We start from the raw sequence: 55245 nt of genomic DNA, 5'->3' as shown, positions 1-55245 counted from the left end.
GTGGGCGTCCCTGAGGCTCCAGTGGTGGGATTCGTTAACTTCCACCGGAATTCCCCTTTCTCCGTGCCACTTCATCACCTGCTGGTTTTCCCTTATGGAATCCCTAAGTAACCTCGGCCCCCGCTTATCCAGCACGTTGTACCAGCACAGCGGCACGGCACACCAGGCATTTTTAATTGTCTCATTTAATAGTTCCGCAAACTCTATCAAATGGCTGGTACCGCTGTAGCAGCGAAGCAGCGGGTAATTTCCGCGGCGGGAAGCCCGGTAAAGGGCCAGGAAGTCCTCCCTAGAACGGACCGGCACACCCCCGGCTCCATCGAGCCTCCGGTCCATTTTGTCCTGCTCGAAGAAGTACTCCTGGGCGTTCTGATCCGGTGCAATGGAAATCACGTCAAGTACCTTTGCCTCCGCGACCTTTTCGATGGCCTCTATCGTAGCCTCAAGAGAAGGTAGGCCCAGGTGGTGTCTCAGGATGGGGTAAGGGTACTTGGATTCGATGCGCGATATCAGGTCTTCGGGGTAAGTCTCCTCGGTGGAACGCCTATAGCCTTTAAGGAATCCGATAACCTCGTCTATATCCTCCAGGCCGTTGAAAATCTTCGTAAAAATGCCACTTTCTTCCGCAACCTTCGCTGTGGGTTCAGTGCCTCCGAAAATCCACTTAATCCCCGAGTCAAGACCATGGGCTTTAATTTTTTCCTTCAGTTCCTTCAGCACTTCCCTCAGCGGCTCCGGAGTAAGCCGGTAACCTACACCCACGTAATCGGGCATTCTTTCCTTAACCGCAGCGATCAATTCGTCTATGGAAACGGCCGCACCCAAAAACTCGACCTCATATCCTTCCCGTTCGGCCAGTGAGAGAAAGTTCATAACACCCGCTACGTGCACGCAGCTGCCGATGGTCGCCCCAAGAATCCTTTTCATCACGCCACCACCTCCTCTTCGGTACGTTTAATCTCGAGGTAACCGTTTTGGGCAAATTCGTGGATTTCCGCCGGGCTCAAGCCCGCCAGCCCGAGCTTGTCGACGGTCCTGCCCTGTTCCCAGAAATTCACTCCGGTCATCATATTGGCAAGGCGGATTATCGTATCTATTGCCGGGGTCTCGATGCCCAGATTTTTGGCCAGTGATGAAATGGGAACGAGACTAAAAGGCACGTCTTCGTAAATGTACCGGGTCTTAAGATCCTTCGGCGCCGTGAGGCCCTTGTACGCCGGATTGTTCTGTATGGCTTCGTATATGGAGTTCCCGCGGGCGCCGTAGGAATCCTCCAACCACTGCATCGCCGATATCGCCTTTACGCCCAGGGCTCTTGCTACTTTCATTCTTTCGGCATCGAGCTTTTCCAGCATCTGACCTATACTCGGGGTTATTCCCTCCAGGTAATATTCAAATGTCTGGCCCCTTTCTATATGGCCGCTGTTTAAGAGCGTAGGAGCAGGGTGGAATATCGCACCGAAATTGTTGAGGCTGGTTTCCATAACGTCTCTGGCGGGTTTGAACTGCGGATAGGCTGCGGATAAAAGACGTATCACCATCCACGTCTTCTTCGCCGGAATAGCGGACAGCTTGACTTCGTTCTTCACGCTGAATATCTTGGCACTGCTGGGCCCCGTAGCCCTGCAGGCGTATATGAAAGTCTGCGCCTCGGCAACTATCACATTTTTCGTGCACCCGGACTTTCGCAGGGTCTCGTAAACTTCCAGCGCTCCGCAGGTACGGCCGGGGTTCAACACGATGATCTGATCGTCCTTAATGTAAGGCGCCATCTGCTCCGCCAGCTCCCTATGGGCAGTGGCGGGAGTGGTGACCATTATGATATCCGAACCATCTATCGCTTCTCTTATGTCGGTGGTGACCACGGAAAGCCTGCCCTCGCCTTCCACGGCGCCGGTCAAATGTATTTTTGGGTCTTTTATCAATTCCCTTATCTTTTCTTCGGACCTGTTGTAAAGGTTAACCGTAAAGCCCATCAACCCCAAATACCCTGCCATGGCAAGGCCGCCGTTACCCGCCCCTATTACAGTATAACGCACCTCTTCCGGCCTCTTAATCATCGATATTCCCCCTTTCTTCCGGTTTTAAGGCAAAATTAAAAGCTATGGAGGACCATAGCTTTAATCGGGCTAATACTACCCTCATGCTACAAACCTCCTCTTTCCACGCTTACGAGGTTAGCTGACGGGTTCGGGTTGAAGAGGTAACCCTACTCCTCATAATAGGGTCTCATTCCCTATTATGAAGGAGATTCACCCCAAGTGTTGGGTCCCCCGCTTCTTTCTATGGGGTAGGCCATAGAAAGAACTCAGCGTTCAAGATTATAGCATTCTTTTTTATTGTAAGGAAAATTATATCAAAATTAGATTTCTGTGTCAACCGGGTTACTCAAAATATTTTTAGCAATATATTTTATTTTATGATAATGTCATTTTATGACTATTTTTCCCTTTTATGGCAATGAGTTCTAGGCCATTCAAAAAGAGAACCAGCCTTCCATTCCACCCCGGGCAACTATAAACGTTTTCAATAGTAATATAACAGTTGTGCGGGTGGAATACAACGGAAAATATATGAAACCGTACCATTTGTTAGCCTTTACAGAAAAGAGGATGCAAAAGCATCCTCTTCAGACTGTCGACAAAGTAACTGTCGACAGTCTTTTTTTGCAAAAGCTAGTACAAAAATCATCAGCTTTTTAGTAAAATTAAAGAAGATACAAAAATATTGTGGGGCGATGAAATGTTAACGAAGAAAAATCGAGAAATAATAGAGCAGGTAGAATTAGTAAGCATCGATAGCTTAGTACCTCAAGACCATCTCCTTAGGGCAGTAGAAGAAAGCATCGACTTTAATTTCATTTATGATGAAGTAAAAGACCTATATAGCGAAAATACAGGAAGACCTAGTATTGACCCGGTAGTGTTAATTAAGCTACTCATGCTCCAAGCATTGTATGGAATCCGCTCCATGCGCCAAACCATCAGAGAAGTAGAAGTCAATGTAGCTTACCGTTGGTTTTTAGGCTATGGATTACAAGAAAAAATACCTCACTTTTCAACTTTTGGAAAAAACTATGAACGGCGGTTTAAGGAAAGTGATCTATTTGAAAAGATATTCGAGCGGGTGTTGATGGAAGCAATAGAATGCGGGTTTGTTAAAACAGATGCAGTATTTATCGATGCTACTCACATAAAAGCCAGTGCCAATAAGAATAAATATATCGAGAAAGTCGCTAAGCAACGGACTCAAAAATATAAGGAAGAACTTTTAAAAGAAATCAACGCCGAACGGGAAGCAAACGGTAAAAAGCCCTTTGAAGAAGAAGATGATGATGACGATAACAACAAAGGAGAAAATAGCTCTAAAAAAGTCAGGGTAAGCACCACAGATCCTGAAAGTGGGATGTTTCAAAAAGGGGAAAAAGAGCGCTGCTTTGCCTACACAGCTTCTGTAGCCTGTGACCGGAACAACTTTTGTCCTTGGTGTCAAAATAGCACCTGGAAATGTTCATGACAGCCAGGTATTCTCCGATTTATTTCAAGAAGTAAACGATAAATTTTCTAAAATAGAGGCGGTAGTGGTTGATGCAGGCTACAAAACCCCCGGGATATGCAGAGAAATCATTGAGGCAGGAGCGCTTCCCGTTATGCCCTACAAGAGGCCGATGACCAAAGATGGCTACTTTAAAAAACGCGAATACGTCTATGACGAATATTATGATTGTTACATATGCCCCAACAACCAAATATTAGAATACAGCACCACCAACCGGGCGGGATACCGGGAATATAGGAGCAACCCCCAAATATGCTGTAAATGTCCCATGCGCCTACAGTGCACCAAAAGTAAAAATTACACAAAAATCATAACTCGGCATATATGGGAGCATTACATAGAAATAGCGGAAGATATAAGACACACCCAATGGGGTAAAGAACTATACAAAATGCGCGGCCAGACCATCGAGCGGGTATTTGCCGATGCGAAGGAAAAGCATGGCATGCGCTATACAAATCTACGAGGCTTGAGGAAAGTTGGACATTACCTCACGCTTCTTTTCGCATGCATGAATTTAAAAAAGCTGGCTTTATGGAAGAAAAGACGGGGAACGTTTCCGCCAACAGTCCCCGCTTTACATTCGTTTTTCTTAAAAATTTTCTTCGCCTTCAACAAAAAGCCGCTTTTAGGTTATGCATCCTAAAAGCGGCTTTGTCTACAAGCTGAAGAGGATGCAAAAGCATCCTCTTTTCTGTCCAAAACCTACCATAAGTTTCCCTTTAATTTTTATATTCTACTGTTAAATTTGTTCAATACATCTTGTTTCAATGTCTTGAATTGCCCATCTTTTTGTTCCAGTTCTTTTTCCTTTGTATCGAGATTGTCTATATTGAATTTACCTTGATTTAGAGAAACGATAGAATAAACACCCGGCGAGTCGGTTGCCTTAAGAAATAGCAAATACCTCTTGCCTTTCTCCATTAAAGTTACGCCTTCGCGAATTAATTAGTGTCATTGTTATATCATTTACTCTTCTTTTTTGCAAGAGGTATTTCCCACTTTTTATTATATTTGATAATATAAACCAGTATCTTTCTATACAAGCAGTTCAAGGTCATTCAAAAAGAAAACCAGCCTTCCATTCTACCCTGGGCAACTATTAATATATTCATTAGCAGTATAATAGGTGTGCGAGTAGAAAAGCTATGCTGAATAAATGGGAAGGGGCCCGCCATGCGGGAGGATCCCGTGCATTCGTACATCTATATAAAAAAACTGCCACATTAGTGGAAAAAGCTCCATGATGTGGCAGCAAACACGGTAGCTTCCGTAGCTTTCAATTTTCTTTTATTTTACTGACGTTAAATTGAATATACTTCTTCACCAATGCATCAAAAGAAATAAGATCTAATTCTTTAAAAAAGTTTTCTCGATTAGGATGTTGTTTAACAGATTTTACAGCTGACAAATTATATCTTACAGCTTCATTTAAATCGACCATATTATATAATAACTTATCTTTTATTTGTTCAAATATCAATTCGCCACGATGACTATTAATAAAAACAAGAGAAGTTCCTTTGTCATCATCCATTTCGGGCAACAAATTTTGTACTCCCCAAAAATCTGCAAGAGTAATATCACTTTGCCTATGTAAAGTTTTAAAATTACATGCATGACACGAAGGGCGTAAACAAATTTTCTTCAAAAATGCTTGCATAAAAAAATCTTTATCGAAAGATTCTATATGCTTCATGCCATTATCAAACGATAAAAACATAGAGAATCGTTTCCAACCTTGTTTTTTATTTCTGAAAGAAACTCTTCTCACTGGTGCACCAATATTATTTTCATGATAAGAAATATATTTTTTCCATACTTTAGTGGACGGTACTCCAAAGCAAATAAAATCTACGCATAATAAGTTATCATAAAGCTTTCTTAAATAACTTTTTAATCCAGCAATTTGGCATGGTGTCCCTGTAAACAAGACTTGCCTTCTTTGTTTTAAAAATTTCTCCGCCTGTTTGTACATATCTCCAATTTTACTCTGGACATATTTAGAACCATGAAAATTGCTCAGAGATTCCCGCGATTCCGCATAACTATGTACTACTGTAAAATCTTCATCGAAACCTGCCCCAAAAACAACACCACCAGAATTAATCACCTGTTCTGCAATCAACGTAAATGTACCGCCGGAAGAACTGTCCATGCGGATCTTTTCATCCTTATTAATACAAGCATATGCCTTTGGTTCATTATTTACCGGTGTATTATTCAAAACCGGACAGACTTTTTCACACAAGCCGCAATTAATACATTTGTCATGATTGACAAACCCCTCTTTTACTTTAGGCATTTCTTTTGTTTTAGAAACAGCTTTTTCAGAGATCCGAGTTAAGCCGGACTTTTCATCCGGAGTAACGTCTAGCCCCTCGCTTAAGGCTGCATTTACTTTCTTATATAATGCGGAATTTCAAAGGGAATCTCGATGGAAAATTCAATGAATCCTTCATAATTGTTATTTTCATCGTACCATGGCGTTTGATAGATTAATTTTTTTACGCCATTTTTTTCGATCGTATAGCAGTTTTTGGTTTGGGTTTCAAGCATATTTTTTAATTTACTCCTGGCCGGCTCGGGGTGGCAATCCAGAACGTTCTTGCCGATGAGATCAGCGCCGCCGCTTTTTTCGAACGTCTTGCAGGCCTTCTCATTCATGTAGAGTATTTTCCCCTCTGCATCACATACGGTGATTGCCACAGGGAGCTTTTGGACCCACTTTTGTTCCATATTTAACCACGCTCCTATATGCGATTTCTCTATTTGATGAAGTATTATTATATTCTTTATTTACTTTGATAAATCCTCCAGCGCTTTTCGTTTTTGTTTCGGTTACGCACCACAAAAAATAAGCTGACTGGGATTTCCAGCCAGCTTTTATTTTATCTTACTTTTGTTTTTTCAAGCCTTTCGGGGTTACTTTATCTTCTACCTTCCGCAGTATAAGATCGAATAAAATCGCCAAAATTGCTGCGGGGATGGCGCCGGCCAAAATTAAATTTCTATCGGCTACCCGTAGACCGCGGTCAATAAGGTCGCCTAATCCGCCGGCACCGATAAATGTCGCCAGCGCAGCAACTCCAATCGTTAAGACGGTCGCCGTCCGAACCCCCGCCATAATGACCGGCAAGGAAAGCGGAAGCTCCACCATCCATAAAATTTGACGCGATGTCATTCCCATTCCTTTTCCCACATCGATAAGCGCAGGATCTACCCCGAGTATTCCTGTATAGGTATTGCGCAAAATAGGAAGCAAAGCGTACAGCGTTAACGCAATAATCGCAGGCAGTTTCCCGATTCCGAAAATCGGAAGCATAAACCCTAACAAGGCGAGGCTCGGAATCGTTTGGATAATCGCCGCAATTCCAATAATCGGCTCTGCCAGCTTTTTATACCTCGTCAGTGCAATTCCCAACGGAACCGCGACTGCGATCGCAATGGCCATAGCGATTCCTGAAAGGAAGACATGTTCTTGAAAGGCAATCAAAATATCTTGCTTCCGTTCGATAAATGTATTGAGTAAGTCCATTGATATCTGCTCCTTACTGTTTTTTACGAAATTCCCATTCCGCCAGCCCGCGCATCATGCTGGATCGAGTGATAATCCCGACGAGCCGGTTACCGTCCAATACGGGAATTGCGCTCACGTCTTTGTTTCGAAAAATCTCCGCAACATTGGTCACATCGGCATCTATCGTTAGTGTCGGCACATCTCTATCAGCAATATCGGCAACTAATAGATTTTCATTTTGATAGTGTTCCTCTAATTCTTTTAATGTCACAACACCGAGAAAGGACTTATTTTTATCGGTGACCACCAGGCTATCCACTTTTTTTTCTTTCATTAGACGAAACGCTTCGGCCAGCCCGCGTTTTGGTGACGTCGTTACAACGGATGTATACATTAAATCTTTTGCCTTTGGCACGATGGTGTGATCTTGGACGAGTCGATTTTCACCAATAAAATCACGGACGAACGAATTAGCGGGGTGGCGCAAAATTTTATCGGGCGTATCGAATTGGACGATTTCCCCGTCTTTCATAATTGCGATACGGTTTGCGATTTTAATAGCCTCATCCATGTCATGTGTCACAAACACAATGGTTTTGTGGATTTCTTCCTGCAGTTTGACGATATCATCCTGCAATTGTTCACGGCTAATCGGGTCGAGAGCGCTGAACGGTTCATCCATTAAAATAATATCCGGTTCCGCCGCGAGGGCGCGGATGACACCGACCCGCTGCTGCTGGCCGCCGCTTAGTTCAGCCGGATAGCGGTGTTTAAATGTTGCAGGGTCCAATCCGACTAGGTCAAGCAACTCATCGACCCTTTTTTCGTAAGCGGATGGTTTCCATTTTTTCAACTTCGGAACGAGCGCGATATTTTCCGCAATCGTCATATGCGGAAACAAGCCGATTTGTTGGACGACGTACCCGATATTGCGCCGCAGTTCTACGGGGTCTATTTTAGAAATATCTTGTCCGTCAATATACACCGTACCTGACGTAGGTTCTGTGAGTCGGTTAATCATCCGCAACGTTGTCGTTTTTCCGCATCCGCTCGGGCCGATTAAGGTGACCAGTTCTCCTTTTTTAATTTCTAAATTAATATTTTTCAGTGCGACAAAACCATCGTCATATTCTTTATACACATTTTCAAAGCAAATCATATTGGCTTCACCTTCTTATAAACGATTAATCGATCAACCCCTCCGATTTAAGGAAGTCAATGGCGACTTGTTTTGGGCTTTTTCCTTCGATGTTGACCTGCGCGTTAAGTTCCATCATTTTTTCATCCGTTAAAATTCCTTCCAGCTTATTCAACGCTTCTTCCAATCCGGGATTTGCATCCAATACTTCTTGGCGGACAATCGGTACCGCATAGTACGGCGGGAAAAAGTTTTTGTCATCTTTCAATACGGTCAATCCAAACTGTTTAATGCGCGCATCTGTGGTAAAGGCGGTAATGACATCAATATCACCTTTTTGGGCCGCTTCGTATTGCAAATCGGGGTCGATGTTCATCGCCCTCTTAAAGTTAAAACCATACGTGTCTACCAGCGCATCGTACCCGTCACTTCGTTCGAAGAATTCTGCATCGGCTCCAAAAACGAGTTTGTTGGAATGCTTCACTAAATCGGAGCACGTTTTAACATTGAGCTGATCTGCTAGTTCTTTCCGCAAGGCAAGGGCATATGTGTTGTTAAATCCAAGCGGTTTTAGCCAGGCAATATTATACTTTTCTTTATATCCTTTTTTCGTTGCTTCATATATTTCATCCGGCGTCTGCGACGGATTGTATTTATTTTTCAAGATGTTTAAGTAACCTGTGCCAGTATATTCCACGTATAAATCAACATCCCCTCTTACCAAGGCTTGGTGGAGTATAAACGTGCTTCCCAAACCTTCCTTCACCTGAACATCCAAATCCATCTTTGCTTTCAAATATTCCGCAAGTAAATGCGTCAAAATGACTTGTTCGGTAAATTTTTTACCCGCGACAACAATTTTCCCTTTCTCTGCTCTGCCTCCCAAGCTGCAAGCAGTTAGGGAGAAAATCAATAAAACCGAAATAAATAGCAGAACGCATTTTCGCAATGGAATCCCTCCTTTACATGGTAGTGATGAAAATTCTTTCGTCAAAGCTGCTATAGATATACTATTTGAGGCGGATCTTAGCAAAATAACCTGGATCATTACAGTAATAGTCTTCCCAATATTGTTGCGTTGATTAGACTAGTTTACATAAAATAGTTTACATAAGTATAAGGAAATATCCTTGGTCTGTCAAGTTTTTAGGTTTTTGAGGCCATTTAAAAAACCCCGCAGTATTTTAAAACTGCGGGGTTTGGTAAGGACTATTAATATTTCCCTGGATGATGCATAAAAGCTCTTCTCAACTCCTCAGCCTGTCTTTTATCACATTGTGCTAGCATTTTCATCAGCTCGGCTACATGATGTTTTTCATCATCAGCAATTTCCTGGAAAAGCTGCCGGGCCGGTTCGTAACAGGTCATCCTCGCATACCGTTCATACTGGTTTATGGCCTGAAGTTCGCCTATTATGCCTTCCCGTAGCATTTCAGGTAATGTCATTTGACAATTTTCCTCATAATGCATGACTTTTTCTTCGGACAAAGCTGTTCCCCCCTTTTTATGATCAATATACAATATATGAAAACAAAAGACCTTTTGTCAGCGAAAAACAATGTTGTATTACCGAAACCGGAATAAAAAAGTCCACGTTAAACGTGGAAGCTTGTCACGCATTTAAAATTTAACTTTTTCTTTTTCTACCGCAGCAACACCTATACAGGTGTCTGCCGCACCGTAATATACGTGTTCATCCAGTACAACTTCTTGCCCGGTCCAGTTCATCAGGTCTTTTGACCTTACCATGCATATCCTTATGTCCTCCCAGGTTAAAATTCCCTTTTTATTCCCTCCAATTTCAGCAGGAAGCTCTTCATCTCCAAGCCGCCGCCGTAGCCCACCAGGGAACCGTCGTTCCCGACAACCCTGTGGCACGGCACTATGATAGGCACCGGATTTCTGTTGTTAGCACCACCGACGGCGCGGCAGGCTTTTGGTTTTCCGATAGCCCTGGCAATGTAACCGTAGCTCCTGACTTCGCCGTAGGGTATCTTCATGACCTCTTTCCATACCTTTTTTTGAAATTCAGTCCCCTTAAGGTCTAAGGGCACGGTAAAATTTTTTAATTCCCGGTTGAAATAGGCTGTGAGCTCCTGTTCCGCCAGGAAATTTATTTCACTTGATTTTCCACGAACCGACTCGTCCACCAGTTCCGCCCCGCCGTACATTTTCTTAAGGTCGTTAATAAAACTTTCCATATTTTCCCCCGGCAGAGCGATGCGACAGACGCCCCTTTCGGTGGAAGCTACCATAATGACTCCAATGGCAGTATTGATTTTCCTGAAATAAACCATGTTGGACCCTCCTTTTTTACTATAATTTGAATTCCGATTGACTGTTAAGAGCCTCTCATAATATAATAAGTATATAAAATAAAAAAATTCTCAGAAAAGAGGAGGCTTTTGGCGGATATCATAGAAGCGGTCAAAAAGGATATAGAAGACGAACATGCCGCCATCATCCAGTACCTTTCCCATGCTTACACCTCTCCGGATGAGGAATTGAGGGGTAAGTTGGAATCGATAGCCTCGACAAGATGCGGATTTTAAGTGGCTTTCCGAATGGCTTGTAAAGTCAGGTCATAAGCCTACCATTAAAAGATCCTAAGTAATAAACAAAGGCGACCTTAAACAGCTCATCGAGCTGACGTGAGGTCCGAAGAAGAAGCAATCAGGAGTATACATACCATAAAACCCTCACCGGTGATGATGAGCTGCTGACCCTCCTAGACAGGATTATCGCTGACGAAAAATCCCATCGAGAAGAATTCTTAAAAATGCTCGAGGAACTGAATGCTGAACCCTCCACCGCCAAACCCCCAGAAAACCAGGAACCGGAAAATACCACCTCAAAACTAACCGAATCCCAGGCTGCTATACTTCAGCGAGCCCTCGAACACGAATACACTTCCATTCTTCAGTACCTGTACCATCATTTTACCATAAACACCGGCGATGAACTTGAGGATTTTGCCATAGATGAAATGAAGCACATGGGCTGGTTTGCAGAAACCCTGGCGGAAAAAGGATTCCAGCCGCAGCTGATTCACAGCCCCCTGGAATCTGATGCCGGTCCCGAACAATCGATAAAAGCGACCTTTCCCGGGAAATTGACGCCATCGAAAAATATTCATCCGCTAAAGAAAAATTTGAGGATATAGAAAGACTCACGGTAATATGTCAATACCCTAAAAATGGAAAATAAAATTATACAGGTGAAAAAAGACAAAAATATCGCTAGCCAATCTATATGGTAAAAATTGGCATAAAAGGGGGTTAAATAAGTTGTAAAACTAATTAAATTGTCACCGTCCCTTTATAGATTTGGCCTTTGCTCAGCAGCGCAAAGACCAGCCTAACCAGTTTGCGGGCAGTCAATACCAGCGCTCTCTTATGCTGGTGCTTTTGCACCTCCTGATACTTGGTCTTATAATAGGCTTTATACTCCTCGTTGTGCACCCGCAACGAGTTGGCAGCCTTGACCAAGTAATAGCGGAGGTATTTGTCCCCGCTCTTGGTCAAACGACGCTCTTCAGCATCAAAATCGCCCGACTGATAACGGGTCCAGGTGAGGCCGGCATATTGGGCAAGGGAGGCTTCGTTCTTAAAACGCTTAATATTACCTATTTCGGCAATTATGCCTGCAGCCGACACATCGCCTAAACCCTTAACTGTATTGAGGGTTTGGGGAATAGCCTTAAGCTCTCGAGAAATGACCTTATCAAGGCTTTTAATCTGCCTTTTGAGATGCTCAATGTTTTGAAGGGTTAAAGATAGAGCTATCTCGCAGGCGATGCCTGCAAATATAACCTGAGCCAACGGGTATCCCTCCTTGAGTTGGCCAGGAATAGGGGCGTGCCCTGCGGGTGCAGTACCTAACAGCCTCGCGGGCGATGAGAGCTTGACAGGACAACCGGGGGTGCACCCCTGGCCTGCTGACCCCATGGGCCGGAAGGCCTGCTGGCTCGGCTCACGAGTAAGAAACTAGTACTGCACCGCAGGGGTCTCACTCTTTTTCAAGTAGTCTACATTTGTGGGCTACAGGAGGAGGCAAGAGTGACCCCAGACCAACCCAAATTAATTTTCGCAAAGGCACACCTTATTATCAAGAAGCAAAAAAGACTTCTTGATAATTTCTAAAACATATTATACGAGGAGGAGTTTAAATGAAAAAATGGGTTTGCTCCGTATGCGGGTATGTTTACGACCCCGCGATAGGAGACCCGGAAAACGGGATTGAGCCGGGCACGGCTTTCGAAGACTTGCCCGACGACTGGGTATGCCCCGAATGCGGAGTTGGAAAAGATATGTTTGAAGAAGAATAACTTAAAGGCCCTAAATGGGCCTCTATTTCTATATACGGGGTGAAAAAATGGCAAGACTTCTCATACTGGGAAACGGAATAGCAGCTGTATCTGCTGCGGAAGCCTTCCGCCAGCACGACTCCAGCACACCCATAACCATTGTCAGCGAGGAACCCCATTACGCCTATTACAGACTCCGCCTTTCAAAGTATCTGGGTGAAAACCCCAGCGAAGAAGATATGCTGATCCATCAGCCCGGTTGGTATGCTGAAAACGGTATTGAAGTCCTGCTGGATCGTAAGGCTGTATCCATCGACACGGTCAGGTGCAAAGTAACCCTTGACGACGGGAGCGATATAGGGTACTCCTCCTTGCTGATCGCAACCGGAAGCAGTCCCTTTAAACCACCGGTCCCGGGTTGCGAATTGAAAGGCGTTTTCTCTATCCGCACCCTGGACGACGTAAAGAATCTGTACAAGTACTCGAAAGAGAGGAATACGGGCGTAGTTATCGGCGGAGGCGTCCTGGGTCTTGAAGCAGCCTGGTCCCTTGCCAAAAAAGGTAAAAAGATCTACGTGGTCGAGGGAAATCCGTATATCCTTTCCAAACAGTTAGACGAGCAGGCTTCAGAGATTTTAAAATCCCTGGGTGAAAAGGCGGGCATAGAATTTTTACTATCAAACCGGCTGGAAAGGGTCCTGGGCGACACCGAAGCCAGAGGCATAGTACTAAGGGACGGCCGGGAATTGAAAGTGGATTTCGTGATTCTGTCCACCGGAGTCAAGCCCAATACCGGGCTGCTAGAGGGTAGCGGGATTGCCGTAGCCCGGGGGATAATTGTTGATGAATTCATGAGGACAAACCTGGAAGGTGTATACGCCGCCGGCGACGTAGCTGAATACCGCGGGCAGGTTCACGGTATATGGCCCATGGCTAGGGAACAGGGCAAGACGGCAGGCCTGAATCTGGCGGGAATAAAGACTCAATATAATGAGGTCGTACCTTCCAATTATATTAAGGTATTTGAAACCGAAATATTTTCTGCGGGGGACCTTTGCAAGGCCGGCGATGCTGAAGCCGAGATACTGGATTTCAGCCCGGAAGAAAACATATACAGAAAAATATTCTTTAAAGGCAACCGTGCCGTGGGGGTCATCCTGCTGGGAGACGTAAAAGCCGGTACTAGGATGGCCCGGGGCATTAAGTCCGGGCGTCATCTTCCGGACTCCCTATTGAAAAACACCACCTTTGACGAAATTATCGAAAAAATGGAGGAATAATAATGAAGGAAGCCCTTGAAAAAGCTCTGAATTTCGAAAAAGAAGGTTTTGAGTTTTACAAGAAAATCGCAGCTGAAATGCAAAATCCTCTGGCAAAAAGGCTTTTCGAATCACTGGCGGAGCAGGAAAAAGAGCATATGAAGAAGATAAAGGAAATATACGAATCCCTGGACTTTGCGGCCAGCTCAAATCAGCCTGCAACAGCGGCGGGTATAGAAGAAGAATTGAAGAAAATCTTTTTTGAACTGGAAGAATCCAGGCGAAAAATGCCCCTGGATCACCTGGAAGGCTACAAACTCGCTATGGAAATGGAGAAAAAGGGATACAATATGTACAGAGAATTCACTCAAACGGCGGCATCGGAAAGCGAGAAGAAGTTTTTCGAGGCTCTCATGCAGGAGGAGAAAGAACACCTTAATTCCCTGGATAACGTGTACAGGTTCCTTACCGATACTCCTACCTGGTATTCCGAAGAGGAAAGCCGTGTATGGAATTGGATGGTATGAGGTGAGCAACCGTGGCAGCTTTTAAAGTATCGGAAAATGTTTACTGGGTCGGCGTAAACGACTGGGCATTAAAAGATTTCCACGGGCTATACGTGCCCCGCGGGGGATCTTACAATTCTTATCTTATACTCGGCGAGAAAAAGGCCCTGATAGACACAGTTTACAAAAGATTTACCGGAGACTTTATAAGAAAAATTTCCGAGGTCACCCCGCTGGAAGAAATTGATTACGTCGTCGCCAACCACTCGGAAGTCGACCATTCCTCTTCCCTGCCCGAGGTACTAAAAGCAGCTCCTCGAGCCAAAGTCGTCACCAACAAAAAATGCCAGGCGATGCTGCAGCGCCTTTTCGGAATTCCTTCCAACAGGTTCTTTCCGGTAAAAAACGGGGACAAGCTATCACTGGGCAATTTTACCCTGCAATTTATTGAACAGCCGATGGTGCACTGGCCGGAAACTATGTTCACCTACCTGATGGAGGAAAAGGTGCTCTTCCCCTGCGATTTCCTGGGCACCCAAATGGCGGCCAGCCCCCTGTTAGTCGAAGATACTTCCGATTTTACCGCCGATTCCCGCGCGTACTACACGTTCATCATGAGGCCGTTTAACGAACAGGTCTTAAAAGGGGTGCACAAAGTCAGGGAGCTTTCACCGCAAATTGTGGCCCCTTCCCACGGACCGGTGCTGAAGGGGACTGCGGTAGAGCAGATACTCAAAAAATACGAAATTTGGTCTACCTCCCCGGAGACCAGAAAGGTGGTCATACCCTACGTTTCCCTCTGGGGCGGCACCGGTAGAATGGCCGAGCTTATAGCCGAAGGCGTCGAACTTGCCGGAGTACCGGTGAAGGTCATGAATCTTACCTCCACCCCCATGAGCGAGGTCATCTCAGAAGCTCTGGAAGCCAAGTTTTTAGCCGTGGGAAGCCCCACCCTCGTGAAGGGGATACACCCGCTGATTTCGGCCTTCTTAGTCTTTTTAGAAATGATAAAACCCGGGAACAAGAAAGGAATGGTGTTCGGGACCTTCGGCTGGAACGGCAATGCCGGCAAAATCACCCACGAGATGATGGAGAAAATGGGCGTCCGGATGGTAGAGGATCCCTTGCTGCTCTACTTGACGCCAACCCCTGAAGACTGCCTGCTGCTCATAGAAAAGGGTAAGACCATAGCGGCAGCCCTGGAATAAAAAACGGGAGGGCATATTCCGCCCTCCCGTTTTTTCTACAGCGACTCTAGATACATCCGCTTTATATCTTCGTATCCCGGACTACCCGGAGTAGTTTCAAGGTTGTGTCCCATGTATTTATATACGTGCTGTGCCAGTTTTTCTATGTCTTCTTCTTTAACTCCGAACTGGGAAATGCTGTCCGGCAGGCCGAGTTCTTTCAGCATTTGCTCCACAGCCTCTACAGCTTTCTGTGCGGCTTCGTCGGCCGAAAGTCCCTCGACGTCAAGTCCCATGGCCTTTGCCACCTTCGCCAACCTTTCCGATGCAAAGGGTTTCACGAATCTCAAAAACGCCCCGGCCAGCGGCGCCAGTCCCTCGCCGTGGGATGCCCCGTAGTAGCTGCTCAGGGGGTGTTCCATCCCGTGAAGCAAGCACACACCGGATTGCCCTAAAGCCATACCAGCCATGGTACTGGCTAGAGCCATAGCCTCGCGGCTGTCCGAATCTTTCCCGTCCGCACACGCTTTCATTATATTATTGTATATGAGCTCTATCGCCTTCAGGGACAGAATTTCCGTAAAGGGCTGGCACCTGAGGCTCAGAATCGATTCCACAGCGTGGAAAAAGGCGTCGATACCCGTCGAAGCCGTCACTTTTCGGGGCATTGTGGCCGTCAGGTCTGGGTCCACAATGGAGACTACAGCGAAAATCGACGGATTTCTGAAGCCTTTCTTGACCATCGTCACCGGGTTTGTCATAACGGCTATGTTGTTGGCCTCGCTGCCGGTGCCTGAGGTGGTCGGTATGAGGATCAGCGGCAGTGCCTTTTCTCCGGTCCTGCCTTCCATGTAATCGACTATCGGCCCATCATTGGCGGCTGCGAAGGCTATGCCCTTGGCGGTATCCATAGCGCTGCCGCCGCCGAGGCCTATCACCAGGTCCACTTTGTTTTCCCTGGCAAAAACAGCGCCCCTGTCAATAGTAGTGGTCAAGGGGTTGGGTTCAACACCGTCGAACAGCACCCACTCCACGCCGTTTTCCTCAAGGCTTTTCGTGAGTTTATCCAGGCTGCCCGATTTCCTGGCACTGGACTTTCCGGTAACCACCAGGGCTTTCTTGCCAAGACCTTTTCCGTAATTGCCTGCTTCACGCACCCTCCCCCTGCCGAACAATATTCGGGTCGGAACAAAAAATTGAAAATCCAATTTCATCACTCCCGTTTAATTTTAGTTTTCTTCCAAAGTAAGCTTTGCTCTGTGCCGGAGAAACCCGCCCTTTATCAACCATGTTCAAAACGAACATGCTCGTTGCCCCAAAAGCGATAAAAAAGCTTATCGGCCAGACCCAACTAACGCTGTAATGTTCGAGGAAAATGCCCTATTCGTCATTCATTTCTTATGATTATACCACAAACCGGTTAAATTGTTGTTGCACTTTTTATATGATATAATATTTTTACATTAGACAAAAAAGAGGCTCTTCGATCGAAGTTGATTGGAGCGAAATCCGTATGCGGAAAGGGTGTTTGAACCGTGCTCTTGGAAAGTTTTAGCAACACCCTGAATAGAGTGCTGGAAGCCTGCCGTAAGATTTACGGCGAAGACTTGATAACGCTAGCCGTTTTCGGTTCCGTGGCGAGGGGGACACCTAACCCGGATTCCGATATAGACCTTTTGATTGTAGCCCGGAATCTCCCCTCCGGACGGCTCAAGCGCATGGAACAGTTCGCAAAAGTTGAAGAACTCCTAATTCCGTGGATGGACAGCCTCAGAAAGATCGGGATCAACACCTACCTTTCTCCGGTCATAAAAACTCCGGAAGAGGTATTTGCCGGAAGCCTTCTTTTTCTAGATATGATCGACGATGCATTAATACTTTACGACAGGGAAAATTTCTTTACCCGGTTTTTACAGGAATTTTCTTCAAAGCTCAAGCGATTGGGTGCAAAAAAGGTCGTAACCGGAGAGCGATGGCACTGGGTGCTGAAACCCGACTATAAGCACGGCGAGGTGTTTGATATATGACCAATGTCACACTGGCGGAAAGCTATCTGCAAAAGGCTAGAGTTCGTCTGAAAATGATAAAATTCCTGCTGGAGGAAGAAGCCTACTCTGATATTATAAGGGAAGCCCAGGAAGCAGTAGAACTCGCGTTAAAAGGAATATTGAGAAAAATCGGCGTAGAACCGCCCAAACAGCACGATGTAGGCTACCTTTTATTTGAATACCGGGATAAACTGCCCGCTGAAGTCGCAGAACGGGTTGATAAACTAGCTTCCATTTCAAAATGGCTCAGGAAAGAAAGAGAATTTTCTTTTTACGGTGACGTTGACTTTATTCCCACGCTGGAGTACACGCGGGAAGATGCGGAAAAAGCTTACGGCGACCTAAAAACGGTTATAGAGGCAGCTGAAAAGGTCATTCTCCCCAAAAATAAATAACCCCGAATGGGGTTTAAAATTTTTATGCCGAGTTTTTGAGAGCCTCTATTTGTTCTTCCAGTTCCATTATTCGCACCAGAAGTTTAATCCTATTCTCCTTGTTCTTCATCCACTGGGTCAGCAGCCTATCCCTCTCTTCTTCCAGAACGCGTATGCGGTTTTTCTCCATATTTATATCACTCCCTCCATTTTTCGATAATACTTTTCATTTTTATTATATTTAGTATAAGCGCAATACGTTAAATAAAGATTATTAAATCGTTAATTTTTTATGAGCCCAAGAACTTAGCAATATTAAATTCTGCTATAATGTTGTAAGATGTTTTTTTGTACCGATTAGATGAATAAAATAATAATTGAAATTTATTGAAATTTAACTTGCGGTCAATTTTTATTCGAGATTACGAGAAAGGAAGTGCTTTCTGATGGAAAAATTAAAGGTAGGCGTTGTCTTTGGAGGGCAATCGGGTGAGTATGAAGTATCACTGATGTCGGCCACATCCATAATAAATGCCATGGATAAATCAAAATACGACATTGTACCTATAGGCATAACCAAGGACGGCAGATGGCATGTGTTTTTAGGAGATGTTTCAAAAATACAGGACGGCACCTGGGTCGATGAGGCCATACCTGCCTTTCTCCCCCCGGATACGGGTTACAAATGCGCAATTACCCTAAAAGACGGCATTGAGACCAGGTATCACCTCGACGTTATTTTCCCCGTGCTGCACGGCCCGCACGGCGAAGACGGCACGGTCCAGGGCGTTTTCGAACTCATGAACATCCCTTACGTGAGCAGCGGTGTGGGTCCATCGGCGGTCTGCATGGATAAGGTATATACAAAAAAGCTGTTGAAACAGGAAGGCCTCCCGGTAGTGGACTTCAAAGTTTTTTACAAGAAGGACCTGCCGCACAAGCTCACGGAAATGGTGGAGGAAGTCGAAAAATCCTTTGGATATCCATGCTTTGTAAAGCCGGCCAACCTGGGCTCCAGCGTGGGAATCACCAAAGCCCATGACAGAGAAGAACTCAAAAACGCCATCATGCATGCCGCGGAATTCGACAGGAAACTGCTGGTCGAAAGGTTTATCCCGGCGAGGGAAATCGAGTGTTCCGTTCTCGGCAACGATGACCCCGTGGCTTCCGTGCCGGGAGAAATCATCCCCAGCGAGGAATTTTACAGCTATACCGCTAAGTACTTCGACGGCGGCAAGTCCAAACTTTTAATACCCGCCCCGCTTGCCGCGGAAGAAACCGAAAAGATCCGCAACCTTGCGGTGAGGGCGTATAAAGCTCTGGACTGCACCGTTATGGCCAGGGTGGATTTCCTTATCAGCAAGATTACGGGCGTAGCCTATATAAACGAGCTCAACACTATTCCGGGTTTTACAAAGATAAGCATGTATCCCAAGCTGTGGGAGGCATCGGGACTGCCGTATAAAGAGCTCATCGACAGGTTGATTGAGCTGGCTATTGAAAGACACCACCAAAAACATGCATTAAAGCTAACTTTATAATTTAAAAAATTTTTGTTTCACGTTTGACCACAAAAAGAAAAATATTTGGTCGAATTATCTAATATTACCCGGGAAATATGTAAGAATGTGTTATAACCTTTCGGCATGTTATTACTATTTATCCCCCTTTGTCGTACCGGCTCATCAGTAAGATTGCGATAATCGAATAGGCTATCCCTTATGTCGAAACTATATAGTTTCAACCTCGATTTACAAAAGTTTTCCCAATAAAAAAACCAGACCCGCTTGGGCCTGGTTTTTTTATTATCTATTACGCCTCTTTGATAGCTTCTGTTGGGCAGTTTTCTAAAGCTTCTCTCGCCTCGTTTTCAGCATCGGCTGGAACTTCGCCATCGATGGCCACAGATTTTCCTTCATCATTCCAGCTGAAAACGGACGGACAAGCATCAATGCAGAGTCCGCAGCTTATACAGAGGTCTTGATCAACATAGAGCTTCAAGGAAAATACCTCCTCTACTAAATTTCTTTGTATATTTTACCACATCGGGTGGGGGTTATGCAAAGGGTTTTTAAAATTTTTTGCTGATAACGTTCTCTGCCGACAGCGCTTCGAGGAAAAAGTAACCGCAAGGCAGCGTCGCGCATCCAACAGCGTTCCCGGCTATATATCAAACAGTCTTCTGAGTATCCTGGCCTGGCGGCGGCTTACAGGCACTTCATCTTTTTCATATCCCTGAATGGAAAGGATAAACGTACCGTTAAACCAGGGTATTATCTCCTTGACCCTGTCCAGGTTCACGAGATAACTCTTGTGGGTCCTGAAAAAATTCGGGCTGTTTATTTTTTTCTCCAGTTCGGAAAGGGTAGAGGTGGTGTTGAATTCGCCCTGTTTTGCCTTTACTATGCTTCCCTTTTCAACGGCTACGCAGTAGCATATATCTTCAGGGCATATAAGGTATATCCTTTCGTTCTTCCAAAAGGATAACTTGTTGCACGAAGGCTTTTCTCTCATCCCGAGATACTCGGAAATCCTCAGGACTCCTTCTCTCTTTCTCTGGTTTTTGAATATATCTATGATTTTCTGCACTGTCTTTTCCAGCCTGCCGGCGGAAAAGGGCTTCAGTATGTAATCCAGAGCGTTTACCTCGAAGGCCTTTACCGCGTACTCGTCGTGAGCGGTAGCGAATATTATAAACGGAGTTCTCCCCTTTTCAAAAACCCGCCTGGCCACCTCAAAGCCGTCCATATCCCAGAGCTTTATATCAAGGAAGACCACATCGGGGTTGAGCTCGATAATCTTGTCGATGGCCTCCTGCCCCGAAGAGGCCTCGCCCACCACGTTTATCTCCGGGTAAGCTTCCAGAAGGTAGCGGAGTTCGTCGCGGGCGGGGCTTTCGTCATCTACCAGTAGCACCGTAAGCTCCATCAGCCTCCCTCCAGTTCTCTGCGGCGGCCGGGATGAAGAATTTCACCACGGTGCCCAGCATGGGCTTCGACGAGACCTTTAACCGGCTCTCCTCGCCGTAAAGGCTCTCCAGCCGCTCGTTGACGTTGCACAGGCCAATCCTGTCTGATGACACTCTATGCAAAAGTATGCCTTTCAACGTATCCTCGTCCATACCCATCCCGTCATCGGCTACGGTTATCTCCATACCACCGGTGACGTTTTTTGCCTTAATGATCACCGTGCCGCCTTCCTTTTTGGGAAGCAGGCCGTGTTTAACGGCGTTTTCAACCAGAGGCTGCAGGATGAGCGGGGGCACCATCACGCCGGTGACCGGGTCTATTTCAAAGACCACTTTCAAGCGCTCACCGAACCTAGCCTGTTCGATAGCCAGGTACGCCTTGACGTGCTCTATCTCCTGCTCAAGAGGAACCAGTTCTCTGCCCGAACTCAGGTTCTTTCGGAAAAATTCGCCCAGATATATCAGGAGAGCCCTGGCCTGTTCGGGATCCTTGCGGCAGATTGAAACAATTGTATTTAAAGCGTTAAAAAGAAAATGGGGGTTTATCTGGGACTGCAGCGCTCTGAGTTCCGCCTTTGCCAGCAGCCTGGCCTGGTGTTCCATCCTGGAAAGTTCCAGCTGAGTTGAGAAGAGCTGGGCAAGACCCTGGGCCAGCCTGATATCGATGCTGGTAATGCTGTTGTCCCTGGTCCTGTACAGCTTCAGACAGCCTATCACCCGGTCCTTTTCCACGAGCGGCACGATCACAGCCGACTTCAGAGGACATTCACCGTTAGAACACTCTATCTCTTCTTTATTCGAGGCTATCTGGCATTCACCGGTTTCCAGCGCCCTTCGGGTGGCCCGGGTCAACACCTTCAGACCGTTCCTGTGGTGGTCCTCGCCCACACCGATATGCGCTAGGATTTGCCTGTTATCGGTTATAGCAACGGCATCGTAGTCCGCCTTCTCATATATGATCTTGGCGGTCCTGTAAGCCGAAAACTCACTCAGCCCCTGCCTTAAATAGGGCAGCGTTTCCGAAGCTATATCGAGAGCCAGCTGAGCCTGGTAAGCTCCTACCCTTTCCTGTTCCCGGAATATGTTTTCAACTATTATTATGAATATTGCGATGCCGATGGCGTTGACGGAGGTCATCGGAAACCCTATAACCTTCACCAGGGCCAGCGCCGCCGAAAAGGGCTTTGCCACCAGCAGAATTATGACCATCTGTAAAAGCTCCAGGGCCATGCCGATGAATAACGCCGTCTTCCAGCATATTTTACCGTGGTTCAATTTTCTGTGCAGCAGCCCCGCTATGGTTCCTTCGGTGAAAGTAGAGAGGCCGCAGGCCAGCGCCGTAAAACCGCCTACATCTATGGCCCACCGGTGAAAGCCCGCTACAAACCCGGACAAAACTCCCACAAGGGGACCGCCGAGAAGCCCTCCAATTATAACTCCCACAGCTCTTGAGTTGGCAAGAGCCCCGTAGACCGGGATTCCCATATAAGTTCCCAGTATGCCAAAAGCACCGAATACAGCTGAGAGCAGGATTTTATCCAGCAGCGATACCCGGTGCTTCAATATCAGATTTTTGAAAGCTCTGTTTTTCGAAAGAAGGTAGGCTATGACGATAAAAAGCCCCAGCCTGTCGGCGAGTCCCGCCAGAATCGAATAGACCATCGATCTTCAACTCCCGAAAAGCCCGTCCAATATAAATATATCATATAAGGCATATTTTTTCAAAAATTACAATTTAATACTTTATCCCGGCATTAAAAGCTTCTCGAGCTTTTTGGCGCCGCGGCTCGGTATTATCCGGCCGCTTTTCAGGTCCACTGCTGCAAGATTGATGCGGCTCCACCCTTTCAGCGAAAAAAGGTAGCTCTTCTCATAGGAGTAGCCTCGGATCTTTTTCTCAACCTCTCCGTCCAGCCCTTCCTCCAGCACCATAACCCCGTTTATTATGCTGCACATATGCCCGTCCCCGGGCGTAACGTATATTTTCATTATATCTTTCAAAAATGTATCAAATAAAAATAATGCCTCTTCCTTTAACTTCCCCTCAAAGATCTTAACCACAAAGTATTCATTGGTCTCGTAGGAGTCGATCACGTCCTTCGGCGTCAAAAAAGTCCTGACGTGTTTCACGTGGCATCTCGCAAAGAGGTCCGCTCTCTCGCCGGAAATTATTCGTTTCTTCTCTAAGTCGAAGTAGGGTTTCAGCCGCTTGCTCAACATCTCCAGGTACTTCCCAGAATCCATAAAAAATACATTCACCTCCTATCTTTTAAAAACAGAAGGAGGTGGATCAAAATCCACCTCTTCAGCTGAAGAACGATTTATCCCGCTTTAAAAGTGGTGCCTTTCTCAGATTTTTTCGCCCCTTTAAGGGTGGTGTATGTTACCGCCATGAGGATAATGGCGAGCACGAACAGGGCTGCCGCCAGGACGACCAGGACGTAATTTCGGGCAACATAAAAATTCTTCATCAGGAGCACGGTAGCCGACAGCGTCACGGCAAACATCCAGATCATGGGTATGAAGGTCATAACCGGATTCCTGCGGGTCCTGACAAACCAGGCGGTTAGTGCAAGCAGCGCCAGCGCCGATAGTAGCTGGTTAGCCGAACCGAATATGGGCCATATTTTCTGGTATCCGTATGTCACGAGCAGGTAGGCTACGAATATGGTAATCAGTGTCGCCACGTACTTATCGGTGAGCAAACTTCTCTTGCCGTCTTCGGTCTCAAAATATTCCTGGAATATATACCTGGCGAGCCTTGTGGCAGTGTCAAGGCTTGTAAGCGCGAAGGCCGTAAAAGCCAGGGTTATGAACACTTTGCCGAAATCCGCCGGAACGCCGAAAGAGGTCATGAATTCGGCGACGCCGTTGGCGAAAACTTCCGCCGGGCTGCCCTCGGCTTTGGAAACGTAGGCCACAGAAATCAGTGCTACTATTGCCAGAAAGCCCTCTATGAGCATGGCGCCGTATCCGACGAACCTGGCGTCGTTTTCACTGGAGAGCTGCTTGGACGTAGTCCCGGAACCCACCAGTGAGTGGAATCCGGAACAGGCACCGCAGGCTACGGTTACAAAGACCATCGGGAAAAGGTACTGGGCACCGGCACCGGTTAAAACTGTAAATCCTTTGAAAGGACTGAGCTGCAGGGTGGGGTGCATGAGGATTATTCCTATGGCGCCTCCTATCAGCATGGCGTAAAGCAGGAAGGAATTCAGATAATCCCTGGGCTGAAGCAGGAGCCAGACAGGAAGTACCGAGGCGAAGAAAATGTACACCAGCAGTATATACTGCCAGCTAGTTTTATCAAATTGCATAAAGGGGTATCTATAGCCTATCCACACCGACAGGAAGATGAGCGCCACGCCTATTATGGTGGATACCGCAAGTCCGGCGTTTCTCCTGTATACCAGCTGGCCGAAAAGCATGGCTATAAATATAAATAGAACCGAAGCGGTTCCCGCCGCCGGCGTGGCTGCGAAAGCCTCTGCTGTTATGCTGGCGAAGGCGGCCACTACCAGTATGAGAGTCAGCCACGCAAATATGTTAAAGAGTTTTTTCCCGCTGGTTCCAATGTTGGCCTCTATGATTTCACCGATCGATTTACCCCTGTGCCTAATGGAAGCCAGCAGGGAGCCGAAGTCGTGAACCCCTCCCACAAATATGCTGCCCAGTACGATCCACAGGTACACCGGCAGCCACCCGAAGATCGCAGCCTGTATCGGCCCGGCTATGGGACCTGCACCGGCTATGGACGCGAAGTGGTGTCCCAGCAGCACATAGCGGTTTGCGGGCACGTAGTCCACTCCGTCGTAGAGCTCGTGGGCAGGGGTTTTCCTTGAGGGATCGAGTCCCCACTGCCTAGCAAGGTAGGCGCCGTAAGTCGCGTAAGCTATCAGAAAGAGCACAGCGCCGAGTATAAGAAGCACCAGCGAATTCATGAGTCCGCCTCCCGTTTGTTTAAATTAAATTAAGTAAAAATAACGAATTTGATCCCGCCATCACCTCCCCTTACTGTAAAGTGTTCGCTGGAGGGATGTAGGATTTTTACGTCGGTATCCCTTAATTAATATTTATGTTTTTCGGGGAGGAATTATATTTTTTATTTTTCAAATATTATTATACATCTTAATGCGGCCTTTCGTACCATTCTTTTCTCTCACCGGTTGAAAATGGGGTCCGTGTGGTTCAAAATCCGGGGTTACCGGCGAAACGTTTAGTATGGAGTTTTCTTCCGTTTGTATGTTATAATCTTTATAAAATCAAAGAGATAGGAGGTATCATTTTGGGTTCTCCATCGAGCTCCATTTCTCTCGATACGCTGAGGCGCGGCTTGCAGTCCGGTATTGAAGTGACCTGGCAGCTTGCCAGAATTTTAATTCCGGTATATTTTATCGTGACCTTTTTAAAACATACGCCTATTCTGGGAGTCGTTACCCGACTGTTCGCCCCGCTCATGGGGATATTCGGCCTTCCCGGGGAAGCTGCTTTGGTCCTGGTTATAGGCAATTTGGTCAACCTGTATGCGGCCATCGGCGCCATGTTATCCCTTTCTCTTTCACTAAAGGAAATCACTGTACTTGCCATTATGCTTTCCTTTTGTCACAGTCTACCCGTGGAAACGGCTCTGGCAAAAAATATAGGCCTTTCGGCCGTAAACGTAATTGCTGTAAGGGTAGGTCTTGCGGTCTTATCGGGAATAGCTTATAACTTTATATTCTGAAAGGGTGACCTTTTTTGTTCGAAGTGCTTAAAGAAGCAACAGTGGGCTCTCTGCTCTCGATAAAACAGATCGCCGTCATAGTTATACCGATCATGGTGGCCATGGAATTTCTAAAGGACCTGGGTGCGCTGGACCGCATCGCCAATTTCTTTTCGCCTTTGGTCCGGGTGTTTGGTATGCGAAAGGAATCGGGCTTTCCTCTGATAATTGGAATTATAATAGGTTTGTCCTACGGGGCGGGAGTAATATTCCGGTCGGCTAAAGAATACCAGCTCCCCAGGAGAGACCTTTACCTGATTACTTACTTTCTCGTGGCGGCCCATGCGGTTTTTGAAGATACAGCAATTTTTGTAGCTCTCGGTGTAAACGGTGCCCTGCTTCTTACAACGCGCCTCCTGGTCGCCGCACTATTTACCTTCCTGGCTTCAAAACTGATGAGGCAAGAACTTGAAGAAGAGGTGAACTTATGACCTGCGAAAAACAGAGCAACTTTAAAGTAATAAGCCTGCCCAGACTCAACGGGCTGACCCCTACGCTGGAATCGACAGCCTTAAAGCTTATGGAGGAGGCCGGCGAGCTGGCCCAGGCCATTGGAAAATTCCGCGCAAGCAGCGGTGAGAACATAAAGATGGACGAGAAGGAAGTCGTGGACATGATGGCCAGAGAGCTCCTTGATGTGGCTCAGGTGGCGGTTTCCATGATGTTCGTACTTGAGGAGAATTACCAGATAGACCTGGATGAAAAGATAAGACAGCACATAGAAAAACTGAAGGCAAAGGGTTATTTGAAGTGAATACCCTAAGTTAGCTGTAACTCGTTTAATGTGGCAGCCAGGTTTTCAAGAAATTCCCGGTTAGTTTTTGTCCTTTTCAACCTGCTGATGAGTGTGCTGGCCGCCTCGACGGTATCCAGCGGAGCAAGGGCCTTTCTGAGCACCCACACGGCCTCCAGTTCTTCCTTTGAGAGCAGCAGTTCCTCCCGGCGGGTGCCCGATTTTTTTATGTCTATGGCCGGGTAAATCCGGCGCTCCGCCAGTTTTCTGTCAAGGTGAATTTCCATGTTACCGGTGCCTTTAAACTCCTCGTAAATCACGTCGTCCATACGGCTGCCCGTTTCCACGAGGGCGGTGGCAATTATGGTAAGGCTGCCGCCTTCTTCTATGTTTCGCGCTGCGCCGAAGAACCTCTTGGGCTTGTGAAGCGCGCTGGGGTCCAAACCTCCGGACAGCGTCCTGCCGGTCGGCGGCACCACCAGGTTGTTGGCCCTCGCAAGGCGCGTGATGCTGTCTAACAATATCACCACGTCTTTCTTGCTCTCCACCAGTCGCTGGGCGCGCTCAAGCACCATATCGGCGACGCGCAGGTGATTTTCCGGCGGTTCGTCGAAAGTGGAGCTCACCACCTCACCATCCACCGAACGCCTCATATCGGTTACTTCCTCCGGACGCTCGTCTATGAGAAGCACTATAAGTTCCAGGTCGGGGTGGTTTTTGCTTAGCGCGTTGGCGATTTTTTTTAGCATCATCGTCTTTCCGGCTTTGGGCGGGGAAACTATGAGGGCTCTTTGTCCTTTACCGATAGGCGAAATGATGTCGATTATCCTTGTGGAAAGCTCCTCGGGATCGTGCTCTAAAGTGAGTTTCGGCTGGGGGAAAATGGGCGTCAGTGAGTCGAAGTGAAACCTCTTGACGGCGTGTTCCGGATCGAGACCGTTTACCGCGTGGACCTGCAGGAGGGCTCTGTACTTCTCTCCTTCTTTCGGCTGCCTTATCCTTCCCGAAATCAGGTCCCCCGTGCGCAGATGAAAGCGGCGGATCTGAGAGGGCGAGATGTATATATCCTCATCGGAGGGCAGGTAGTTTTCTATCCTCAAAAAGCCGTAGCCATCGGGCAGCACCTCAAGAACCCCTTCGGCTATACTGTCTCCCGACTCGGCGGCCATGGCTTCCATTATTTTAATAATGAGTTCCTTCTTCCTGTACTTATAATAGCCCGGGATCTTTTTTTCCCTAGCTATCTCGTGAAGCTGGGCAATAGTCTTTTTTTCCAGTTCCGATGCTAGCAACTTATCGCCTCCTCATAAAATAAAAAAATTCACCGCACATCGGGGAATTAGATAAAATAACCGAAAAAAAGGTATAATTTCCGATGAGTTCCTATACATCAATTATATACAGGCAGTGCAAAATTATTCACCCGGGCGGTAAATTTTAGAAGTTTAACTTAATATATTATAGCACAAGCAGTATCGAGGCATCAACAGGGATTAATCTTTAGGTTTTTACCAGCGGAAACTCCAGGAAAAATACCGTGCCTTTTCCTTCGGTTGACCTGAAGTAAATCCTTCCCATGTGTTCTTCAACGATCTTCTTGGACAGGAAAAGACCGAGTCCCGTCCCGTTTTTCTTGTTCGTGAAAAAGGGAGTGAATATCTTTTTCTCTATTTCGGGGCTTATTCCCTTTCCTTCATCCCTTACTTCAATGACCAGTTTTTCGTTTTTCCTGTAGACTACGACCTCAATATTGCCGCCGTTTTCCATGGCTTCTAGAGCGTTCTGTATCAGATTTATAAACACCTGCTCCAGCTGTTCTCGATTACCGGGTATGCAAACCGACTCGTCTTCCGCCATGAGGCTGAATTTGATGTTCTGCATTTCCATCCTGTTTTTATAAAGTTCGGCAATGTCCCTAATAAGTTCGCACACAATTACACTTCCTTTGGACCTGGCCCGGGTTTTGGCAAGCATCAGGAAATCCCTGACCAGCCCTTCCAGCCTATCAATTTCAGAAATCATTATCCTTATATATTCCTTGCGCTTGTCGTCATCCGAAAAGCTGTTGTCGATTATCTGTAGGAAACCCCTTATGGAAAACAGCGGGTTTTTTATCTCGTGGACGGCACTGGCGGCAAGCTCTCCTATTACCGAAAGGTTCTCCAGGTAGGACAGTCTCCTTTTTAGATCTTCCCTGACGCCCTCGCTATTGTCTTCATCTTCACAGGTTATGACAACACTGACCGTTCCGTCCGCGTTTTTAACCAGGGTGGTATTAATATTGAAAGAGTGGTGATTCTCCTCGTCCTCCTCGTTTTGGATTTTTATCACGATCCTGTGATTCCCCTCCTTCATGAAGAGTTCCGGATACCCCGGAATACTGTAGTCTTTGTTGGTGAAAAGATCCTCGTATATCTTTTGACCCCTTATCAGTTCAGAATTTGGCTCACTCTGACCGTAATACATGCTGATTCTCCTCTCGGTGCAATTCTTAAGATGTCAGAGCCTGCTTTATTAAACCTTCGAGGTCTCCTATGTCGAATGGTTTTACCAGGTAAGCAAAAGCACCTTCTTTCAAGGCTTTCTCGATACAATTTTTTTCACCGTTACCCGAAATCAGTATTCCGGGTATTTTTAAATCTTTCTCTCTGAATTTTGAAAGCAGGGTAAGCCCATCCATGCCCGGGATCGACACGTCTATAACCGCCAGATCCGGTTCCTTTTCCACCGCCAGCTGTAATGCTTCGGGGCCGGAGGACGCACCGAAAGCTTCGTATCCCAAGACTGCTAGGGCTTCCAACAGCATCTTCCTAACCCATTCCTGATCGTCCACTACGAGGATCTTTCTTTTATAGCCCATAAAGTCCCTCCTTTACGGCGACCCGGGTCAAGAGAAAACCACCAGGTCCATCACTACATCCGCAAAGAAAAGACCGCGGTGATCTCATCGCCCTCTTTTTTGTAAACCGATTATCCCGCTCGTACTTACCTTTTCACTACCTTTCACATTCACAATCGTCGTATCGTTCGTTGTAATGAATTTCCTTTATGCTTTACAGTCAAGTGACTTTCTGTTCGGAGCCCTCGGATTCAATTTTGGTAATCCCGCTTCCTGTGATGACCAGCGTCACCATATCACCGCCCATCAGTTTGGAAAACACCGCGTTCTTGGCCATTGTGTCCAGCCGATCTTTCCTGTATATCCGGACATCGCTTCCCACGTTATAGGTTTTTGGTTAAGCACCTTGGCGGCCTTTTATAGCGAAGATAGCAGCCTATTATTTTTAGGCTAAAGTCTTCGGACCTTAAACCGATGTAATCATCCCCGGATATGATGCTTATCTATTGCCACGGCTATATTACCATGTGCCCACACCGTTATCGACGGGGCTTCGGGAAGTCGGTGATCATAAATGAAAACTCGACGCGTTTACCGGGTCATCGGGTGCCGAAGGTATTCTTGCCTTTCCCCGCGATTACCCCCATCAGCGCCATCTTCTCTATGTAAGGCCACACCCAGTCGTATTTTCGTTGGGATACAGTGAATTTCGTCGGAGCGGCAAAGGCTCTGGTAATGTTCAGAGCGTTTTTTGCTCGGAAAGCCGGTCCCACAGGTTCCAGCTCCTTTCATTTTTTTCCTGTTCTATATATTCTATATTCTACAAAAATATAATGATTCCTGCTTTTAAAAAAAAAGAGGGCGATAGATCGCCCTTTCCCCTGTTTACCCCTTTTTATCTCCTTTTTCTGAATACTATTCTTTTATTACTTTTATACTTAACGCCGTATCGCCCTGAGCTTTAACTTCAGCATATACCCCTTCTTCCAGGTCCGAGAGGCTTGCCGGTTTTCCTTCGACTTCTACCAAGGTACCACCGGTCACGTCAAAGGTTATGGTATTTTTTTCGGTTACCGCAAACCATTCGTCCACATCGAGGACCTGGCCTCTCATGTATATGGATACTCCGTCATTAATTTCCCCTAAGACCACTATCTTTTTGCCAATATAGTCTTTCAAACCGTCGGTTTCTCCGACCAGCACGAACCGATCATCTATGGTCTCAAGTTCCAGGTGCCGCCCCTCTATATCGCTCTCTCTCAGTATGCCCACATAACCTGTCTCTTCACCACTGTAGGTGAATAAAGACACCGTGTTTTTACTTTTATCCACATCTACTAATATGCCTTTCGCCGTGGCAGTCACCTTTTTGTTCACCACCTGGATGAACACAACTTCCCGCTTGTCGTTGAATATCAGCTTTACTTCATCGCCGGGCTCGAGCGAGCTGAGGCTGCCGTACTTATAATTGATGTAAACCGGAACATCCTCCTTTACATTGTAAGTAGCTGTCTTATCCCCTTCTTTTACGGTTATGGTCAGTGCTTCAACGTCGATGGAAACTACTAAGCTGCGGATCTCTTTTTTGTCATCATCTTCATCCAGCAGATCGTTGAGCTTGTTGATTATTACCGCCATTTCGGCTCTGGTAACGGGTTTATTGGGCTGGAATACATTTCCCGGGTAACCCTTCATAAGCCCTAGTTCGGTCATGACGTAAACGTATCCTACTGCATCTTTGGGGATCGCTTTGGCATCCTTGAAGGGGAGCTTTTCCGTCATATGTTGCTTTGCCTCTTCTTCCTTACCTATGGCCCTGACGATATACTTTGCAACCTCGTACCTCTTGGCAGGTTCGTTGGGACGGAAGTTTTTCAGTTCTTCCGGCTTTACAAGGCCTTTCTCTATAGCCAGTGCTACATAGTAATACCCATCTTTCCCGGAGATCTTAATATTTTTGACATCTTTGGGCAGAACCTTGATCTTCTTAACTTCGTCTTCCCAGCCCATTATCCTCAGTGCCATTATTATGGCCTGAAGATGGGTGACCTTATCTTGCGGCTTGAACCAACCTCCGGGAAAACCTTTTATGATCCCCTTTGCATACATTTTTTCAATAGAAAACCTGGCCCACTCAAACCTCTCGTCCACATCCTTAAAGCAGGGCTTGGGTTTGGCTTGCGCCACCGGAGCTGCCAAAGATACCACGAGCATTATCATGAGCAGCCCAGCAATTAGTTTTTTCATAATACACGCCTCCTTCCTTTACTGGTATTGTTTTTCCAGTATATAAATACGAAGGGAGGCTCGTAAACTTAGGGTAAAAATATAAATGTAATAATTATGTAATATTCTTGTAAACTGGCTGTAACAATTACTCACCGACTACAATCCCCTAGTTGGCAAATTATACTTTATGTTTTTTATTTCTCCATTTCTTATAGGCTAGGTAAACCAAGACAGTTGCGGCGATAACCACGAAGGATCCTGGACCCAGGATCATATCGATTAACCCGGGCGCTTTCTCACCCATGATTACAACCAGCGCTGCTTCCAGGAAATAGAGGGCACTCCTGCTCAGCAGGGAGGCTATGATAAAGGCCATCAGGTCTAATCGAAAAACTCCGGCTGCAATAGTGAAAACCTTATAGGGAAGCACCGAAAATCCCGCTATAGCCACCGCCCATGCGCCGTAGCGCTGGAACATGTCCTCCATCCTGTCGAAATTGCTGTCCTTCACAAACCTCATCAGTAAAGGCCTGCCGAAACGAACGCCCAGGAAATAACCGAAGACTCCGCCCAATGTGGAGCCGATACTGGTAATTAAAGCATAATAATAGGCCTTCGAGGGAAGCACCATGGCCATATACACCAGCACCACATCGGGAGGGATTGGAAAAAAAGTAGCTTCAGTAAAGGCGATTATGAAAAGCCCCAGCGGACCGTTTCTGAAAAAGAAATCCATAAGTTCGCCCATAAAAACAAGAGTCACCTCTTTCCCTCAATACCGCTCTTGCCCGTAGGCATCCTAATATGTATACTATCAAAAAATGCCGGAATTATAAACAAGAAAAAGCCGGGGTCTTAAAAGAACCCCGGCATAATTCTTTTCCAGACGCCTACGAAACGGGCGAGTTCCTCATTGGCCGGATTATCTATCAATTCCCTCGGAGCACCTTCCTGCACGGTTCTCCCCTCCATCAATGCCATAACCCTGTCGGCCAGCAATACGACTTCCCTCAGGTTGTGGCTCACAAAAAAGGTGGTGATCCCGGTGGTTCTCAGCACCTCGGAGAAGTCGGCCAGCAGCGCTTCTCTAAGAGGGGCGTCAAGGTTCTCAAAAGGCTCATCCAGGAAAAGCACCTCGGGCTCCAGGGCAAAGGCCCTGGCAAGGCTCACCCGTTTAGCCTCACCCCCGGAAAGGGACCCGACCCAACGGTTCGAAAGCTTGCCCACCTTAAATTTTTCAAGCCAATATTCGGCCTTTTCCCTCGCTGCTTTAGCCGGCATCCCCCGTATCCTCAATCCCACGGCTACGTTATCAATCACAGTAGTATCAAGGAGCAGCGGTTCCTGAAAAACGACTGCCATCCGGCGGCGGAGCCTTATTCCGTCCCGGGGTTTGACTTTCTCCCCCGCAAAATAGATTTCTCCTTTATGTGGGGACTGAAGCAGGGCCAGCACTCTCAGGAGAGTGCTCTTTCCTGCACCGTTGGGGCCGATAACCGCAAAGACTTCTCCCCGCTTCAACCGGACCCGGTTTACGTCCAGCAGCACTTTATCTTTTAATCTCACCTGGATATCGAAACCCTCAATTATATACATCTTTATGCCTCCGCTGCTGCAAAAGGGTAAGCCAGAGTGTCCCCAGGTAAGATACCAGCAATAAGATAAAGCTGAGGGCCAGGGCTTCGTCGAAATTGCCCTTTCCAGTCTCCAGCACTATAGCTGTGGTCAGCACCCTGGTGTAACCGGCTATATTGCCGCCTACCATCATCGAAGCACCAACTTCGGAGACGGCAGCCCCGAACCCGGCCATCACCGCTGCCAGCAGGGAGTATCTGGCTTCCCTTATCATCAAAAACAGCATCTGGATGGGGGTAGCTCCCAGCGCCATGATCTGCCATCTTAATTTTTTATCCAACTGCTGAAGGGCGGCTGTAGAAAGAGCGAGTATCACCGGAGCCGCAATAACGGCCTGGGCTATAATCATAGCTTTAGGTGTGTATATAAGGCGAAGCCGGCCGAAAGGGCCGCTCCTCCACAGCATGAGACTGACCCAGAGCCCCACCACCGTCGGCGGGAGCCCCATTCCCAGGTTAGCAAGGCTTATGATTAACCTTTTGCCGGGAAAATCCTTTAAAGCGATTAAAAAGGCCAGCGGTAAAGACAGGACGACACTGATGAGAGTTGCGGTCCCGGTCACCTTTAACGTAAAAAGTGTTATCTGGTATACCTCTTTGTCTAGAGTAAAAAGCAGGATCAGTGCCCTTTTGACGCCATCCATTACAGCTTCCAAATAAAGTCCCCTCGCTCGCTATTCGAGAATATTATCTTCGCTTTTGCCGGCATCGGGGATAAAAAGCGGCTGACCGAATTTATCCTTCCCGAATTCACCTATTATCTTCTGCGTCTCAGGGGCTACCATGAATTCCACAAAAGCCCTCGCTCCCTCTACATTTATCATCCCGGCCGCATCGGGATTGGATTGTTTTACATAATCGGGGTTAGCCTGCATCACGTGATAGATGTTGATCAACGACCCGTCCTTTTCCTTCAGTATGACAAGGTGGAGCTTATCCTTTTTGGCAAGATATGTAGCCCTGTCGGTCAGGGTATATCCGCTTTTTTCGGAGGCTACGTCAAGGGTTGCACCCATCCCCTGGCCTGTAGACTGATACCACTTGCCCGATGGGTTTTCTATTCCGGCCTTTTTCCAGATATCCAGTTCTTTTTTATGGGTGCCGGAATTATCTCCCCGGGAGATGAAGAGGGCTTCTTTTTCTGCAATTAGTTTAAAAGCTTCCGCAGCATCTTTAGCATTTTTAATCCCCGCAGGGTCTTCTGCCGGCCCCACGATCACGAAATCATTATGCATAACGAGCCGCCTGTTTATGGCTGCACCCTTTTCTACCAGCTCAATCTCATCCTCCGGAGCATGTACCAGCATCACATCGGCGTTACCTTTTTCTCCCATGGCAAGTGCCTGACCGGTACCAACCGGAATGATTTTCACTTTATACCCAGTCTTCTGTTCAAAGATAGGTATAAGTACATCCAGGAGTCCGCTGTCCTGAGTGCTGGTGGTGGTAGCAAGGATAACCTCACCGCTCTCTGAATTCTTTCCTAAATTCCCCTCCGACGGTGCCTTTTGCCCGCAAGCTGCCAAAAATACACCTAGGGTCAGAGAAAGAACGAGTAAAAAAACAATTTTACAGATTCTTATCCTGTACATGATTTACCTCCTTTGACCGTTATGCTTAGTTATACATATAGCTAATATTTTAATTCTATAAAAAATTTCAATATCCTTCCTTATTTTTCTTTAAACGCAGAAAACGAAAGAAAATAGGTGAATTTCACAAAGAAACTTGTGTTAAAAGGCATTTAAGATTAAATATAGCATAATATTATAACTGTCATCAGGTTTTTGTTCTATAAGTAACTTTCTTTTGCGTTTTTTTAAGTATATAATGTATTTTGGCATGTCTTTTAAATACGAAAAGTGAACATAACAGGGGGGATATAATGACACTCCCGGAAAAGATATACCTTTTTAGTGTCGGGCTTTACATCTTTTTCTTTCTATTATTCTTAAGATACTTCCTGTGGCAGCATTATGCTAAAAAGCATTACTGGTCCCGCAGAAGACTCATAACGCTTTTCGAATTGAAAAAACTGGCCAGGGAAAAGCAAAAGAAACTGCCGATGTTCTCCATACTTGTCCCCGCCCGGGAGGAAGCGGAAGTAATAGGGCAGACGATAGAACACCTGGCCCGGTTGAACTACCCCCACCACCTGCTGGAGATAATAGTAATTACCGACGAGAAGGAACTCCAAAAGGGAGAACCCGTTACAACCCAGCAGGTAGTAGAAGCAAAGATCCGGGAATTCAGGAAAAGGAAAAGCGCCCCTATCCTGAAGCACGTCATAGTACCCTACGACTTTGACGGATATTTTGGAGGTACCTGCACGGGAAGTGCCGTCCCGTCCACAAAAGGTAGGGCGCTAAACTACGGGCTTTCCTTTATCGACAAAAATTCGGATATCTGCGGTTTTTACGATGCCGAAAGCCACCCCGAGCTGGACGTGCTGCTTTACATAGCCTACCGGTGGCTCATTTCGGACAAAAAAGACCTCATCTGGCAGGGGCCGGTATTTCAGGTGCGGAACTTCTTCTTCCTAAGCCCCATAACCAAGATAGCTTCCTTATACCAGGCTCTGGCCCACGAGTGGTACCTGCCGGTTTTGATGAGGCAGCTGCCCTTCGTCGGGGGAACAAACCTTTTTATAGAGTCGAAGCTCCTGAAGGAAATAGGCGGTTTTGATTTCAATGCCCTCACCGAAGACCTGGAAATCGGCGTGCGGGCCTTCCTGGAGCGGAACGCGTGGCCCGAATACTTTCCCTATGTCAGCACCGAGCAGACGCCGCAAAGCTACCGGGCCTTTTTCCGCCAGCGCCTGAGATGGGCTTCGGGACATATACAGGTAGTGGAAAAATTTAAGGATGCCTCAGGCTACGACAATGCAAAGAGGAACCGGATTATAAGAACACTGCTTTTGAAGGGCGAGGTGGAGTGGGTCCTATACCAGCTAGCGGTGCTGGTACCGCCTACTATACTGCTTTTATCACTGCAAGGCCTGATTAAGCCTGTAATGCTCCCGGAATTTTTACAGTACATTTTAAAATCCTTCGTATTCATCTATTTTGGATTTACATACTACATCTACTTCAGATACTCCGGGTATATGAAGAGCAGGGGGCTTACTAAAAAACTGCTGGCATTGATTGAACTACTCATATTGCCGGTGGCGGCCTTCCTTTTGCCGCTACCATATTCATGCGCAATAGTCCTCAGATCCCTAAACCGGCAGCCGAAAGCATGGTGCAAGACCCCGCGAACCCGTGAGGCAACGGATATAGCGCCAACAATGCATAGTCAGTAATACATAAACCCTCCGAAAACTCGGAGGGTTTATATTTTTTACCGGACTACTTTGTGTTTATTAATAAACCACCAGGGTCTTTTCATAGACGGGCTTATATGTTCTTTCATGTTTCATTTGCACCTTGAATGTTTATTGCATAATTAAAATGGACAGAGTTGCAAAATAAAATCCCCACTTTTTGATATGCTCCCCTTGTAGTAGACAATTGAAATAATAAAAACTGTTACTTCAAGGGGGGCTTAGTTTATGAGTCGAAAACCAAAAGTTTCTTTTGAGCAAAAATTATCTGCTGTAAAAGATTATCTAAAAGGCAGGAAAACCCAAAGGCAGATAGCAAAAGAATATAATGTTGACCATTCTTCAGTACGGCGATGGATTTCTAACTATCAAGCAATGGGAGAATCGGGATTAATTACTTCCTCAAAAAATACAAGCTATTCCCAAGAACTGAAATATACAGCCGTTAAGGAATATCTTTCAGGTAATGCTTCAAAACTAGATATATGCAAGAAATATAAAATTCGCTCAACAAAGCAACTATCCGATTGGGTTTTGAAGTATAATGGTCATGAGAGGCTAAAATCTTCGGGATCAGGAGGAAAACCAATCATGACCAAAGGACGTAATACCACATTGGAAGAACGTATACAAATCGTAAAATACTGTTTAGAGCATAACAGAAACTACATTGAAACCGCCGAGAAATATCAGGTTTCCTATCAACAGGTTCGCAGTTGGGTAATAAAATACGATAAATCCGGTGTAGACGCCCTAATTGATAGAAGGGGCAAACGCAAATCTGAAGATGAATTTACAGAGATGGATAGGTTAAAAGCCCAGAACAAGCTTCTGGAAGCAAGGAATAGGTGGCTTGAAATGGAGAACGAAGTCCTAAAAAAACTCCAAGAAATAGAAGGGGGGCGGTATTAAGCCTGGTTAAGCATGAAGAAATATACCTGGTTATCCAGATGCTTTTAGAACAAAAACACTACCCTGTTTCAGCTCTATGTAAAATCACAGGAATCAGCAGATCTGCCTACTACAAGTGGAGACATAGGGAAAAAAGCCAAAATGAACTTCAAAATGAGAAGCTGCTTGTTCTTATCAGGGAAGCATACGAGGAAAGAGATGGTATACTAGGTTACAGGCAAATGACAATCAAGCTTCGCCGTGAACATCAACTTAAGGTTAATCATAAACGAATTTATCGACTGATGAAAGTAATGGGTTTAAAATCAGTATGCAGGAAAAAGAAATATAACTACATAAAGTCAACTCCAGAAGTTATCGCAGAGAATGTACTAAATCGGGATTTCAAGGCAGAACATACATGTGAGAAATGGCTTACGGATGTAACGGAATTCAAATATGGTAATGGCCAGAAAGCATATCTTAGCGCAATTCTTGACCTTGCAGATAGAAGCATAGTATCTTACGTTATTGGCCATTCAAACAACAATGCACTTGTGTTTGAGACTTTTGATTTGGCAGTTGCTAGCCATCCTGATGCAAAACCCATCTTCCATAGTGACCGTGGCTTCCAATATACCAATAAAACCTTTAAGTCAAAACTGGATAAGGCAGGAATGACCCAGAGTATGTCTAGGGTAGGCCGCTGCATAGATAATGGCCCTATGGAGGGATTCTGGGGAATTCTGAAATCGGAGATGTATTACTTACATAAGTTTGATGACTATGATAGCTTGAAAAAAGCGATTGAGGAATACATAGATTACTACAATACAAGGAGATATCAGAAACGTTTAAAATGCATGACGCCAATTGAGTATCGCAACTATCTGTCAATAGCGGATTTAAATTGACCCATTTTCAGCGATTTTAAATTGACCCACCCTGGCTTTTTTTAAATTTAAGCATTATTATGTTGGTTACCATACAACCCGGTCTTTAGCCTGTCCTTTAGGCGGTAGCTGTTGCCCCTTATGTTGATTATGTGGGCATGGTGTAATAGTCTATCCAACACTGCAGTAGCAAGTACAGGGTCTCCCATGAGCTCCCCCCATTCTCCAAAGCCTTTGTTGCTGGTAAGTATTATGCTCCCCTTTTCATATCGGGCACTTATTAGCTGGAAAAAGAGGTTCGAGCCAAGGCCATCTAATGGAAGATAGCCTACTTCATCGATTACAAGGAGCTTGGGCCTAGTGTAGATCCTCATTCGCCTTTCTAACCGGCTTTCTTTATATGCCTTTTTGAGGTCCTCAATGAGCCTAGAAAGACTCGTGAAGTAGACTGATATACCACAAGATAGGGCTTCTATAGCAAGAGCCACGGCAAGGTGCGTCTTCCCTACTCCAGGCGGGCCAAGAAATATTACGTTTTCTACCCGGTGGACAAAGGCCATTGTGGCAAGCTCTTTTATCAGTTTTTCATCGATGCTGGGCTGGAAGGCAAAGTCAAATTCGGTTAGAGTCTTGCGGTATGGAAGCCGGGCAAGTTTTGACCTTACCTCGATATTCCGCCTTTGCCTTTCAGCAAGTTCAGCCTCGAGCAGGTTATTTAAGAAATCAAGATACGTGCTATTTTGGCGTTGAGCTCTTTCAAGGAGGGCGTCAAGGAAAGATGCTGCGTTTAAAAGCCCCAGTTCTTCAAGGTGGGACCGAGCTTTTTCAAGGTCTATCATACTGTGCCCACCTCCAGGAGGCTTTCGTAAACCCCCAGAGAACGCTTCTCAACTTCCAGGGAAGATAACTTGATAGCCCTCGGTCTAGGATAGAACATGCCTTCGGCTTCTTTTAGACCCTTATACTGACCTTTGAGGAAAACGATGGTCCTTGAGCGATAATGTTTTTCGTGGGTTGCTATCACCTTCCCATCATAGAGGATTTCGATTTTGCCGTTTTTGTCCCTTACAACCACCTCTTTTCCGCTATATTGCCAGGGAACGCCGTATCTTACGCCGTTAAAGCTCAAGAGGCCGTCTTTGTGGACTTTCCTTACTTCTTCAAGGAATTTTTGGTATCTGTCAGAGGCAGGGAGTGGTTTGAGGTTTTCTTCCTTCAGGCGGTCAATAGGCTTTTCCCCGGTGGTGCCGTGAATCCTCCTGTTTTTCTTTTCGCACCACACTATTGCCTGGTGGTTTAAGTCACCGTAGTTTATGAACTTCCTACCCGGCAGGAAGTTGCTTTTGACAAAGTCTATTCCGCTTTCTACTTTGCCTTTGGTCTGTGGACGTCGTGCTCTGCACACTTTAGGGGTAAATCCAAGGGTTACAGCCAGGTCTTCAAAGATGGAGTTCCATATGGGCTTTCTGTTTTCTCCGGTGCCAAGTATTACGGTCTTCATTCTGTCGGTAAGGACTATGTCGGTCACTCCGCCGAAGTATTCAAACCCGCGGATCAGGCAGCGGATGAAGGTATGTATGTCGCAGCGGTTTGTGAATTCTACGTATATGGCTCTGGAGTAACCCAGTACCATGACGAAGACGTAAAGCTTACGTATTTCGCCGGTTTCCTCGTCAATGTAGGTGTATTCGCCCCAGTCGACCTGGGCCTGCTGGCCGGGCTTGGTTTCGTAGCGGCATACGGCAGGAACCTGTTTTGGGGGTCTAAATTGTCTTACATAGTCCCTTAAGATAGTGCGGCCGCCGGTATAGCCTTCTTCTTTGATTCTTTCGTAGATAACTTCGCAATTGAATATACCAAGATTTATGAGCTCTTGAATGGTATCTTTGTATGGATCGAGCTTTGATCCTCTTTTGGGATGCGGCTTCCTTTCGGGAATGCCCTCTGCCCTTAAGTATTTTCTTACCGTATTCCTTGAACGGCCTGTTTCTCGTGCAATTGCACGGATGCTCTTGCCCATTGCTCTTAATTCGTGTAACATGATAATAGATCCACTCCCTAGCACTTATTTCCCTCCGATCTTTTGGCTGGTATCAGAGGGATATTTCGCCAGGGGGTGGGTCAATTCCTTTTCGTTGCTCCTGGGTCAATTATACACCGGCGGTGACACTATCTTGCCGGTATGCAGCATAAAGAAAGCACCAACCATTTTTGATTGGTGCTTTGAATAGATTTTATATTATTTCCACTGTCTACTTGACAGGGGGCAGTTCACGGTGCCTGGGGAATTTTTCTTTAACCACATCCGGCCACCAGTGTTTCCAAAAAGAAAAAGCGCAATAGCTTATGGCAGGGTGACATCAAAGGTGTTTTTTTATCTCTTCATAAAACATTTCGTTGGATATCCCACCGTAAAACCTTAATCTCCCATTGACTGCTGTTAGCGGCATACCATAGCCTTTTTCCAGCATGGTTTTAACCGCATCGTATCCATCCAAGCTATCTTCCATTACATCTATAAACTTAATATCAACCTTGTCTTTTACATCACTATTTTGAATGAATTCTACAAACTCATCATACATTTCTCCCATTGTTTTTGCAGGGCTACAGCCCCCGCTGCTGCTGCACCCTCAGCCGCTTGCTGCAGCCATATCTCTTATTCCGAATATTTCCACTTTTACTTTTTCATTCATTTTGTATCCTCCTAGCTAAATAAAATTTTGGATATTTGCGTTAACATTTTTAAACCCTTAATTTCCTTTTCAAAAAGCGGTACCTGTAAAATTTCCGCTTCTTTAAACCTTTCTTTTATTTCTTCGATATACTTCATCTGCATATTTCTTCTATTTTTAAAGAAAGGCGTAATAGCCTGTTCTTCCGGTATTATCATATTGACTACAACAAGCTGGGTCTTTATCCCTATTGTCTCCAGCTCTTTTGAAGCTCTATAGGCTTCAATGATGGGTGTTTTTTCAGGATACATGACGAAACTAAAAGTAGTTGTTTCTTTATCTTTCATCATTTCTATGACTTTATCGAATCTTTCCTTTTGGGCCTTGTCGGCTTCACTTATTTCTGCAGTTAACCCAGCCTTCAACTGTATCTGTTTGCTCCAATCTAAAGGAAGTTCCAGGAGTCTTAATGTATGTCCGGTGGGTGCGGTATCAAATACAATCACATCAAAATTTTCTTCACAGGCATAATCGATAAACTTTTGAAAGGCTGCCATTTCCTCGGTGCAGGGTGAGTTGAGTTCTTCTTCCATGGCTTTTACCGTGTTTATGTCAAACTTTTTTCTGGCATCTTCTAATATCGCGTTTTTATATTCTTCGGTTGCTTTTCTTTGATCGATTTTTACAGCATATAGATTTTCTACCCCATCTATCTTTGTAATTTCATCCATAACCGGTTTATCCAGAACATTTCCTATATGAGCAGCAGGATCGGTAGTTATCAATAAGGTTTTAAAGCCTTTTTTAGAGGTTTGCACTGCAGTAATACAAGCAATCGAAGTTTTACCTACGCCGCCCTTTCCTGAAAAAAATATATTTTTTCTCTTCCCGTTTTGAGGGTAGATGAGTTTTTCAATATTACTCATGCACATCACTTCCTTCAAATAACCTCCGGGCAACTTTTCTGAACATCTCTAGTCCTCTTAGTTCGGAATCAAAAAGCTCCATTGTCTGAATGGGGATGTTATTAAAAATATCCTTTGCTTTACTAAGATAAGTCTGCTGCATATCGTACCTGGATTTAAAGAAGGGATTGATTGCCTCTTCTTTTGGTATTAGCCCATTGACTATAATTTTGGTTGTAGTTATTCCGATTTCTTTTAGTTCATTTATAGACCTTATCGTTTCTTTCAGCGAAGTTTCCTCCGGCTGCATGACAAATATAAAATCCGTCTGCTCCAGGTCCCTTAATTTTGAGACGGCATCATCGTACTTCTTCTTACTCTCCTGTATCAAAGCTACAGGCCCCATACAGGTCTGACCGCTGCCTTTGGAGCTTTCTTCAATGTGCCTGCTCCAATCTACAGGTAGTTCCAGGAGTCTGATTGTATGTCCGGTTGGGGCTGTATCAAATATTATCATGTCGTAAGAATCTTCTTCCATAAAGTCAATAAATTTATCGAAGGCTGCCATTTCTTCCGTACAGGGGCCGCTCAATTGTTCTTCTGCAATTTTTAACATTTCCTCGTCAAAAAGCTCCCGCATAGGTGCAAGGCATCTTTCCTTGTATTCTTCCGTAGCTTTGTCAGGATCGATTTCCATAGCATACAGGTTCTCTATTCCATTAATTTTTGTTACCTTATGTCCGATTTCTTGTTCAAATACATCTGATAAGTTCGCAGCAGGATCGGTAGTTACGACTAATGTCTTTTTCCCCTGATCGGCATAATATATGGCGGTGGCGCAGGCCATTGATGTTTTACCTACACCACCTTTTCCCGAAAAGAAAATAAATTTAGTTCTCATTAAACTTGCCTCCCGCTTTCTTCTATTTTCTTTTCCATTTCTTCTAAAGAGGGATATTGGCCTACTTTTATAACTTCGCCATTGAAAGTTGTTATGGGTAATGCTTCTTTACCTTTATCCTGTATTAGCTTGTAGACGCTCTGATTTTCCTTAAATTTCAATGGCTGCTGTGTAATCATGTACCTTTGGATTTCAATACCCGGGTATTTCTTTTTCAAGAATTCAATGTTTTCATTTAGCTTAACCAGCTTTTCATCAACAGTTGGCCCGCAAAGCCCTGTAGGACAGCACATGGGTGGTTCATAAAATTCTATCTTCATGGCAATCCTCCTCTTTGTTATATTCAGCTTATACTATTTGCTTATCCTCATTTATAACATACCAGCGCCGCATCGAGGCCTCTTGCTTACAAAGCACCATCATATTTTTACAGTTATGCACAGGTGATGCGGTTATTTTTATATTCTTTTAACCTTTGTAGATCCTTTAGAAATTGGCTGTTATTATCCATGTAATTATTGAGGTAATCAAAGAGCAGGGCATTATCCTTGACGAATGTCTCATTAATTTTGTAATAAACCCATTGGGACTTTTTTTCATACGTGATAATGCCGGCATTTTTTAATTTATTCAAATGCCTCGAAGCATTCGACTGGGTAATTTCCAATATTGCTTCAATTTCACATACACACAGCTCTCCCTTTCTCAAAAGATTTAGTATTCTTAACCTGTTTTCATCGGCCAATGCCTTTAAAATCACGACTAATACCAATATACCACCCGCCTATATAATTTATATGATTATATTCAATTACACTCATATATTACTTCTTTAATCCTATTATGTCAATAGTCTTTCTGTATTTTAACAAACGATAATAATTAAAATTAAAGACTTATAAAACTAGAAAATCCAAAAGAGGTACTTTGTCACAGGTAAGTCTTGTATACCATCACAGGGTAATACATAAAGCTCTAGACACAGCAGTGAAACAGCAGCTTATACCCTATAATATTGCGGACTCGGTCGAGCTTCCCAAAATTCAAAAGGAACTTATTACATACGACCCCGACGATGAAATTGACATTAACCAGACAGTCAAAGTCCTGGACGAGCAGCAGGTAAATTATATGCTGGAAAAAGCAAAAGAAACTCCCTATTATGCTCTTCTCTTTCTTGCCGTCAGGACAGGAATGAGAAGGGGTGAGTTGCTGGCATTGCGATGGAAGGATATAGACGAAAGGCAAAAGATAATCAAGGTGAGACAAACAATAGGATATACCCCGGAAAAAGGAATATTCTTTAAAGCCCCGAAAACAAGAAACAGCAGAAGGAATATAGATGTCTCCGAAGATGTTATAAAAGTACTGAAAAACCACAGAAAGCAGTAGCACGAGAAAAAGCTGCTTCTTGGACCGAATTACAATGATTACGACCTGGTCTTCTGCCAGGACAACGGCCTCCCCATGCATCCCGATACCATAAGCAGCTGGTTTTCCGAATTCCTTGAAAGAATCGGCCTGCCCAAGCTTAACTTCCACTGCCTTCGACACACTCACGCCAGCCTGCTTCTGAAGGCCGGCGTGGACGTTAAGATAATATCAGAAAGGCTCGGACACAGCAGTGTGAGGATAACTTATGATAAATACTCACACCTTATGCCCGGTATGCAGAGGACAGCCGTCGAGAAACTGGAACAGCTGCAGAAATAATCCCGAATTTCCGGGTTTTTTATTTTGGGATGAAACTGGGCGGAAACTAAACTAAAAAGCTTCCGGAAAAAATCCCGGAAGCCTTATGTTCTCTGGAGCTGATGGTGGGATTCGAACCCACGACCTGCGCATTACGAGTGCGCTGCTCTGCCACTGAGCCACATCAGCCCGACATATATATTTTACTCTGTTCACAGCGCTAAGTCAATAATTTTATAAGGCTACTAAATTTATTGCGTACCTGTCATATTTTTCCGAAAGCTGTATAATATTTTAATAACTTATTTTTACGAAACGCATATTTTATTAGTTGAAGCCTTGGTTATTTACAGAGTAACAGTATGATTATACATCACATATTATATTTTATAAATATAAATTATTGCGATTAAAGGAGAATTCAATATGCGTGTCGAATTATATATTTTTATTTAATTTGTGCGGAGGGGTGATAAACCGTCAAATGAAAAAACACAAAGGTGGGGATAAAAGCGTTATGCCTGCAATTAATATATTAAAGGAGGATTTTTGATGACCCTTGCCCACTGGATTTACGCTCTGGGAACCCTGGCGGTCGTTATCACCATGATCCTCAGGAGAAATGTGGTTATCCCGTGCATCCTCTCTACATTCCTTATAGGTATGATATTTACGGGGTCCCTTGTGGGTGCGGTAACGGTGGTATTTAAGGCAAACCTGGCGGCCCTTTCGGAACTCGGAAGCATATTCGTTATAATCGGCCTTATGGTTGCAATGTTGAAATCCTTGAGCGTCACCGGAGCGGATGAGCTTCTAGTATCTCCTTTGAGAAAGCTGATGGTATCCCCATTAATCAGCTACGCGATCCTTGTATTATCCACGTACATCATATCACTGTTCTTCTGGCCTACACCCGCAGTGCCTCTGATCGGTGCGCTGCTATTACCGGCGGCGGTAAAATCCGGACTTCCCCCGATGGCCGCAGCTGTTGCCATAGCTCTGGCCGGGCAGGGAATGGCACTTTCGGGTGACTTCGTCATCCAGGGTGCTCCCGGTCTTTCTGCCAAGTCCGCGGGTATACCCGTACCGCTGGTCACGAGTGACGGCGCTATCCTCTCGCTGGTCACCGGCATTACTGCAATTATAATAGCTTATCTCATGATGAGGAAAGATATTGAAAAATTCAGGCCTGAGGGAATGAAAGAGGCGGCGGCTTCCAGCGAAGTCGATGCGGCCATGCAGGTTCACGCAAAAGAAAGAAAGGGACAAAATTTTGCTCCGTTTCTCGCGGTGCTTCTTGTAGTCGCCATAGCGGCGGTGATCTTTTCAATGTTCCGCTTTAATATAAAAGGCGGCGATGCTTCCGCACTCCTCGGCGGTGCTGCTGTCCTCATCATGACTGTAGCCACTTTGCTGGTGGAAGGTGCAATGGGGCTCGACAAAGTAGCAGATCACCTGACCGACGGCTTCGTGTTCGCTTTTAAAGTCATGGGACAGATACTTCCCATAGCGGGATTCTTCTTCCTGGGCAACCCCGAGGCTGTGGTGAAAATCATGGGTGAAGGGGCTCCCGGTTACCTGTTTGACATCGGCAAGATGTTGGCCGACTTAATACCAGCCCATGGGTTCCTGGCAGCCTTCGGCATGCTGATAATCGGCATAATCACGGGGCTTGACGGATCCGGCTTCTCAGGCCTGCCTCTGACCGGCACGCTGGCAGGAGCCATGGCCGCCGGCAATCAGTCGGTGGCATCGGCGCTGGCAGCTATAGGACAAATGGGCGCAGTATGGTCCGGCGGCGGTACAATTATCGCCTGGAGCTCCCTGGTGGCCGTAGCGGGTATAGCGGGGGAACCCGTGCTGGACCTGGTGCGTAAAAACTTCATACCAGTCACCATCGGCCTAGTGGTATCCACAATCGTTGCGGTACTGTTCCTGATGTAGTCAAAAATGGCGGGGCTAAAACCCCGCCATTTAATTTCGTATTAGACTAGACTATAGCTCTTGTTATGAATACGACTATCTGGGACGCTGGCAGGAAAATGAGCTGGCTTAATAAAGTCCCGAGTATTTTGCCGGCCACCAGCAGCACCACCATAGTATTCGCCTCCTGCCTTTCCCGCAGGCCCTGCAGGGTCTGGTCCGTGATCATGGCAGCTTGAGGGTCGACGACCACGGCAAGCAGGATGGTGGCGGCTCCGTTTATAATTCCCGAAAGCTGGCTGGCAGTGATGCGGTAGTCCGGCACCAGGGCTCCGGCATAAATGGCCGCCAGCACTCCAATGGTCGATACGGAGGTAATAAAAAGATTCAGCAGTAAAAAGGTCGGTGGAATCCGGTCCAGTTTCAGGGTCTTCAAGATGCCGACACCCGGTTTTTTTAAGCTCCTTCTGATCTTTCTGAAGGACCCCTGATATACCACGGTACCGAGCAGGCCAGGCACGGACCCTGCCCGCTCTAAGGCCATTATCCCCTTTGAAAAAATTTCCACAAAGCTGGGTATCAGTGCCGCCCCGATAATACTCCCTACTGTTGCCGAGAGTATTATTATCCTGAAGCCCTTGAGCAGCATACCCACCTGTCCCCCGGCTATGGCCCTGTCCACGATGCTCCCCAGCAGAGGCGCCTGTATCATATTGGCGGTCCTCGCCACCAGAACGATTATATTAAAAAGGGATAAAGCCATGGCAAGCCTTTTGGTCCTAATACCTGCAAGCCTCACTGAATAGGACAGGGTGTCGATCATATGTATGGTTGCCGTAAAAAGAATAACCGCAATCAGTTTTTCCACGTTTTCCTCCATTTTTTAACCCCTTAACTCGAAAACTTACCGGATATTCTCTTCCTGCATATTATAACCCGGCCCTGAGAGTAAATCAAGCATGCTGCTCAGTCTTGTACCCCTAAAGGGCTTTCATAGTTTTAAGGAAGGAGGCAACTTCACTATTTCCACTTTCGAGGCAGGGAGAATAACTTTAAAGGCCGGGAGTAACTTTTCGCCCGGCCTTTCGTCTACCTCAGGTTTGTAATCTGGTTAAGCAGCTGGGTCGCGTTCTGGATATCGCCGTTCAGCATCTGGTCCGGTGAGGCGTAAGCGTTGTAATAGCCTTTCTTTTTAGCGAAGTTGAAAATCCTCTCATGAGCTTCCTGAGCCTTCTGCAGCTGCTTTGCCAGAACATCCCTCAGCTGGGGGTTGGCAGCCTCGTTCACCGCCCTGGCATATGCCATTACCTCTGCCTTGGCCGTATTCAGAAGGTCGAGCGTTATCGCCCTATCATCGATCATTTCAAGCCCTCCCTTTACCTATTATGTTATCCGATGGCCTGCTGGAGTTCGGTAATCATTTGTCGACCCTCGATGAGACCGGTTTTTATTAAATCTTTCAGGTCCGGGTCCTGGGCCATGTCGAGGTATGCTATCTCCTTTTGCATGTAGAGGGTTTTAAGAGAAAGGACTTCGTGAAGCTCCAGTGCTTCGTGAGCAGCCAGATTCTGCTTCATTTTTTCACCTCCAAAAAAACTTCTATAAGTAGAATTTCCTCAAAGATTTATCTTCATTCTATAAAAATTTTCAAGCATAACCGAACGCTAAATAAGGGAAATTATAATTGAAAAAAAAAAATTAAAAGGAGGTATAAAGATGGCCAGGATTCACTGCAGCGTATCCAACTGCCATTACTGGAAAAGCGGCAATATCTGCGATGCTTCGGAAATCATGATCACTTCCGATAAGTTAGGAGACCGGATGCCCGACAGCTTTGACGCCCCCCAGGCTTCAAACGCTCCCCAGACCCCGGTATCCTCGTGCATGGAGACCTGCTGCAAAACTTTCGTCGAGTCGGAGAACGCAGCCAAGAATATCGACGGGGTATACAGAAAATAAAAATAGCGCACCTCCCGGTGCGCTCAGACTGTCGACAAAGTAACTGTCGACAGTCTTTTTTTGCAAAAGGTAGTACAAAAATCATCAGCTTTTTAGTAAAATTAAAGAAGATACAAAAATATTGTGGGGCGATGAAATGTTAACGAAGAAAAATAGAGAAATAATAAAGCAAGTAGAATTAGTAAGCATCGATAGCCTGGTGCCTCAAGACCATCTCCTTAGAGCTGTAGAAGAAAGCATCGACTTTAGTTTCATATATGAAGAAGTAAAAGACCTATATAGCGAAAATACAGGAAGACCTAGTATTGACCCGGTAGTGTTAATTAAGCTACTCATGCTCCAAGCATTGTATGGAATCCGCTCCATGCGCCAAACCATCAGAGAAGTAGAAGTCAATGTAGCTTACCGTTGGTTTTTAGGCTATGGATTACAAGAAAAAATACCTCACTTTTCAACTTTTGGAAAAAACTATGAACGGCGGTTTAAGGAAAGTGATCTATTTGAAAAGATATTCGAGCGGGTGTTGATGGAAGCAATAGAATGCGGGTTTGTTAAAACAGATGCAGTATTTATCGATGCTACTCACATAAAAGCCAGTGCCAATAAGAATAAATATATCGAGAAAGTCGCTAAGCAACGGACTCAAAAATATAAGGAAGAACTTTTAAAAGAAATCAACGCCGAACGGGAAGCAAACGGTAAAAAGCCCTTTGAAGAAGAAGATGATGATGACGATAACAACAAAGGAGAAAATAGCTCTAAAAAAGTCAGGGTAAGCACCACAGATCCTGAAAGTGGGATGTTTCAAAAAGGGGAAAAAGAGCGCTGCTTTGCCTACACAGCTTCTGTAGCCTGTGACCGGAACAACTTTGTCCTTGGTGTCAAAATAGCACCTGGAAATGTTCATGACAGCCAGGTATTCTCCGATTTATTTCAAGAAGTAAACGATAAATTTTCTAAAATAGAGGCGGTAGTGGTTGATGCAGGCTACAAAACCCCCGGGATATGCAGAGAAATCATTGAGGCAGGAGCGCTTCCCGTTATGCCCTACAAGAGGCCGATGACCAAAGATGGCTACTTTAAAAAACGCGAATACGTCTATGACGAATATTATGATTGTTACATATGCCCCAACAACCAAATATTAGAATACAGCACCACCAACCGGGCGGGATACCGGGAATATAGGAGCAACCCCCAAATATGCTGTAAATGTCCCATGCGCCTACAGTGCACCAAAAGTAAAAATTACACAAAAATCATAACTCGGCATATATGGGAGCATTACATAGAAATAGCGGAAGATATAAGACACACCCAATGGGGTAAAGAACTATACAAAATGCGCGGCCAGACCATCGAGCGGGTATTTGCCGATGCGAAGGAAAAGCATGGCATGCGCTATACAAATCTACGAGGCTTGAGGAAAGTTGGACATTACCTCACGCTTCTTTTCGCATGCATGAATTTAAAAAAGCTGGCTTTATGGAAGAAAAGACGGGGAACGTTTCCGCCAACAGTCCCCGCTTTACATTCGTTTTTCTTAAAAATTTTCTTCGCCTTCAACAAAAAGCCGCTTTTAGGTTATGCATCCTAAAAGCGGCTTTGTCTACAAGCTGAGCGCACCTCCCGGTGCGCTATTTTTTATTTATTTCGACCCAAAAAACGGGGTGCCTACCGAATATTTGATTTTTAATTTTTATATTGATAAACGGCAAAAGAGTCAATAATAAAATGCGCCTTTTGGCGCATTTTTGCATTATTTTTTAGCTATTACCTCCATGCCGCCCATATACGGCCTCAGCACCTCGGGTATTACTACCGATCCGTCGGGCTGCTGGTAGTTTTCCAGTATGGCTGCGGTCGTCCTGCCAACCGCCAGTCCGGAGCCGTTAAGGGTGTGGACGTATTGGGGTTTGGCACCCTTTTCCGGCCTGTATCTGATATTAGCCCTGCGGGCCTGGTAATCCTTGAAGTTGCTGCACGACGAGATTTCCACGTAGCGGTTGTAGCTTGGCATCCATACCTCGATATCGTAAGTCTTAGACGAGGCGAATCCCAGATCGCCGGTGCAGAGCGCCACGACCCTGTAGGGCAGTCCCAGAAGCTGCAGCACCTCTTCCGCATCGGCGGTGAGTTTTTCAAGTTCTTCCATGGACTTTTCAGGTTCGGTAAACTTTACCAACTCTACTTTATTGAACTGGTGCTGCCTTATGATTCCCCTTGTATCCCTGCCCGCTGATCCGGCTTCGGCCCTGAAGCAGCCGCTGTAGGCCACGTAGTATATGGGCAGGTCTTCTTTTTCCAGGATCTCGTTCGCGTGTAGATTCGTCACCGGCACTTCCGCGGTAGGAATAAGGAAATAATCCGTATTGTTGAAGAGCTTGAATGCCTCCTCCTCAAATTTCGGCAATTGGCCGGTGCCCGTCATGCTGGCCCGGTTTACGATAAAGGGCGGGAATATCTCTTTATACCCGTGTTTTTCTATATGGAGGTCCAGCATGAAGTTGATTAACGCCCTCTCCAGCCTTGCCCCGGCCCCCTTATAAACCACAAATCTGGAGCCGGTTATCTTGGAGGCCCGCTCGAAGTCCAATATGTCCAGAGCCTCACCCAATTCCCAGTGAGGCTTGGGTTCAAAGTCAAACTTTCGGGGCTCGCCCCAGCGCCTCATTTCCACGTTATCGGCGTCACTTTCTCCCACCGGCACCGATTCGTCGGGTATGTTTGGGATCATGAGCAGGATCTGTTCCAGTTTTTCCTCAATCTCTTTGACCTTCTCGTCCATTTCCTTGATTCTGTCGGATACTTCCCTCATCTGCCGTATGAGGTCGTCGGCCGGTTCACCCTGTTTCTTCCTGCGGGCGATTTCCTCCGACTCCCTGTTGCGCAGGCTTTTGAGTTGCTCTACCTCGACCAAGAGGTTTCTTCGCTCTTCGTCGAGCTTTAAAAACTCTTCAAGGTTCGCCTGGGTACCCCTCTTTTCCAGTGCTCGCTTCACTTCATCGGGGTTTGAACGGATCATTTTAATATCTAACATAACATAACCTCCCTTTTTATATTCAATAATATAAACAAAAAAATCCTCTCCCCATAGGGGCGAGAGGATTTTCCCGCGGTGCCACCCTTCTTGTTGCTCAACGTAGGTAACGGCATCGGCCGGCACCTCCTACTAATGCTGTGCATGTTCGAAGGTGCTGCTTCGGGGCGGAATTCCGCATATCCCCTTACCGGCTCGCACCAGCCGCCGGCTCTCTTAAAGGAGAAGGTACGGCTTTTCCCCTTCATCGCATTTTGCCTATATTTTTTAAATTATTATATCAAACTTTCCGGAAAAATCAACTTTTAGTTTCAGTTTGCCTTTTTTTATAGTATAATAAACAATAATAAACAAAAGAAAGCGGAGATGGGGGTATACGTATGAGCGAATCCATCAAAAAACTTGCCTTCATGGGTCTTTTCATGGCCCTGCTCGTCATAGCTACATACTTACTGAGCTTCCCCGTACCTAATTTTAACCTGTACTTCAATCTCGGAGAATCGATAATATACCTCGTAGCCCTGATTTACGGCGGTATACCTGCGGCAGTAATAGGCGGTGTGGGTTCAGCCCTGGCCGACATTCTGAAGGGTTACCCGGTATGGGCCCCTATTACATTTTTTATCAAAGGTATCGAGGGTTTCATAGCCGGCACCTTTGCCCAGAGGTCCAATCCGTATACCGGCGTGGTTCTGGGGGCTGCCTTTATGATGACCGGGTACGCCATAGCCGCCTGGAGGCTTTACGGTATCGGGGCGGTACCGATAGAGCTGGCCGGGGACTTTGTCCAGGTTTCGGTGGGAGCCGTCATTGCCCTGTTCCTGCACCGGAGGTTGAAAAAATTATCCTTTGAAGATAAAGATAATTTCTAAGGCGGTGGATTATGAAAACCGGTAAAGTACCTCCTGATATCCTAAAGAAAGCCGTGTACCCTTTCCTGGGACAAAAAAGGAGCGAAGTGCTGGTACATTCGGGATTCGGCGAGGACTGCTGTATAATAGACTTCGGCGAGTACGTAGCCGTCGTATCTACAGACCCTATTACAGGCGCCGACACGGCGGGCGGGTATCTGGCCGTCTTTGTGGCATGCAACGATATAGCAGCCTGCGGTGCCCGCCCCATCGGTATTCTGGTCACCCTGCTCCTGCCTGAGGGAAGCGGCGAGGATACATTGCTCCGGATCATGGAGAACGTACATAAAGCCTGCCAAAAAATAGGAATAGAAGTGCTGGGAGGCCACAGCGAGGTCACTCCTGCCGTAACAAAACCGGTAATCTCGGCTACGGCCATAGGCATGGCAAAAAGGGACAATTTTGTTACCTCAGCCGGTGCAAGTCCCGGAGACGATGTGATAGTCACCAAATTTATCGGCCTTGAAGGCACCGCAGTGCTGGCGCTGGATTTTGAGGAATACCTGCGCGGTAAGCTCCCCGGCGAAGTGATCAAAAGGGCCCAGAGCTTTGTAGATGACATCAGCGTCATTCAGGACGGCCTCACTGCGGCCGGTGCGGGAGCCACCGCAATGCACGATATCACCGAAGGCGGCCTTCTGGGGGCTCTCTGGGAGCTGGCCGAGGCGTCCGGCGTGGGTATGGAAATATATCGCGAGAGAATCCCGATCCTTCCCGAAACCGAAGCAGTATGCCGCGCTTTCGAGCTAGACCCCCTGGGGCTCATTTCCAGCGGGTCCATGCTCATCTGCTCCGGGGATGGACAGAAGGTGGTGGATGCCCTTCGGGAAAAGTCTATCCCGGCAACGGTCATAGGGAAGGTCACCGACGGGGGCAGGTTCATTCTGGACGCCGATAAAAAGATTCCCATAGTGCCTCCGGAAAGGGACGAACTTTACAGAGCTATAGAAAACGTGAAAAACAAAAAGAAAAATTAAAGTGCCGTAATCCGGCACTTAATTTTTTATAACGATTATGCTCTTTGCGATGGTTTCATCGGCGGCTATTTGGGTATTGCCGACCTTTATGACATAAGAGGGGAATTTCTGCACCAGGGATACCCTCGCCCCGGGAAGCACCCCCAGAGCCATGAGCTTTTTGAGAATTCCGCCGTTTGGGGCGTTTATTTTCGCGATCACTGCCTGTTCTCCAATTTTCAGCTGGGTAAGATTCCTTTCACCTGCCATTTATCTTTTCCCTCCTGCGCTTCAACCATTTGAAAAGTCCGCTGGGTTTTACCATCTCGTAACCGCACCTGGGGCACTTCACCTTTCCGCAGCGGCCGCTCATGGGGCAGCCGCCGCAGGTCCTGGCTCCCCGTTCCTCCTCGTCGAATTCGTAACCGCAAAAACCGCACTTCATGCTACAACACCACCCCGGCCAACTTCAGGATCAAGTTTAATATATATCCCGCCAGGAAGGCGAAGGGAAATACGAAAGCTACGATGGCCAGGGTCGTCTTAACGCCGCGCTCCTTGAGCATTACAGTAAACTGGGCTATGCACGGCACGAACAGTGTCAGCGTGACCGACGCCACAAGCATCTGCGCACCGTTCAGGATCCCGGATTTCTGAAGATCGTAAAGGCCGGCTGCGCCGTAGTCTCTGCGGAAGAACCCGAACAGGAAAGCCTGTGCCGTTTCGGGCGGTAAGCCCAGGGCCTGCATCAGGGGTTCTGTCGCCCGTATAAGCGCGTCGAAAATTCCCGTCATTCTACCAATCCATATGAGCACACTGGTGATTATAAATATGGGCACGATCTCAAGGAAATACCACTGCATGCGGGAAACCGTCTTTTCGATAATATTGCCGAGTCTCGGCAACCTAAGGGGAGGTATTTCCATGTAGAATACGGGCCTTTCTCCGGGCAGCACCTGTGCCGCAAGATATCCCACCAGCAGGAAAACTAAAACTACGAACGTCGCCCATATAGCCAGGGCCGCCGGCCTGCCCGACAGCAACCCAAGTATAACTCCAAGCTGTGCGGAGCATGGAATCGCCAGGGCCAAAAGCAGCGTGGCTATAACCCTCTCCCGCCGGGTCTCCAGTGTCCTGCTCACCAGGGTCGCCATGGTGTCGCAGCCGAATCCCAGGGTCATGGGTATTACGGCTCTGCCGTTTAAACCCATGGACTTGAACACCCGGTCTACCAGGAGCGCAAGCCTGGGCAGGTAACCGGAGTCCTCGATCACCGAAAACATCAGGAAAAAGGTGCCTACGATGGGCAGTATTATGGCTACCGCATACCTTATTCCCAGAGTTATTATGCCGTATTCCATAGCCAAAAGCTCCTGGACGGCCCTGTTGGGGATGTAAGCTTGCACCGCAGAGTTCACCCAGGGGTTGATATAGTTTTCAAATATGTTGCCTTCTATGAAATCAACAAGAGTGCCGGCGCCGAACTCGCCGACGAATTTGTAAAGCCCAAAATAGAGCACCAAAAGGAGTATGGGTATTCCCGTAACCGGTTGAACGGTTATGCGGTCCAACCAGGACCCTATGGATGACCTTGATCTGTCCCCTGCTTTCACGACCTGGGACACTATTTCATCTACTTTTTTCTGGCGCTGCATTGTTATCACGAAATGCAGCGGTTCCGAAAATTTCTTCCGGGTCCTATTTATAACCTCCTGTATTTCCGGGAAGGAGTTTTCCCTCGAACGCACCAGTTCCGTTATTTCTTCGTCGTCCTGCAAAAGCAGCAGGGCCACGGAACGCTTCGAAACTTTGTAATTCGATTTCAATAGCTTTTCTATCTCTTCCAAAGCCTTTTCTATGTCGTCGTGGTATTTAAAGGGATGTACATTATGTTCAAGCAACTCGTTTTTTGACATACTCCGCCACCTTCCTCCTCATCTGATCCATACCTCTGTTCAAAGCGGCAGACGTCCCCACCACGGGTATATCCAGCAGTGCTGACAGCCTGTCCAGGTCGATTTTTCTCCCTAGCCTTTCCGCCTCGTCCATCATGTTCACAACCAGCATTACGGGGAGCCCCGCTTCCTTCAGCTGCATGGTCATGGAAAGCATT

At 46.2% G+C, this 55245-nt stretch carries 61 protein-coding genes, 1 tRNA gene, 3 pseudogenes, 1 riboswitch and 1 other annotated feature (2 of these 67 only partly in view); of the genes and pseudogenes, 22 read left to right on the top strand and 43 right to left on the bottom strand.

Features of this window, described 5'->3' with window-relative positions; translation table 11 throughout:
• Both TOCE_RS01205 and TOCE_RS01200 read right to left on the bottom strand, forming a co-directional pair.
• Window positions 1–927, bottom strand: the 5' portion of a protein-coding gene (locus TOCE_RS01205; RefSeq protein ID WP_013275069.1) for a cobalamin B12-binding domain-containing protein. It extends 720 nt beyond the left edge of the window; the window shows 927 of its 1647 coding nt (coding positions 1–927); it begins with the start codon at window positions 925–927; the stop codon falls past the left edge of the window.
• Complete coding sequence (locus TOCE_RS01200; protein ID WP_013275068.1) at window positions 927–2060, bottom strand: NAD/NADP-dependent octopine/nopaline dehydrogenase family protein; 1134 nt, start codon at window positions 2058–2060, stop codon at window positions 927–929. Before TOCE_RS01200 ends, TOCE_RS01205 begins: the two co-directional genes overlap by 1 nt.
• Before the next feature lie 92 nt (window positions 2061–2152).
• Window positions 2153–2324: riboswitch (cyclic di-AMP (ydaO/yuaA leader) on the bottom strand.
• A gap of 418 nt (window positions 2325–2742) precedes the next feature.
• On the opposite strand from TOCE_RS01200, the pseudogene TOCE_RS11810 reads away from it, so the two are divergent.
• A pseudogene (locus tag TOCE_RS11810) lies at window positions 2743–4204 on the top strand (IS1182 family transposase).
• A 633-nt stretch (window positions 4205–4837) separates the two neighbouring features.
• Here TOCE_RS11810 and TOCE_RS01185 read toward each other — a convergent pair.
• The 8 genes from TOCE_RS01185 to TOCE_RS12720 form a co-directional block, all read right to left on the bottom strand.
• Complete coding sequence (locus TOCE_RS01185; protein ID WP_013275066.1) at window positions 4838–5863, bottom strand: Coenzyme F420 hydrogenase/dehydrogenase, beta subunit C-terminal domain; 1026 nt, start codon at window positions 5861–5863, stop codon at window positions 4838–4840.
• A 92-nt stretch (window positions 5864–5955) separates the two neighbouring features.
• A complete protein-coding gene (locus TOCE_RS01180; protein ID WP_013275065.1) occupies window positions 5956–6297 on the bottom strand; it encodes a PAS domain-containing protein in 342 nt (113 codons plus the stop codon).
• Between the two features lie 157 nt (window positions 6298–6454).
• Entirely contained in the window at window positions 6455–7096 is a 642-nt protein-coding gene (locus tag TOCE_RS01175) for an ABC transporter permease (protein WP_013275064.1), read from the bottom strand.
• Window positions 7097–7109: 13 nt separating this feature from the next.
• Window positions 7110–8237, bottom strand: a complete 1128-nt coding sequence (locus tag TOCE_RS01170) for a betaine/proline/choline family ABC transporter ATP-binding protein (protein WP_013275063.1) — start codon at window positions 8235–8237, stop codon at window positions 7110–7112.
• A 25-nt stretch (window positions 8238–8262) separates the two neighbouring features.
• Window positions 8263–9165 (bottom strand): glycine betaine ABC transporter substrate-binding protein, encoded by a 903-nt coding sequence (locus TOCE_RS01165; RefSeq protein WP_013275062.1) that lies wholly within the window; start codon window positions 9163–9165, stop codon window positions 8263–8265.
• Window positions 9166–9428: 263 nt separating this feature from the next.
• Complete coding sequence (locus TOCE_RS01160; protein WP_013275061.1) at window positions 9429–9704, bottom strand: ferritin family protein; 276 nt, start codon at window positions 9702–9704, stop codon at window positions 9429–9431.
• A 132-nt stretch (window positions 9705–9836) separates the two neighbouring features.
• On the bottom strand, window positions 9837–9965 hold the full coding sequence (locus tag TOCE_RS12725; protein ID WP_013275060.1) for a hypothetical protein: 129 nt from the start codon (window positions 9963–9965) through the stop codon (window positions 9837–9839).
• A 23-nt stretch (window positions 9966–9988) separates the two neighbouring features.
• Window positions 9989–10513, bottom strand: coding sequence for a methylated-DNA--[protein]-cysteine S-methyltransferase (locus tag TOCE_RS12720; RefSeq protein ID WP_013275059.1), 525 nt, complete (start codon window positions 10511–10513; stop codon window positions 9989–9991).
• A 108-nt stretch (window positions 10514–10621) separates the two neighbouring features.
• Here TOCE_RS12720 and TOCE_RS12225 point away from each other — a divergent pair, with 108 nt between their 5' ends.
• The gene (locus tag TOCE_RS12225) at window positions 10622–10768 is read left to right on the top strand and encodes a ferritin family protein (protein ID WP_187286575.1); all 147 of its coding nucleotides are present in this window, start codon (window positions 10622–10624) and stop codon (window positions 10766–10768) included.
• A 227-nt stretch (window positions 10769–10995) separates the two neighbouring features.
• Window positions 10996–11379 (top strand): ferritin-like domain-containing protein, encoded by a 384-nt coding sequence (locus TOCE_RS01150; RefSeq protein WP_041423816.1) that lies wholly within the window; start codon window positions 10996–10998, stop codon window positions 11377–11379.
• 136 nt (window positions 11380–11515) lie between these two features.
• On the opposite strand, the pseudogene TOCE_RS01145 reads toward TOCE_RS01150, so the two are convergent.
• Window positions 11516–12010, bottom strand: a pseudogene (locus TOCE_RS01145) (IS110 family RNA-guided transposase); the annotation flags it as partial.
• A gap of 374 nt (window positions 12011–12384) precedes the next feature.
• Here TOCE_RS01145 and rd point away from each other — a divergent pair.
• Genes rd through TOCE_RS01125 form a run of 4 tightly spaced genes read left to right on the top strand, consistent with a single transcriptional unit; the run spans window position 12385 to window position 15495 of the window.
• Window positions 12385–12543 (top strand): rubredoxin, encoded by a 159-nt coding sequence (gene rd, locus TOCE_RS01140; RefSeq protein ID WP_013275057.1) that lies wholly within the window; start codon window positions 12385–12387, stop codon window positions 12541–12543.
• A gap of 47 nt (window positions 12544–12590) precedes the next feature.
• Window positions 12591–13802, top strand: a complete 1212-nt coding sequence (locus tag TOCE_RS01135; protein WP_041423979.1) for an NAD(P)/FAD-dependent oxidoreductase — start codon at window positions 12591–12593, stop codon at window positions 13800–13802.
• A 2-nt stretch (window positions 13803–13804) separates the two neighbouring features.
• Complete coding sequence (locus tag TOCE_RS01130) at window positions 13805–14308, top strand: DUF892 family protein (protein ID WP_013275055.1); 504 nt, start codon at window positions 13805–13807, stop codon at window positions 14306–14308.
• An 11-nt stretch (window positions 14309–14319) separates the two neighbouring features.
• On the top strand, window positions 14320–15495 hold the full coding sequence (locus TOCE_RS01125) for an FprA family A-type flavoprotein (RefSeq protein ID WP_013275054.1): 1176 nt from the start codon (window positions 14320–14322) through the stop codon (window positions 15493–15495).
• Window positions 15496–15530: 35 nt separating this feature from the next.
• Here TOCE_RS01125 and TOCE_RS01120 read toward each other — a convergent pair whose 3' ends face one another.
• Window positions 15531–16688 carry an iron-containing alcohol dehydrogenase gene (locus TOCE_RS01120; protein WP_245523134.1) on the bottom strand — a complete coding sequence of 386 codons (1158 nt, stop codon included), beginning with the start codon at window positions 16686–16688 and terminating at the stop codon, window positions 15531–15533.
• 321 nt (window positions 16689–17009) lie between these two features.
• Here TOCE_RS01120 and TOCE_RS01115 point away from each other — a divergent pair, with 321 nt between their 5' ends.
• Together TOCE_RS01115 and TOCE_RS01110 are read left to right on the top strand one after the other, a co-directional pair.
• Window positions 17010–17501, top strand: coding sequence for a nucleotidyltransferase domain-containing protein (locus TOCE_RS01115; protein ID WP_013275052.1), 492 nt, complete (start codon window positions 17010–17012; stop codon window positions 17499–17501).
• Window positions 17498–17917: a HEPN domain-containing protein gene (locus TOCE_RS01110; RefSeq protein WP_013275051.1), complete on the top strand. Its 420-nt coding sequence runs from the start codon at window positions 17498–17500 to the stop codon at window positions 17915–17917. Before TOCE_RS01115 ends, TOCE_RS01110 begins: the two co-directional genes overlap by 4 nt.
• Before the next feature lie 22 nt (window positions 17918–17939).
• Here TOCE_RS01110 and TOCE_RS01105 read toward each other — a convergent pair whose 3' ends face one another.
• The gene (locus tag TOCE_RS01105; protein WP_013275050.1) at window positions 17940–18086 is read right to left on the bottom strand and encodes a hypothetical protein; all 147 of its coding nucleotides are present in this window, start codon (window positions 18084–18086) and stop codon (window positions 17940–17942) included.
• 256 nt (window positions 18087–18342) lie between these two features.
• On the opposite strand from TOCE_RS01105, the gene TOCE_RS01100 reads away from it, so the two are divergent.
• Window positions 18343–19437, top strand: coding sequence for a D-alanine--D-alanine ligase family protein (locus TOCE_RS01100; RefSeq protein ID WP_013275049.1), 1095 nt, complete (start codon window positions 18343–18345; stop codon window positions 19435–19437).
• Window positions 19438–19708: 271 nt separating this feature from the next.
• Here TOCE_RS01100 and TOCE_RS01095 read toward each other — a convergent pair whose 3' ends face one another.
• The 5 genes from TOCE_RS01095 to TOCE_RS01075 all read right to left on the bottom strand — a co-directional run bounded on the left by TOCE_RS01095 (window position 19709) and on the right by TOCE_RS01075 (window position 24805).
• Window positions 19709–19897 (bottom strand): ferredoxin, encoded by a 189-nt coding sequence (locus TOCE_RS01095; protein ID WP_013275048.1) that lies wholly within the window; start codon window positions 19895–19897, stop codon window positions 19709–19711.
• 162 nt (window positions 19898–20059) lie between these two features.
• On the bottom strand, window positions 20060–20824 hold the full coding sequence (locus TOCE_RS01090; protein WP_013275047.1) for a LytR/AlgR family response regulator transcription factor: 765 nt from the start codon (window positions 20822–20824) through the stop codon (window positions 20060–20062).
• Window positions 20796–22526: a sensor histidine kinase gene (locus tag TOCE_RS01085; RefSeq protein WP_013275046.1), complete on the bottom strand. Its 1731-nt coding sequence runs from the start codon at window positions 22524–22526 to the stop codon at window positions 20796–20798. The genes TOCE_RS01090 and TOCE_RS01085 overlap by 29 nt, the downstream gene beginning before the upstream one ends.
• A gap of 81 nt (window positions 22527–22607) precedes the next feature.
• Window positions 22608–23108, bottom strand: coding sequence for a DUF8052 family protein (locus TOCE_RS01080; protein ID WP_013275045.1), 501 nt, complete (start codon window positions 23106–23108; stop codon window positions 22608–22610).
• Window positions 23109–23185: 77 nt separating this feature from the next.
• Window positions 23186–24805, bottom strand: a complete 1620-nt coding sequence (locus TOCE_RS01075) for a carbon starvation CstA family protein (RefSeq protein WP_013275044.1) — start codon at window positions 24803–24805, stop codon at window positions 23186–23188.
• Between the two features lie 344 nt (window positions 24806–25149).
• Between TOCE_RS01075 and TOCE_RS01070 the strand changes: the two genes are divergently transcribed.
• From TOCE_RS01070 to TOCE_RS01060, 3 genes are read left to right on the top strand one after another with little or no spacing between them, the layout of a single operon-like run.
• Window positions 25150–25587 carry a nucleoside recognition domain-containing protein gene (locus TOCE_RS01070; RefSeq protein WP_013275043.1) on the top strand — a complete coding sequence of 146 codons (438 nt, stop codon included), beginning with the start codon at window positions 25150–25152 and terminating at the stop codon, window positions 25585–25587.
• A gap of 23 nt (window positions 25588–25610) precedes the next feature.
• On the top strand, window positions 25611–26057 hold the full coding sequence (locus TOCE_RS01065) for a nucleoside recognition domain-containing protein (RefSeq protein WP_245523157.1): 447 nt from the start codon (window positions 25611–25613) through the stop codon (window positions 26055–26057).
• Complete coding sequence (locus TOCE_RS01060) at window positions 26054–26380, top strand: MazG-like family protein (protein ID WP_013275041.1); 327 nt, start codon at window positions 26054–26056, stop codon at window positions 26378–26380. The genes TOCE_RS01065 and TOCE_RS01060 overlap by 4 nt, the downstream gene beginning before the upstream one ends.
• Before the next feature lie 5 nt (window positions 26381–26385).
• Here TOCE_RS01060 and rho read toward each other — a convergent pair whose 3' ends face one another.
• The 9 genes from rho to TOCE_RS01020 all read right to left on the bottom strand — a co-directional run bounded on the left by rho (window position 26386) and on the right by TOCE_RS01020 (window position 34653).
• Window positions 26386–27651, bottom strand: coding sequence for a transcription termination factor Rho (gene rho / locus TOCE_RS01055; protein WP_013275040.1), 1266 nt, complete (start codon window positions 27649–27651; stop codon window positions 26386–26388).
• A gap of 208 nt (window positions 27652–27859) precedes the next feature.
• Window positions 27860–28825 (bottom strand): two-component system sensor histidine kinase NtrB, encoded by a 966-nt coding sequence (locus TOCE_RS01050; RefSeq protein ID WP_013275039.1) that lies wholly within the window; start codon window positions 28823–28825, stop codon window positions 27860–27862.
• Between the two features lie 25 nt (window positions 28826–28850).
• Entirely contained in the window at window positions 28851–29219 is a 369-nt protein-coding gene (locus tag TOCE_RS01045) for a response regulator (RefSeq protein ID WP_013275038.1), read from the bottom strand.
• Between the two features lie 578 nt (window positions 29220–29797).
• Window positions 29798–29971, bottom strand: a complete 174-nt coding sequence (locus tag TOCE_RS12025; protein ID WP_013275037.1) for an S-layer homology domain-containing protein — start codon at window positions 29969–29971, stop codon at window positions 29798–29800.
• 142 nt (window positions 29972–30113) lie between these two features.
• Window positions 30114–31445 (bottom strand): S-layer homology domain-containing protein, encoded by a 1332-nt coding sequence (locus TOCE_RS01040; protein WP_013275036.1) that lies wholly within the window; start codon window positions 31443–31445, stop codon window positions 30114–30116.
• A 160-nt stretch (window positions 31446–31605) separates the two neighbouring features.
• Entirely contained in the window at window positions 31606–32190 is a 585-nt protein-coding gene (locus tag TOCE_RS01035) for a YqaA family protein (RefSeq protein WP_013275035.1), read from the bottom strand.
• Window positions 32191–32282: 92 nt separating this feature from the next.
• Window positions 32283–33023 carry an ABC transporter ATP-binding protein gene (locus TOCE_RS01030; protein ID WP_013275034.1) on the bottom strand — a complete coding sequence of 247 codons (741 nt, stop codon included), beginning with the start codon at window positions 33021–33023 and terminating at the stop codon, window positions 32283–32285.
• Entirely contained in the window at window positions 33010–33717 is a 708-nt protein-coding gene (locus tag TOCE_RS01025; RefSeq protein ID WP_013275033.1) for an ABC transporter permease, read from the bottom strand. Before TOCE_RS01025 ends, TOCE_RS01030 begins: the two co-directional genes overlap by 14 nt.
• A gap of 18 nt (window positions 33718–33735) precedes the next feature.
• Window positions 33736–34653, bottom strand: a complete 918-nt coding sequence (locus TOCE_RS01020) for an ABC transporter substrate-binding protein (protein ID WP_013275032.1) — start codon at window positions 34651–34653, stop codon at window positions 33736–33738.
• A gap of 293 nt (window positions 34654–34946) precedes the next feature.
• Here TOCE_RS01020 and TOCE_RS01015 point away from each other — a divergent pair, with 293 nt between their 5' ends.
• From TOCE_RS01015 to TOCE_RS01005, 3 genes are all read left to right on the top strand, one after another.
• Window positions 34947–36365 carry a glycosyltransferase family 2 protein gene (locus tag TOCE_RS01015; RefSeq protein WP_013275031.1) on the top strand — a complete coding sequence of 473 codons (1419 nt, stop codon included), beginning with the start codon at window positions 34947–34949 and terminating at the stop codon, window positions 36363–36365.
• A gap of 249 nt (window positions 36366–36614) precedes the next feature.
• Complete coding sequence (locus TOCE_RS01010) at window positions 36615–37298, top strand: helix-turn-helix domain-containing protein (protein ID WP_013275030.1); 684 nt, start codon at window positions 36615–36617, stop codon at window positions 37296–37298.
• Between the two features lie 2 nt (window positions 37299–37300).
• On the top strand, window positions 37301–38191 hold the full coding sequence (locus TOCE_RS01005) for an IS3 family transposase (RefSeq protein WP_342606904.1): 891 nt from the start codon (window positions 37301–37303) through the stop codon (window positions 38189–38191).
• Between the two features lie 47 nt (window positions 38192–38238).
• Here the strand turns inward: TOCE_RS01005 and istB are convergent, their stop codons facing one another.
• The 7 genes from istB to TOCE_RS00970 form a co-directional block, all read right to left on the bottom strand.
• The gene (gene istB, locus TOCE_RS01000) at window positions 38239–39009 is read right to left on the bottom strand and encodes an IS21-like element helper ATPase IstB (RefSeq protein ID WP_013275028.1); all 771 of its coding nucleotides are present in this window, start codon (window positions 39007–39009) and stop codon (window positions 38239–38241) included.
• Window positions 39006–40235 (bottom strand): IS21 family transposase, encoded by a 1230-nt coding sequence (gene istA, locus TOCE_RS00995; RefSeq protein ID WP_013275027.1) that lies wholly within the window; start codon window positions 40233–40235, stop codon window positions 39006–39008. The genes istB and istA overlap by 4 nt, the downstream gene beginning before the upstream one ends.
• 295 nt (window positions 40236–40530) lie before the next feature.
• Window positions 40531–40755, bottom strand: coding sequence for a hypothetical protein (locus tag TOCE_RS00990; RefSeq protein ID WP_222927259.1), 225 nt, complete (start codon window positions 40753–40755; stop codon window positions 40531–40533).
• 122 nt (window positions 40756–40877) lie between these two features.
• Window positions 40878–41780: an ArsA family ATPase gene (locus TOCE_RS00985; protein ID WP_245523155.1), complete on the bottom strand. Its 903-nt coding sequence runs from the start codon at window positions 41778–41780 to the stop codon at window positions 40878–40880.
• Entirely contained in the window at window positions 41764–42651 is an 888-nt protein-coding gene (locus tag TOCE_RS00980; protein ID WP_013275024.1) for an ArsA family ATPase, read from the bottom strand. The genes TOCE_RS00985 and TOCE_RS00980 overlap by 17 nt, the downstream gene beginning before the upstream one ends.
• A complete protein-coding gene (gene arsD, locus TOCE_RS00975; protein ID WP_013275023.1) occupies window positions 42651–42971 on the bottom strand; it encodes an arsenite efflux transporter metallochaperone ArsD in 321 nt (106 codons plus the stop codon). Before arsD ends, TOCE_RS00980 begins: the two co-directional genes overlap by 1 nt.
• Window positions 42972–43084: 113 nt before the next feature.
• Window positions 43085–43423 (bottom strand): ArsR/SmtB family transcription factor, encoded by a 339-nt coding sequence (locus tag TOCE_RS00970; RefSeq protein ID WP_013275022.1) that lies wholly within the window; start codon window positions 43421–43423, stop codon window positions 43085–43087.
• 215 nt (window positions 43424–43638) lie between these two features.
• Between TOCE_RS00970 and TOCE_RS12545 the strand changes: the two are divergent.
• Window positions 43639–44364, top strand: a pseudogene (locus TOCE_RS12545) (site-specific integrase).
• 93 nt (window positions 44365–44457) lie between these two features.
• On the opposite strand, the gene TOCE_RS00960 reads toward TOCE_RS12545, so the two are convergent.
• Window positions 44458–44532: transfer RNA gene (locus TOCE_RS00960), tRNA-Thr, on the bottom strand.
• A 363-nt stretch (window positions 44533–44895) separates the two neighbouring features.
• Here TOCE_RS00960 and TOCE_RS00955 point away from each other — a divergent pair.
• Window positions 44896–46287 (top strand): hypothetical protein, encoded by a 1392-nt coding sequence (locus tag TOCE_RS00955; protein WP_013275021.1) that lies wholly within the window; start codon window positions 44896–44898, stop codon window positions 46285–46287.
• Window positions 46288–46333: 46 nt separating this feature from the next.
• On the opposite strand, the gene TOCE_RS00950 is transcribed toward TOCE_RS00955, so the two are convergent.
• The 3 genes from TOCE_RS00950 to TOCE_RS00940 all read right to left on the bottom strand — a co-directional run bounded on the left by TOCE_RS00950 (window position 46334) and on the right by TOCE_RS00940 (window position 47843).
• Window positions 46334–47146 carry a lipid II flippase Amj family protein gene (locus TOCE_RS00950; protein WP_041423814.1) on the bottom strand — a complete coding sequence of 271 codons (813 nt, stop codon included), beginning with the start codon at window positions 47144–47146 and terminating at the stop codon, window positions 46334–46336.
• Between the two features lie 209 nt (window positions 47147–47355).
• Window positions 47356–47628, bottom strand: coding sequence for a spore coat protein (locus tag TOCE_RS00945; protein WP_041423813.1), 273 nt, complete (start codon window positions 47626–47628; stop codon window positions 47356–47358).
• Between the two features lie 26 nt (window positions 47629–47654).
• Window positions 47655–47843, bottom strand: coding sequence for a hypothetical protein (locus TOCE_RS00940; RefSeq protein ID WP_041423812.1), 189 nt, complete (start codon window positions 47841–47843; stop codon window positions 47655–47657).
• Window positions 47844–47982: 139 nt separating this feature from the next.
• Between TOCE_RS00940 and TOCE_RS00935 the strand changes: the two genes are divergently transcribed.
• Both TOCE_RS00935 and TOCE_RS00930 read left to right on the top strand, forming a co-directional pair.
• On the top strand, window positions 47983–48225 hold the full coding sequence (locus TOCE_RS00935) for a DUF1540 domain-containing protein (RefSeq protein ID WP_013275019.1): 243 nt from the start codon (window positions 47983–47985) through the stop codon (window positions 48223–48225).
• A gap of 136 nt (window positions 48226–48361) precedes the next feature.
• Complete coding sequence (locus TOCE_RS00930; protein ID WP_425358461.1) at window positions 48362–49822, top strand: IS1182 family transposase; 1461 nt, start codon at window positions 48362–48364, stop codon at window positions 49820–49822.
• Between the two features lie 162 nt (window positions 49823–49984).
• On the opposite strand, the gene serS is transcribed toward TOCE_RS00930, so the two are convergent.
• Window positions 49985–51265 carry a serine--tRNA ligase gene (serS, locus tag TOCE_RS00925; RefSeq protein WP_013275017.1) on the bottom strand — a complete coding sequence of 427 codons (1281 nt, stop codon included), beginning with the start codon at window positions 51263–51265 and terminating at the stop codon, window positions 49985–49987.
• Between the two features lie 52 nt (window positions 51266–51317).
• Window positions 51318–51522: a binding site (T-box leader), on the bottom strand.
• A 123-nt stretch (window positions 51523–51645) separates the two neighbouring features.
• Between serS and TOCE_RS00915 the strand changes: the two genes are divergently transcribed.
• Complete coding sequence (locus TOCE_RS00915; RefSeq protein WP_013275015.1) at window positions 51646–52137, top strand: ECF transporter S component; 492 nt, start codon at window positions 51646–51648, stop codon at window positions 52135–52137.
• 11 nt (window positions 52138–52148) lie between these two features.
• Window positions 52149–53153: an AIR synthase family protein gene (locus tag TOCE_RS00910; protein WP_013275014.1), complete on the top strand. Its 1005-nt coding sequence runs from the start codon at window positions 52149–52151 to the stop codon at window positions 53151–53153.
• Window positions 53154–53171: 18 nt separating this feature from the next.
• Here TOCE_RS00910 and TOCE_RS00905 read toward each other — a convergent pair whose 3' ends face one another.
• The 4 genes in view from TOCE_RS00905 to TOCE_RS12220 are tightly spaced (at most 1 nt apart) and all read right to left on the bottom strand, a layout consistent with a single transcriptional unit that may run on beyond the window.
• Entirely contained in the window at window positions 53172–53402 is a 231-nt protein-coding gene (locus tag TOCE_RS00905; protein WP_013275013.1) for a FeoA family protein, read from the bottom strand.
• Entirely contained in the window at window positions 53392–53577 is a 186-nt protein-coding gene (locus tag TOCE_RS00900; RefSeq protein WP_013275012.1) for a hypothetical protein, read from the bottom strand. Before TOCE_RS00900 ends, TOCE_RS00905 begins: the two co-directional genes overlap by 11 nt.
• A gap of 1 nt (window position 53578) precedes the next feature.
• Window positions 53579–55048: a ferrous iron transporter B gene (locus TOCE_RS00895; RefSeq protein WP_013275011.1), complete on the bottom strand. Its 1470-nt coding sequence runs from the start codon at window positions 55046–55048 to the stop codon at window positions 53579–53581.
• Window positions 55026–55245, bottom strand: the 3' end of a protein-coding gene (locus TOCE_RS12220; RefSeq protein WP_013275010.1) for a FeoB small GTPase domain-containing protein. Its footprint extends 371 nt past the window's final position; 220 of the gene's 591 nt are visible here — the last part of the coding sequence; its start codon lies beyond the right edge, outside the window; its stop codon occupies window positions 55026–55028. The genes TOCE_RS00895 and TOCE_RS12220 overlap by 23 nt, the downstream gene beginning before the upstream one ends.

Source organism: Thermosediminibacter oceani DSM 16646, assembly GCF_000144645.1.
In the GTDB taxonomy this organism is placed as follows: Bacteria; Bacillota; Thermosediminibacteria; order Thermosediminibacterales; family Thermosediminibacteraceae; genus Thermosediminibacter; species Thermosediminibacter oceani.
The sequence above is the reverse complement of the archived record's forward strand: the minus strand, read 5'-3'. Positions and strand labels throughout refer to the sequence as shown.

What these genes read in the sequence shown, in the direction of transcription:
- TOCE_RS01200 (WP_013275068.1), bottom strand. Translation starts at nt 2,060, where the DNA reads ATGATTAAGAGGCCGGAAGAGGTGCGTTATACTGTAATAGGGGCGGGT.
- TOCE_RS01185 (WP_013275066.1), bottom strand. Translation starts at nt 5,863, where the DNA reads ATGCCTAAAGTAAAAGAGGGGTTTGTCAATCATGACAAATGTATTAAT.
- TOCE_RS01180 (WP_013275065.1), bottom strand. Translation starts at nt 6,297, where the DNA reads ATGGAACAAAAGTGGGTCCAAAAGCTCCCTGTGGCAATCACCGTATGT.
- TOCE_RS01175 (WP_013275064.1), bottom strand. Translation starts at nt 7,096, where the DNA reads ATGGACTTACTCAATACATTTATCGAACGGAAGCAAGATATTTTGATT.
- TOCE_RS01170 (WP_013275063.1), bottom strand. Translation starts at nt 8,237, where the DNA reads ATGATTTGCTTTGAAAATGTGTATAAAGAATATGACGATGGTTTTGTC.
- TOCE_RS12725 (WP_013275060.1), bottom strand. Translation starts at nt 9,965, where the DNA reads ATGGTAAGGTCAAAAGACCTGATGAACTGGACCGGGCAAGAAGTTGTA.
- TOCE_RS12720 (WP_013275059.1), bottom strand. Translation starts at nt 10,513, where the DNA reads ATGGTTTATTTCAGGAAAATCAATACTGCCATTGGAGTCATTATGGTA.
- TOCE_RS01150 (WP_041423816.1), top strand. Translation starts at nt 10,996, where the DNA reads ATGCTCGAGGAACTGAATGCTGAACCCTCCACCGCCAAACCCCCAGAA.
- rd (WP_013275057.1), top strand. Translation starts at nt 12,385, where the DNA reads ATGAAAAAATGGGTTTGCTCCGTATGCGGGTATGTTTACGACCCCGCG.
- TOCE_RS01135 (WP_041423979.1), top strand. Translation starts at nt 12,591, where the DNA reads ATGGCAAGACTTCTCATACTGGGAAACGGAATAGCAGCTGTATCTGCT.
- TOCE_RS01130 (WP_013275055.1), top strand. Translation starts at nt 13,805, where the DNA reads ATGAAGGAAGCCCTTGAAAAAGCTCTGAATTTCGAAAAAGAAGGTTTT.
- TOCE_RS01120 (WP_245523134.1), bottom strand. Translation starts at nt 16,688, where the DNA reads ATGAAATTGGATTTTCAATTTTTTGTTCCGACCCGAATATTGTTCGGC.
- TOCE_RS01110 (WP_013275051.1), top strand. Translation starts at nt 17,498, where the DNA reads ATGACCAATGTCACACTGGCGGAAAGCTATCTGCAAAAGGCTAGAGTT.
- TOCE_RS01105 (WP_013275050.1), bottom strand. Translation starts at nt 18,086, where the DNA reads ATGGAGAAAAACCGCATACGCGTTCTGGAAGAAGAGAGGGATAGGCTG.
- TOCE_RS01100 (WP_013275049.1), top strand. Translation starts at nt 18,343, where the DNA reads ATGGAAAAATTAAAGGTAGGCGTTGTCTTTGGAGGGCAATCGGGTGAG.
- TOCE_RS01090 (WP_013275047.1), bottom strand. Translation starts at nt 20,824, where the DNA reads ATGGAGCTTACGGTGCTACTGGTAGATGACGAAAGCCCCGCCCGCGAC.
- TOCE_RS01085 (WP_013275046.1), bottom strand. Translation starts at nt 22,526, where the DNA reads ATGGTCTATTCGATTCTGGCGGGACTCGCCGACAGGCTGGGGCTTTTT.
- TOCE_RS01080 (WP_013275045.1), bottom strand. Translation starts at nt 23,108, where the DNA reads ATGGATTCTGGGAAGTACCTGGAGATGTTGAGCAAGCGGCTGAAACCC.
- TOCE_RS01075 (WP_013275044.1), bottom strand. Translation starts at nt 24,805, where the DNA reads ATGAATTCGCTGGTGCTTCTTATACTCGGCGCTGTGCTCTTTCTGATA.
- TOCE_RS01060 (WP_013275041.1), top strand. Translation starts at nt 26,054, where the DNA reads ATGACCTGCGAAAAACAGAGCAACTTTAAAGTAATAAGCCTGCCCAGA.
- TOCE_RS01050 (WP_013275039.1), bottom strand. Translation starts at nt 28,825, where the DNA reads ATGTATTACGGTCAGAGTGAGCCAAATTCTGAACTGATAAGGGGTCAA.
- TOCE_RS01045 (WP_013275038.1), bottom strand. Translation starts at nt 29,219, where the DNA reads ATGGGCTATAAAAGAAAGATCCTCGTAGTGGACGATCAGGAATGGGTT.
- TOCE_RS01040 (WP_013275036.1), bottom strand. Translation starts at nt 31,445, where the DNA reads ATGAAAAAACTAATTGCTGGGCTGCTCATGATAATGCTCGTGGTATCT.
- TOCE_RS01030 (WP_013275034.1), bottom strand. Translation starts at nt 33,023, where the DNA reads ATGTATATAATTGAGGGTTTCGATATCCAGGTGAGATTAAAAGATAAA.
- TOCE_RS01020 (WP_013275032.1), bottom strand. Translation starts at nt 34,653, where the DNA reads ATGTACAGGATAAGAATCTGTAAAATTGTTTTTTTACTCGTTCTTTCT.
- TOCE_RS01015 (WP_013275031.1), top strand. Translation starts at nt 34,947, where the DNA reads ATGACACTCCCGGAAAAGATATACCTTTTTAGTGTCGGGCTTTACATC.
- TOCE_RS01010 (WP_013275030.1), top strand. Translation starts at nt 36,615, where the DNA reads ATGAGTCGAAAACCAAAAGTTTCTTTTGAGCAAAAATTATCTGCTGTA.
- istB (WP_013275028.1), bottom strand. Translation starts at nt 39,009, where the DNA reads ATGATAGACCTTGAAAAAGCTCGGTCCCACCTTGAAGAACTGGGGCTT.
- TOCE_RS00990 (WP_222927259.1), bottom strand. Translation starts at nt 40,755, where the DNA reads ATGTATGATGAGTTTGTAGAATTCATTCAAAATAGTGATGTAAAAGAC.
- TOCE_RS00980 (WP_013275024.1), bottom strand. Translation starts at nt 42,651, where the DNA reads ATGAGAACTAAATTTATTTTCTTTTCGGGAAAAGGTGGTGTAGGTAAA.
- arsD (WP_013275023.1), bottom strand. Translation starts at nt 42,971, where the DNA reads ATGAAGATAGAATTTTATGAACCACCCATGTGCTGTCCTACAGGGCTT.
- TOCE_RS00955 (WP_013275021.1), top strand. Translation starts at nt 44,896, where the DNA reads ATGACCCTTGCCCACTGGATTTACGCTCTGGGAACCCTGGCGGTCGTT.
- TOCE_RS00950 (WP_041423814.1), bottom strand. Translation starts at nt 47,146, where the DNA reads ATGGAGGAAAACGTGGAAAAACTGATTGCGGTTATTCTTTTTACGGCA.
- TOCE_RS00945 (WP_041423813.1), bottom strand. Translation starts at nt 47,628, where the DNA reads ATGATCGATGATAGGGCGATAACGCTCGACCTTCTGAATACGGCCAAG.
- TOCE_RS00940 (WP_041423812.1), bottom strand. Translation starts at nt 47,843, where the DNA reads ATGAAGCAGAATCTGGCTGCTCACGAAGCACTGGAGCTTCACGAAGTC.
- TOCE_RS00935 (WP_013275019.1), top strand. Translation starts at nt 47,983, where the DNA reads ATGGCCAGGATTCACTGCAGCGTATCCAACTGCCATTACTGGAAAAGC.
- TOCE_RS00930 (WP_425358461.1), top strand. Translation starts at nt 48,362, where the DNA reads ATGTTAACGAAGAAAAATAGAGAAATAATAAAGCAAGTAGAATTAGTA.
- serS (WP_013275017.1), bottom strand. Translation starts at nt 51,265, where the DNA reads ATGTTAGATATTAAAATGATCCGTTCAAACCCCGATGAAGTGAAGCGA.
- TOCE_RS00915 (WP_013275015.1), top strand. Translation starts at nt 51,646, where the DNA reads ATGAGCGAATCCATCAAAAAACTTGCCTTCATGGGTCTTTTCATGGCC.
- TOCE_RS00910 (WP_013275014.1), top strand. Translation starts at nt 52,149, where the DNA reads ATGAAAACCGGTAAAGTACCTCCTGATATCCTAAAGAAAGCCGTGTAC.
- TOCE_RS00905 (WP_013275013.1), bottom strand. Translation starts at nt 53,402, where the DNA reads ATGGCAGGTGAAAGGAATCTTACCCAGCTGAAAATTGGAGAACAGGCA.
- TOCE_RS00900 (WP_013275012.1), bottom strand. Translation starts at nt 53,577, where the DNA reads ATGAAGTGCGGTTTTTGCGGTTACGAATTCGACGAGGAGGAACGGGGA.
- TOCE_RS00895 (WP_013275011.1), bottom strand. Translation starts at nt 55,048, where the DNA reads ATGTCAAAAAACGAGTTGCTTGAACATAATGTACATCCCTTTAAATAC.